Source organism: Phenylobacterium sp. (assembly GCF_036677185.1).
In the GTDB taxonomy this organism is placed as follows: Bacteria; Pseudomonadota; Alphaproteobacteria; order Caulobacterales; family Caulobacteraceae; genus Phenylobacterium.
Map to the genome: position 1 here is coordinate 1 of NZ_JAKFEN010000033.1, position 50,606 is coordinate 50,606.

Consider the following 50,606-nt stretch of genomic DNA (forward strand, 5'->3'; position numbering starts at 1 on the left):
CCCCGCCGCCTCCCCCGCCGCCGCCTCCCCCGCCGCCTCCGCCGGCGTATGAGGCCAAGCAGTTCATCGTCTACTTCCCGTTCGATCAGTACGTCCTGACGCCGGAAGCCCAGACGGTGGTCCAGGAAGCCGCGAGCTACGCCTCGGCCGGTAACGCCACCCGCGTCATCGTGGTCGGCCACACCGACTCCTCGGGCTCGGACGCCTACAACGCCCGCCTGTCGGAACGCCGCGCCAAGGCCGTCGCCGACGCGCTGGTTGGTCTGGGCCTCGGCCAAGACAAGCTGCAAGTCGATTGGAAGGGTGAGACCCAACTCGCCGTTCCGACCGGCGACGGCGTCAAGGAACCGCTGAACCGCCGTTCGACGATCGACATCAACTTCTAAGATCTCGATCCAAGACGACGAAACGACAGGGAGCCCGGCCGCAAGGTCGGGCTCTTCTGCTTTGTGAGGGCGCCTTTCGCGGGGGCCGACATCGTCGAGTACAATCCCCGCTGCGACATCTCCGACCTGACCGCGGTAGTGGCGGCCAAGCTGTTGAAGGAGATCGCCGGAATGATGGCCAGGACGAACGGCGGATGATCCGAAGCCTGCCAGGCGTGCTGCTCCTCTGCCTCGTGGCGCCGCCCGCCTGGGGTCAGGCCTATGTGGGCCACCCGTGCCCCGCCGACGCCCCGCCCGCCTTCGTGGACCAGCTCCAGCCGCTCTGGTATCGCCGCTTCTGGACCGGGGAGTGCAGGGACCTCCCCCTGCGCTGCCGCGGCGGGCGGCCCTATTGGAACGACGTCGTCCGCACCCTGACGGACCGTACCCCCGCGGCGCAGCGCCCGCAGATCGCCGCCCGCGCCTGCGCCCTGGGCCGCCGCATCGGCTTCGAATGGACCCTCCCCAGCGCCAGGCGCCGCATCGACACCCGCGAGTTGCGGGCGCTCCACGCCATGCTGGAACAGGCCCCCGACGTCGCGACGGGGCTGAGCGCGGTCGAGGCCCGCGTACGGACGACGACCGACCCCTGAGCCAGACGGTGGGGCCGTCAGGCGGAGCGAGCGATGGTGATGATCTCCGGACTGGCGTCGGTGAACGGGCTGCGGTCCCAGTCGCCGAATTGGGCCTCGACCGCCAGGCCGGCCTCGGCGAGGGCGGCGTCGAGTTCCGCCTTGCCCAGGAACCGCAAGGTGCTGTGGCTGACCCGTGGCCGGTCCCAGGCCTCGCTCCGGAAGGTGTGGGTGAACGACACCACCCGGCCGTCGAAGGGCGCGGTCACTTGCCGCGACATCCTCACCTTGGCCCCGTCCGGACCATCCGCGGCGGGACGTTCCTCACTGTCCCAGGCCTCCCATGCCCGGACCAGCGGATTGCGGGTTTCAAAGGCGAAGCGGCCGTGATCGCTCAGGGCCGCTCGGATGGCGGCCAGGGCGCTCCGCAGCTCCTCGTCCTCGACGAACACCTGGAAGGCGTGGCCGGTCATGACGACGAGGTCGAACTCGGCGGCCCAGGCGGCCGATGAGAGGTCGCCCAGGACCCATTCGATGTCGGTTCGCCGCCGCGCCTGGGCCAGCATTCCCGGCGCGGGATCGAGTCCGCAAAGCCGCCCGCGGTGGCCGGCCTTGCGGGCGTCGTGCAGCATGGCGCCCGTGCCGCAGCCGACGTCGAGCACGGAGCCGGCCGCCATGACCATCGGCATGTAGAAGTCGACGTCGTCCCGCCCCGGGTTCATCCCGTCATAGAGGGCGGCGAGTTCGGCGTCGGCGAAGATCAGGTCGGCCATCGGCCAAGCCTGTCAGACTCGCTAGCGCAGCTCCAGCCCCGTCAGGTTCCCCGCCGCGCGCCAGTCGCGGACCAGGGCGAAGAAGGCGTCCGAGCCCGGGCCGTAGAGGTTGTCGAACAGGCCCTCCCCTTTGCCGGCCTTGCCCTCGCCGTTGTAGTAGCCGGGCGTGCAGTCCTGGCGGAATTGGATGTTGTTGAGCGCCATCTTGACGATGGTCTCGCACCACTCGGCCTCCGCCTCCGCGCTTGGCTCCACGGCCTGGGCCTGGCGCAGGTTGGCCTGGCGGACCACCTCGGCCACATGGCTCGCCTGCTCCTCCAGCATGTGCGGGAAGTTCGGGGTGAGCGTGTTCTGGGTGATCCCCAGGTGGAAGCAGTTGGGGAAGCCGTGGCTGTAGAAGCCATGCAGGGTTTTCATCCCCTTGGCCCAGTGGTCGCTCAACTTGGCGCCGCCGGTTCCGTAGACTTCGAACCCGGCGCGGCGGGTATAGGCGGTGCCCACCTCGAAGCCGGTGGCGAAGATGATGCAGTCGACCGGATACTCCGCCCCGTCGAACACCAGGCCGGTCTCGGTGACCCGGTCGACGCCGCGGCCCAGGGTGTCCACCAGGGTGACGTTGGGCCGGTTGAAGGTCGGCAGGTAGTCGTCGTTGAAGGTCGGCCGCTTGCAGAACTGCCGGTACCAGGGCTTCAGCTTCTCGGCGGTGTCCGGGTCCTTGACCAGGGCGTCCACCCGGGCGCGGACCTGGTTCATCTTGCGGAAGTCGCTGAGCTCCATCATGGCGCCCAGCTCCTGCGGGTCGAGGCCGCCGGCCGCCGCCCGCGCCGCGACGCCGGCCCCCAGGTTGCGGATGATGTCGGTCCAGCCGTCGGAGACCAGGTCCTCGTCCTGGTGGCCGCCGGCGACCAGGGTGTTGAAGTTCTCCATCCGGCGCTTCTGCCAGCCCGGCGTCAGCGACGCGGCCCAGGCTGGGTCGGTGGGCCTGTTGCCGCGCAGGTCGACGGACGAGGGGGTGCGCTGGAAAACGTAGAGCTGCCTGGCGTGGGCGCCCAGGTGCGGCACGCACTGGATCGCCGTCGCCCCGGTGCCGATGATCGCCACCCGCTTGTCGGCCAGCTTGGTGAGGTCGCCTTCCGACGAGCCGCCCGTATAGGCGTAGTCCCAGCGGCTGGTGTGGAACGAATGCCCCTTGAAGGTCTCGATGCCCGGGATGCCCGGGAGTTTCGGTCGGTTCAGCGGGCCTGAGGAGGTCACGACGAAGCGGGCCTTCATGGCGTCGCCGCGGTTGGTGGTCACCAGCCAGCGCGCCTCATCCTCCAGCCAGCGCAGTTCCTCGATCTCGGTCTGGAAACAGGCCAGGTCGTAGAGGCCGAAGTGCTCGCCGATCCGCCGCGCATGGGCGCGGATCTCGTTTGCGAAGCTGTACTTCTCCTTGGGGAGGTAGCCGGTCTCCTCCAGCAGCGGCAGGTAGATATAGCTCTCGATGTCGCACTGGGCGCCGGGATAGCGATTCCAGTACCAGGTGCCCCCGAAGTCGCCGCCCTTCTCGATGATGCGGATGTCCTTCACCCCGGCCTCGCGCAGCCGCGCCGCGGCCAGCAGGCCGCCGAAGCCGCCGCCGATGATCGCCACGTCGACGCTGTCGGTCAGGGCCGCGCGGGTGAAGCCCGGCGCCACATAGGGGTCGTCCACATAGTGCCGGAAGTCCTGGGCCACCTCGACATACTGGGCGTTGGCGTCTGGCCGCAGGCGCCGGTCGCGCTCCTGGCGATAGCGTTCGCGCAGGGCGTCCGGGTCGAAGTCCAGGTCGCTCACGGGGTCCAGGGTCTCGAGGCTCATCGGGGCGCTCCAGGGTTTAGCCTGTCGAGCAGACACCCCAGATTGGCCGAATTCAAGATTGACGTAGCGTCGCCCAACTCGCGAAATCGACGAGCCTGGGCCTCGCCGCGGCGGCGGCCCTGCCGCGCCGGCCAATCCAACCCAGGAGGCAAGACCATGAGCAGCAGCACGATCACCACCAAGGACGGCGCCCAGATCTTCTACAAGGACTGGGGCGCGGGTCAGCCGATCGTCTTCCACCACGGCTGGCCGCTGAGCAGCGACGACTGGGACGCCCAGATGCTGTTCTTCCTGTCGCAGGGCTATCGGGTCATCGCCCACGACCGTCGCGGCCACGGCCGCTCGAGCCAGACGGACACCGGCAATGAGATGGACACCTACGCCGCCGATGTCGCCGCCCTGGCCGCCCACCTGAACCTGAAAGACGCCATCCATGTCGGCCACTCGACCGGCGGCGGCGAGGTGGCCCGCTATGTCGCCCAGTACGGCGGCGGCGGCCGCATCGCCAAGGCGGTGCTGATCGGCGCGGTGCCGCCGATCATGCTCAAGACCCCGGCCAATCCGGGCGGCCTGCCGATCGAGGTGTTCGACGGGTTCCGCGCCGCCTTGGCCGCCAACCGCGCCCAGTTCTTCCGCGACGTCCCGGCCGGCCCGTTCTTCGGCTTCAACCGTCCCGGCGCGCAGGTCTCCCAGGGCCTGATCGACAACTGGTGGCGCCAGGGGATGATGGGCGGCGCCAAGGCCCACTACGACTGCATCAAGGCCTTCTCGGAGACCGACTTCACCGAGGACCTGAAGAAGATCGACGTGCCGGTCCTGCTCATGCACGGCGACGACGACCAGATCGTGCCGATCGCCGACTCGGCCCTGCTGGGGATCAAGCTGCTCAAGAAGGGCGAGCTGAAGGTCTATAAGGGCCTGCCGCACGGCATGGCCACGACCCATGCCGACATCATCAACCAGGACCTGCTGGCCTTCTTCAAGGCCTAGGCCCGGCTCACGTCCGGGCTTCCCGACCCGCCGCGCAAGGCGTAGCTCAGAGGCGATGAGCTATCCGTTCTCCACCGCCCTGCGCGAGGCCCTGTCCGCGAGCTGCCTGGCCTTCCCCCGGATCGCCTATGAGGGCCCGGCGCTGAAGCACGCCGCCGTGGCGATCACCCTGGTCGAGGCCGACGACGGCTCGGGCGAGGCGGCCTTCCTGCTGACCCGGCGGGCGGCCGCCATGCGCGCCCATGCGGGCCAGTGGGCGCTGCCGGGCGGCCGTTGCGATCCCGGCGAGACCCTGGAGCAGGCCGCCCTGCGCGAGCTCCAGGAGGAACTGGGCCTGAGCCTGCCGCCGACCGACATCCTGGGGGTGCTCGACGACTACCCGACCCGCTCGGGCTACGCGATCACCCCGGTCGTCGCCTGGCTGGACGACGCCGCCGCCCTGCGCCCGAACCCGCACGAGGTCGCCTCGGTCCACCGCATCCGGCTCGACCATATCCACGCCGACGAGGCGGTGGCGTTCGAGACCATCCCGGAAAGCCCGCGCCCGGTGATCCGCCTGCGCATGGGCGGGCATCACATCCACGCCCCGACGGCGGCCCTGGTCTACCAGTTCCGCGAACTGGTCGCCGGCCGCGTCACCCGCGTCGCCGACCTCGAACAGCCGGTGTTCGCGTGGCGCTAGGAACAGATCGCCATCGGCAGGCGTAATGCCAGGAAGCAGGAGGCCGCAATGTCCGACACCACCGCCGACGCCGCCGCCACGGACATGGTGGTCGTCGCCTGCCCGACCGATGGCTCGCTCAACCGGATCCCGCGCCGCAAGCTGACTCAGGATCCCAGGTGCGGCCGCTGCCACGACCCGCTTTTTCAGGGCAAGCCGGTCGTCCTGACCGCGGCGAATTTCGACCGGCACACGCTGAAGAGCGATCTGCCGGTGGTGATCGACTTCTGGGCGGCCTGGTGCGGTCCCTGCCGGATGATGGGCCCCAACTTCGAGGCCGCCGCGGCGCGGCTGGAGCCCCGCGTCCGCATGGCCAAGCTGGACACCGAAGCCGAGCCCGTCATCGCCGGCCGCTACGGCATCCGTGGCATCCCGTGCATGATCATGATCGCCAAGGGCCGCGAGATCGCACGCCTCTCCGGCGCCATGCCGACCACGGCCATCGTCCAGTGGGTCGAGCAGGCGCTGGCCGGAGCGTAGAGAGCCGTTGCCCAGCCGCCCGGTCAGGATCGCCGCGGCCCAGACCGCCGAATACCGAGAAGACCTCGAGGCCGCGCTGGCCTGCCTGGCCGATGTCGCCGCCCGCGCGGAAGCCGAAGGCGCGGCCCTGCTGTGTTTTCCGGAAGGTTTCCTGCAGGGCTACCTGACCGAGGAAGCGCCTGCGCGCCGACACGCCCTGGACCTCGCCTCGCCCGCCTTCGCCGCGGTGCTGGACCGGTTCCCGAAAACCGGACCCATGCTGGTCGTCGGGCTGATCGAGGTCGAGGACGGTCGGCTGTTCAACACCGCCGTGGTGGTGGATCGCGGCGCCCTCGTCGGCCGCTATCGCAAGACGCACCTGCTGGGGGGCGAGTCGATCTTCGATCCGGGAACCGAGAGCCCCGTCTTCGAGGTCGCCGGCCTGAAGTTCGGGATCAACATCTGCTACGACACCAACTTCCCGCAGGCGGCGCGCAAGGTCGCCGACGGCGGCGCCTCGCTGATCGTCTGCCCCGCCAACAACATGCATCGGCGCGAGACCTCGGAGGCGTTCAAGCACGTCCACAACGCCGCCCGCGGCGACCGCTGCCGCGAGACCGGCCTTTGGCTGGTCTCGTCCGACGTCACCGGCGAGCGCGCCGGGCGGATCTCCTGGGGGCCGACGGCGGTGCTGAACCCGGCGGGCGAGGTGGCGGCGCAGTTGCCCTTGGAGGCGGCGGGGCTGCTGGTGTTCGATGTGCCGTGCAGGCCGCGAACGTGAAGGTTCGGGGCGGCAATGACCGACGCGGCTTGGCTGGAGACCGGCGCGCCAGCCCAGGCCCCGGCCCCGGCCCGCGAGCGGGGTGGCTTGCACGCGCTTGACCGGCTAACTCCCTCAGATGGCACGAACCAAGCAAAGCCCTGAATTTGAGATCGAGGTCGACGGGGAGCCTTATGTCTGGCGGCTTCAGCGCCAGCCCCAGTGGTCCAGCGACACCGCGGGATGGCGCGGCATGGCGATCGCCGCGCGTCACAAGGAGGGGCAGCGCGAAGCCGTGCTGGAGTTTCCACCGGGCCCGCAGCCCAAATACGGCGCGCCGCACCTACACGCCTCGCAGATCGCGCCGGAACTCGTGGCGACAGCCATCGCATCCGCCATCGTGGCGGGATGGGAGCCGCTGTCCCGGGGCAAGACGGTCACCATCGTCGTGGATGCGGCCGGCGGCTAACGCGATGGGGCTGGCCTAGTCGCCGAAACCGACGAACACCGTAGCCTCGGCCACCGCCTTGCGTTCGGACACGACCGCGTTCGCCGGGAAGCTTTCATCCGGCCAGCCCAGCGCGATACTTTTCATGATGACCTGATCGTCGGCGATGCCGGCGTGCTCCCGAACCACCGGTGACTGCATGATGCCCTGGCTGTTGATCACCGCTCCCAGCCCCCGAGACCATGCGGCATTGACCAGGGCCGTCGTCACGGCGCCGCAATCGAAGGGCGTGTCGTCGCTGCCGTCCAGCACACGGTCGTAGGTCACGATCACGCAGACGGGCGCGTCGAACTGACGGAAGCCGCGCAGCACCCAGTCCTGGCGCATTTCCTTGTCATCGCGCGCGATCCCCATCGCGGAGAACAATTGCTTGGCGACGCCGACCTGCCTGTCGCGGTGCGGACCCGCAAAGGCCTGCCCTGTGCGGAACTCTCGCGATTGCGGTACGCCCGACACCATTCGCTCGGTATTGCCGGCGCGGATCCGATCCAGCGGTTCGCCCGTGATGATGTAGAAATTCCAGGGCTGGGTGTTCATCGACGACGGAGCCCGCATCGCCAAGCCGATGATTTCCTCAATCAGCGCCCTGGGAACGGGATCGGGCTTGTAGCCGCGGATGCTCCGGCGACCGAGGATAACGTCGTCAAACTGCATGGATGTTCCTTGGAAAATGAGCTCGGTTTCAATCGGTCGAGAATTGTCAGTTTTCGTCCGTGAAGCCAATCTCCGGTTCTGGCGCAAAAGCGACCTCGCCGCGGTCCACGCCAGCGCCTCGACCTACCCCCGGACCAGCACCCAGACCCCGACCGCCGCGAAGCACGCCGCCGCAGCCCAGCGGATGTATCTGAGCGGCAGCCGCCCCGCAGCCGCCTCGCCCAGATAGACCGCCGGGACGTTGGCGATCATCATGCCGAGCGTGGTGCCGGCCGCCACCCACAGAACCTGGTGGAACCTGGCCGCCAGCGCCACGGTGGCCACCTGGGTCTTGTCGCCCATCTCCACCAGGAAGAAGGCGACCAGGGTGGTGAGGAAGATCGAGGCGCCGGCCTTCTCGCGCGGGGCGTCCTTGTCCTCGAACGTGTCGGGGATCAGGGCCCAGGCGGCGAAGGCCAGGAAGGCCCCGCCCAGCAGCCATCTCATCCACGGCCCCTGCAGGAACTGTCCCGCCGCCACCCCCACCAGGGCGGCCAGGGCGTGGTTGGCCAGGGTGGCGATCAGTATGCCCAGGATGATCGGCGCGGGCCGGCGGAACCGGGCCGCCAGCAGCATGGCCAGGAGCTGGGTCTTGTCGCCGATCTCGGCGATGGCCACGAGGCCGGTGGAGACGAGGAAGGCTTCCATCGAGGCGGGTCATCCGGGCGGGGTCGAGGCGAACCAATGGCCTTCCGCGCCGGCGACCCCGCATGGATCGACGCACGAAAGCCAAAAGTCTCGCCAAGCAAATCTGCCGGATGCGCCATGCGGCGGGTCCAAGGACCTTTCGCAAGTTTGTTGACGCACCCCCCGCTGGAGCTACGGGCGGCTACTCCCCAGTGACGGCGTGCTGGATAGGCACGTACCCCGAGAGAAGCAAGTGCGAACAGTTCGCGCCTAGGGCGAGGCCCATTGTCACATGCGCGTGAGGGCGCCGCCGAACCGCCCGTTGAAAAACCAAGGCGCTTCAATCCCCGGCGAAGCGCGTTAACCTTTTGTTAGCGAAAAACACTCGGGGACAACCCCGCGACCCCGTTGACGAGTCATTAGGCTTGATGCCCCATATGATGCGTATCCGGGTGGGGCACCCACTAGATATAGTTCCGGTAGGCGACGACGGGCGGGGGGCTCGAAGCGCCTGATAGTTATGGGTTTTGGGTCATGAGCAGCAGCGAAGCGGCAATTCGGACGGTTTCGGACGCGACCCAGGTCGCCGCCGAGCGATCCGAGCGACCGCAGCTCCAGCTGGTCCGCAAGGTCGAGGTCGACCGCTCGCGCGACGCCCTGCTGACCGATTTCGGCAAGACCACGCTGGAGGACCGCTACCTCTTGGCCGGCGAGAGCTACCAGGACATGTTCGCCCGGGTGGCCACCGCCTATGCCGACGACGCCGACCACGCCCAGCGCGTCTATGACTACATCTCCAACCTCTGGTTCATGCCGGCCACCCCCGTCCTGTCCAATGGCGGCGCTGGCCGCGGCCTGCCGATCTCCTGCTTCCTGAACGCCGTGGGCGATTCGCTGGACGGCATCCAGAGCGTCTGGAACGAGAACGTGGCGCTCGCCTCCAACGGCGGCGGCATCGGCACCTATTGGGGCGGCGTGCGCTCCATCGGCGAAAAGGTGAAGGGCGCGGGCCAGACCAGCGGCATCATCCCCTTCATCCGCGTTATGGATAGCCTGACGCTGGCCATTTCGCAGGGCTCCCTGCGCCGCGGCTCGGCGGCGGTCTATCTCGACATCCATCATCCGGAGATCGAGGAGTTCCTCGAGATCCGCAAGCCGTCGGGCGACTTCAACCGCAAGTCCCTCAACCTGCACCACGGCATCTCGATCAGCGACGAGTTCATGGAAGCGGTCCGCGAGGGCGCCATGTTCGGCCTGCGCTCGCCCAAGACCAAGGAGATCATCCGCGAGGTCGACGCCCGGTCGCTCTGGCAGAAGATCCTCGAGATCCGCCTGCAGACCGGCGAGCCCTACCTGATCTTCTCCGACACCGTGAACCGCGCCATGCCGCAGCATCAGCGCGAGCTCGGCCTTTCGGTGCGCCAGTCCAACCTGTGCTCGGAGATCATGCTCCACACCGGGACCGACCACCTGGGCAAGGAGCGGACCGCCGTCTGCTGCCTCTCCTCGGTCAACGCCGAGAAGTTCATGGAGTGGCGCGACCACCCGACCTTCATCGAGGACGTCATGCGCTTCCTCGACAACGTCCTGCAGGACTTCATCGAGCGCGCGCCGGCCGAGATGGCCAACGCCGTCTACGCCGCTGTCCGCGAGCGTTCGGTGGGCCTGGGCCTGATGGGCTTCCACACCTTCTTGCAAGCGCAAAACGTGCCGTTCGAGAGCGCGCTGGCCAAGTCCTGGAACATGCGGCTGTTCAAGCACCTGCGCCGCCAGTGCGACGCGGCCTCCCGCACCCTGGCCGCCGAGCGCGGCGCCTGCCCGGACGCCGCCGAGCGCGGCGTCATGGAGCGTTTCAGCCACAAGCTGGCCATCGCGCCCACCGCCTCGATCTCGATCATCTGCGGCGGCACCAGCGCCGGCATCGAGCCGATCCCGGCCAATATCTACACCCACAAGACCCTGTCGGGCTCCTTCGCGGTGAAGAACCCCTATTTGGAGCGCCTGCTGGAGCAGACCGGCCACAACACCGCCGAGATCTGGGACTCGATCCTGGAGAACGAGGGCTCGGTGCAGCATCTCGACTGCCTCAGCCAGGACGACAAGGACATCTACAAGACCGCCTTCGAGCTGGACCAGCGCTGGGTGATCGAGCTGGCCGCCGACCGCACGCCCGACATCTGCCAGTCCCAGTCGGTGAACATCTTCCTGCCGGGCGATGTCGATAAGTGGGACCTGCACATGCTGCACTGGCAGGCCTGGGAGCGCGGCTGCAAGTCGCTCTACTACATGCGTTCGAAGTCGGTGCAGCGGGCGGCCCATGCCGGCGGCGAAGGTGCGGCGGTGGTCACCATGTCCGACGAACGCACGGACTACGACGAGTGCCTCGCCTGCCAGTAGAACGTGCTTTTCGCCCGTTAGTAGAACCCATGCACTGCGCGCTAACCGTCGTGCCATAGTCTTCGGGACGAACGTCGCTGCTCTCGGGGGGCACATGCGAAACGTCCCGACCACCGAACGTCGAATTCCAGGCTCAAAGGCCGCGCGGACCCACGGTCTCGCGCGGCCTTTTGCTTTTATTTCAAGACGATATGTCGCGCCGGGAACGGATTTTCCACTTGCGCCCTTCCTAAAGCGTGGAAGGATGTTCCCTGGGTCGTGCGCTCAAGGACGCGATCCTGGGAGGATGCGTATGAGGCTGTTGGCTCAGTTGGCCATCGCCTGTGTTTTCACCGCCGCGGCAGGCGCGGCTGAGGCTGGTCCCAATGGCGTGGCGCCCAAGGCGACAGTCGACAAGCTGATGGGGGCGGCCTTCGCGCCCAAAGCCCCGACCCGCATCGACGATGGCCTGACCCCTCTGTTGAATCGCGACAGCGACGCCGACTGGCGCACCCGCGAGATCGCGGTGGGCAAGGGCGACCGGCTGAGGCTCAAGCTCGGCGAGCCCGCCTTGCTTCCAGGCGCCCCGCTGGATCTCGACCGCCAGCGCTTCGCCGCCGACGCCTATGAGGTCGCCGTGACCCGCGACTGGCCAGGCGTGAAGTTCGAGGCCGGCGCATACGATCTGCGCCTCGCGCCCCATGCCGAGCTCGGTGTCTCCAACGCCGGCGGCCAGGCCGGGGCGGGCGCCATCCTTACCGTCGGCCAGCGTCGGGACAACATGGTCAAGTCCCAGCTCGGCGACCTGGGCGTCCAGGATGGGGCGGCCTTCGGCGACCAGGGCCGCTGGTATCTGTTCGCCGCCGCCAGTGGCCGGGCCGTGGGGCTCAACATGCTGCGCAACGACGGCGAGTGGGACCGGGCTGGCTGGTCCACCGATCCCTCAAGCACCCTGGTCGGCGACGCCCAGGTGGGCGTCGGCTTCCGCAAGGGGATGATGCAGACCTCCTTCGGCGTCATCCACCGCGAGGTGAAGGGCGAGCACCGCATCTGGGGCCAGAGCACCAAGGACGACACCCTGGCGGCCTTCTCCCTGTCGATCCGGCCGCGGCGCTGAGTCCTTTTCCCTCCCCCTTATGGGGAGGGACGGCGGCGAAGCCGCCCGGGTGGGGAAGTCCGGCGACCTCATCAGAGCTTCAGAAAGCCCCACCCTCGGCCCCTGCGGGGTCTGCCCTCCCCATAAAGGGGAGGAAGAGACTCACCCCATCCGTGACGCCCACAGGGCCTTGAGCCGTGGATCTTCGTCGACGCGCTTGACCACCTCGCCCATCTTCGGCGCTTCGCGATAGAACCGCTCGCGCCTGGGCCGGAACCGCGAGACCACCGCCACGTAGAGGTCCAGCACGCCGAGCTCGTCGCCCAGGATGTAGCGGCTGGGCGAGATCTGGCCGTCCATGATCCCCCAACACTCGGCGATCCGCTCCAGGGTCCGCTCGGTGAGCGCCTCATGCCCCGCCGGATCGGGGACCAGCCGTGAGGGATCGTCCTTCACCCAGTAGAGCGAGTAGATGGCGCTGGAGACGAAGCTCATCCAGCGCAGGAACTGCGCCCGCCCCGGCGCGCCGGGGCGGGGCGCCAGGCCCGCGTCCGGATAGGTCTCGGCCAGCCAGGTCAGGATCGCCGCGCTCTCGGTGATCGCCTCGCCGCCCGGCAGCACCAGGGCCGGCACCTGGCGCATGGGGTTGGCGGCCAGCACCTTGTCGCCGCTCTCCGGGCGGTCCTTGTCCCAGGTATAGGCCTCGACCAGCCGATAGGGCTGGCCGATCACCGTCAGCGCCGCCTCCACGGCCACCGCGCCGGAGCCCCGGGCTCCGAACAGGGTCAGTTGCTCAGACATGCTTATCCCAGGCTTGTTCACAACATCTTGGGGAGCTGCGCCAACTCGCCGCTAGATATGGATGTGGATCGAGAGATAGAGTTTGCCCGTTAACGCTACGTCCGTCGATTCCGCTCCCGTTCGAAAGTCCGCCCGTGACCGCCAAATCCACCCTGCCAGGCCTGCTCACGCCGTCGTTCGCATACAAGCCCTTCCGCTATCCGTGGGCCTACGACTTCTGGAAGAAGCAGCAGCAGGTCCATTGGATGCCGGAAGAGGTGCCGCTAGGCGAGGACCTCAAGGATTGGGCCGCGAAGCTCAACGACAAGGAGCGCAACCTCCTCACTCAGATCTTCCGGTTCTTCACCCAGTCGGACGTCGAGGTGAACGACAACTACATGGAGCGCTATTCCCGCGTCTTCAAACCGACCGAAGTGAAGATGATGCTGGCCTCGTTCTCCAACATGGAGACGATCCACATCGCCGCCTACGCTTTGCTTCTTGAAACTATTGGAATGCCGGACTCAGAGTTCACGGCCTTCCTCGAGTTCCAAGAAATGCGAGATAAGCATGATTACATGCAAAAATTCGGAGTAGAGACCAACGCGGATATTGCTCGTACTCTGGCGATGTTCGGCGGGTTCACCGAGGGGCTGCAGCTGTTCGCCAGCTTCGCCATGCTGATGAACTTCCCGCGGCACAACAAGATGAAGGGCATGGGCCAGATCGTCTCGTGGTCGGTGCGCGACGAGAGCCTGCACTGCGAGGGGATCATCAAGCTCTACCACGCCTTCAACGCCGAGACCGGCTGCGTGACCAAGTCCGTGGCCGACGACATCGTCGACTGCTGCAAGACCGTGGTGGGCCTGGAGGACAAGTTCATCGACCTGGCCTTCAGCGCCGGCGAGGTCCAGGGCATGACCCCCGACGACATCAAGAACTACATCCGCTTCATCGCCGACTGGCGCCTGCGCCAGCTGGGCCTGCCGGAGGTCTACGGCGCCAAGACCAACCCGCTGCCCTGGCTGCAGTCGATGCTCTCGGGCGTCGAGCACGCCAACTTCTTCGAAGCCCGCTCGACCGAGTATTCCAAGGCCGCCACCAAGGGCAAATGGGACGGCGACGGCGGGGTTTGGGCGGAGTTCGACAAGACGCTCGCCAAGCGCGGCGACAACATCCTGCCCGCTGAATAGGGCGCCGCGCCATGACCAAGCTCGTAGAGGTTTCCGACGCCGGCCACGTGCGGACCATCCGCCTCAACCGGCCGGAGAAGAAGAACGCGCTCAGCCTGCAGCTCGCCTGGGCGGTGATCGCCGCGGTGGACGAGGCGGCCCAGGACGACGAGGTCTGGGTGGTGGCGCTCACCGGCTCGGGCGACGCCTTCTGCGCCGGCCTCGACCTGGCCGGCTCCGAGCCCCATTCCCCCTATCCGCCCATGACCGCCCAGCTGGACGATATCGGCTGGGTCGGCCAGTTCCTGCTGGCCATCCGCAAGCGCTGCGACAAGCCGGTGGTCGGCGGGATCAACGGCGTGGCGGTGGGCGCGGGCCTGGGACTGGCCATGGCCACCGACGTCCGCCTCATCGCCCACAGCGCCCGGCTGATGGCCGGCTACACCCGCATCGGCGGCTCGCCCGACGCCGGCCTGACCATAACCTTGCCCCAGGCGATGGGTTATGAGCGGGCGATGAGATTCATGATGGAAAACCGGACCTTGACCGGCGAGGAGGCCGTCGAGTGGGGCATGGCCGGGGAGGCGGTGGCCGACGCCGACTTCGCCGCTCGGCTGGCCGAATATTGCGCCAAGCTCTGCGAGTGGTCGCCCATCACCCTGCGCCTGCTGAAGCGCGGCATGGTCAAGTCCTACGAGTCCCACGACATGGAGCAGCAACTCCGCTACGAGGTCGCCAATATCGGCCGCGCCTTCCGCAGCGAGGACGGCCAGGAGGCCCGCCGCGCCTTCCTGGAGAAGCGCAAGCCGGTGTTCACGGGGCGCTAGAGGCCACCACCAGCCGCAAGGCCCCGGTCTCGGCGACCCGCACCGCCTGCATGGCGCTCGGCCGGGCGATCACCGGGCCATAACCGGCCTGAGCCACGAACCGCCGGGCGTCCTCGAGGTCGGCGGCCGTCATCCGCGCGGTGAGCGCGGCCAGCGTCCGCTCCGCCTGGGCGCGCACGGCCGCATCGGCCCCGTCGTTCGAGGCCGCCAGCGCCGTCCAGACATAGGCGTCGATCGGGTCCTTCCGCGCCAGCCGCCCCTGCGCATAGACCTCGCCCAGGGCCAGCTGCGCCGCCCCGTCCCCATCGATGGCCTGATCGTGCAGCCGGTTGACCTCGACCTGGGCCGGGGTGAGCGCGGCCACCACCCAGGGCAGGCCCGGCGCGGCCCCGCCGCCGCCCCGTCCGCCCGAATGGGGATCGAGATGCAGATGCGGACCCTGGGTCCCGTGCCGCCCCTCGGGGAAGATGGTGGCGAACGGCGCGCCGGCCCTTCGCAGCTTGGCCGCCGCGCGGAACGGGCTCATCCCGTCGACCACCACGTCATAGGCGCCCGGCGCCCCCGGCCGCCCCATGGAGTGGCGCGACAGCCGCCCAGCCGGCACGGTCAGGGCGCCCTGGGCCCGCAGCTCGTTCTCGCGCTCAGGGGTGCGATAGCCGCCGGTCACCCGCCAGGTCCCCGATCCGAACACGGAGTCCATGGTGGCGCGGAACCGCGCATGCGGGTCCTCGCCGGCCCAGGCGCCGGACGCCGAGGCCGCCAATGCGATGCTCAAGACCAGCGCGATCCTCACGCCCCGTCTCCCGAACAGCCGTAGAGGCGTCGAGCCTATGCCCGGGGGAAACGCAGGGAAAGCCGATACAACCGGCGCGCGGCGCCGCGCGCGCTCAGGCCTCTGCTCTAGGCGTGCGCGTAGGCTGCCGGCCAGGCTGTCTGGCGCCGGCGGCGGACCGCGGCGCCCATCAGGCCGAAGCCCACGATCATCATCGCCCAGGTGGCGGGCTCAGGCACCGCCGTGGCCACGGCGATATTGTCGAGCTCGAAGGAATTGCCGGTCGAATAGAAGATGACCTTGGTCACCCGGTCGGACCCGAAATTGTAGGTCATCCGCCGTCCGATGGTCTGGTCGCCGTTGAACGCGCCACCCGCCAGGGCCGCGCCGGTGAGCGTCTCGTCGAAGCCGTTCAGCCCGATGAAGCGGATGGCGTTATAGGCGTCGGGCGAGCCGATATAGACGCTGACCGCGCTGATCAGCGGCGTGTCCAGGGTGGCCGCGCCCCCCGCCCGGATGGCCAGGTAGTTGGTCGTCGTGCCGGGCGGCGGGGCCGCCACGCCGGGGAACAGGCCCAGCGACCCGTCGAAGGTTCCGGCCGCGCCGCTGAGCGTCAGGGTGTAGCCGGGGGCCACATAGCCGTCGAAGTCGTAGATCACGAACTGGTCCGCCGGCGGCGGCGTATCCACCGGCGAGGCGATCACCGTCAGGGCGTGGGCCGGCGCGGCCAGGGAAACGGTGGCCGCGGCGGCCATGGCGGCGATGCTGAACTTCATTCTTGGACCTGTAACGAAAACGCCCGCTAGCCGAGCCTGCTCGACCGATCCGAGGCTTTTAGAGCATCTGGCGGGCGCCTGACGGTAATTCCCTCACGAGTTGATCGTTCCAACTTCAATACGGGCTCGCGGAAGAACAGACCTTAATTGTTCATAACCAGCAAACTGGACCGGAACGACTGACCCGCGGCGGGGTTTGAGCTTCGCAGTTGGTCGCCCCTATCCGTTGGGCGGTCACCGGGCGCGCGGTCTGGAGGGATCCCGCCCAAGGTCTGAAGCGTCGGCCCCTCGGCAGAGACGTTCGACCGAGCCGGCTCGGGACGCGCCGCGTGGCGCGACCGGGCCGGCATTCGGCGCCGCGCCCTACCGCGTCGCGATCATGTGCAGCCACAGCCGCGGCTCGCGGTCATAGCCGCCGCCCGGCCCGCTGCGCACCTCCAGCTCGCCCCACGGCCCGGCCGCCTCATAGGCCGCGCGCAAGGCCGGCTCGGTGGGGAAGTTGAAGAACCGCCCCAGCGCGTCGCGCCCGTCGCCGTCGCCGGCCTTGTAGCCCGCATAGAAGGTCCCGCCCGGCTTCAGCGCGCGGCGCACCCGCGCCAGAATCGCCGCCAGCCCCGCCAGCGGCACGTGCAGCAGGCTGGCATTGGCCCAGACCGCGTCATAGGCGTCCTGCGCCTCCAGCTCCTCGAACAGCATCACCCGCACCGGCCGCCCGATCCGCCGCTCGGCCTGCGCCGCCAGCCCCGGCGACCCGTCGGTGGCGTCGACCTCGAACCCCTCCGCCAGCATGGCCGCCGCGTCCTGCCCGCCGCCGCAGCCCAGCTCCAGGATCCGCCCGCCGGGCGCCACCCGCGCCAGGAAGTCGAACAAGGCCCGCGACACCGTCGTCCGCCGGTTGGCATAGGCCACGGCCTCGCGGTCGTAGAAGGCCAGGGTGTCAGGGTCGTGGAATGGGTTGGTCATGGGCCCCCGCGCGGACCAGGTTTCGCCGGAGGGGCGGCGCGGTCAAGCGTCACGCAATGCCCCACACACCCCCGCTCGTCATCCCGGTTTCGGCGCAGCCGAAGACCGGGACCCATACGCACCTGATCGCGACGAGCGCGCGCGGCGCCGCTAGAGCTTCTCGTCGATCGTTGCGGTCTGGTATGCGCCGACGCTCGCCTTGCCTGTCTCGGGGTCGATCATCACCGCATAGCCTGGGCCGCCTGCCGGCTGGGGTCGCGGGATGACGACCCAGACCGTGCCGTCGTTGGTCGCCTCGTATCGTGGGTTGGGGCCGACCGGCACGTCCTTCAGCATTCGCTTGGCGATCTCGATGGCCTCGGCTTCGGATCGAACGGGATGGGAGGGGTGCCGGTCGAGCGCCGTGCAGCCGGCGACGCCGGCCGCCGCGAGCAGAAGCGCCAGCTGCGCTATCCGGATCATGCGCTCATCCATTCGGATTTCGGGGACACTATACTTAATTGCGGTCATCTCAATCTCGCCCGTCGCGGGAGTCCGAAGCGTCGAGCGGGGTTGGTCATGGGGTCCCCGCGCGGCGCAGGGTTCGCCTGAGGGACGGTGCGGTCAAGCGTCACGGAATGTCCCCACACCACCCCCCGATCGTCATCCCGGTTTCGGCGCAGCCGAAGACCAGGACCCATACGCGCCTGAGGGATGCAGCCAATGGCGCTGCGTCAGCGGCCGAGCGGCGGCGTCTGGCTTGGCGGCCTCAAAGGCGGAGGGGAGCGAATTTAGTATAGTGTCCCCGAAATTCCAGTGTCCCCGAAATTCCCGGCGCGACGGGGCCCTATTTCCGAGCCCTGGCCCAGCGGCGGGCGATAGGGAAATAGGTGTCGTGTCCCCTCATTCCCCCATCCAGTCCGAGTCGGGGCTGCCGATGGGCATTCCGGGCGGGATAGCGGGGGCGACCTGCCGCTTGGCGAATTCGCGAGCAAGCATGTCCTCGTCGGTCAGCAGCCTGGCGACGCTCCGGCTCCAGGCGCCGTCCTCGCCAGCGCCACCCTTGGCGAGACGGGCCGCGATGGTCCGCAGCCGGTCATTGACGATCGCCACGACATCCGGCGAGCTTTCCGGATCGCGGGCGACGCGCGCCATCGTGATCAGGGTGCGATAGGCGACGCGGCGTGCGACCGCGTCCCCGCGTTGATCGACGGTCGCGGCCGTGAGGCGATCCAGCAGCATGTCCAGCCCCGGCAGCGAGGGATCGCGGCGATGCTGCTCGTACACGCGGATCAGGCGCGTCGTATCGAGCAGCGCATCCAGCGTGATCTGCGCGGCGACGTCGGCGGCGACCAGCGGATCGAAGGCGGTGTAGGCGGCGGTCTTGAGCACTTCCTGGCTGAACTGCGCGTTGCGCGGGCCGGTGGCGGCCGAGGAGAGCGGCATGACCAGCCGGTCGGGGACGCTCAGCTCCTTGGCGGAGAGCGTCTCCAGCAGCGCATCGAGCGCCGCGGCCTGCATCGCGGCGGGCGCGGGCTTGGCGAAATCGCGGCCGTCGCCGACGACGAGATAGTCATAGTCGATCCCGCCGATCGCCTTGGCGGCCGAAAAGACGCTGTAGCGATGGAGCAGCCAGACCGGCACGAAGACGCGCTGGAGGTTCGCCATCGGCTCGCCCGCATGCAGCACGCCGGGGCCGAAATTGGTGAGCGCGACACGGCGAACCGCCATGATCTGCTTGAGCGACGCGGTGGGATCGGGGCCATCGTCCCACATGCTCGAATAGGGGCTGACGCCCTCAGGCCCGCGGCTGCCGTCGATCACATAGCGGACCTTGCCCTGGACCGCCTGCGCCTTGTCCCAGGCCCATTTGTTCGCATCGACGCCGGGAGGCGGCGCCGAATAGAGCCAGTCGACCGTGAAATCGTCCCACGCGCCGCCGCTCTCCTTGTAGGCGTCCGACAGGTCGATCTTGCCGTCCACGAGCTTCACGCGCGGGCCGGGATATTCCATCACCGAGGTGCGATCCTCGGTCGAGCCGATGAAATTGTGCTGGAAGCCGAGCGCATGGCCCACCTCGTGCGCGCCGAGCTGGCGGATGCGCGCGAGGCTCACGCGAACCGGATCGTTGGCGGCGCCCGTATTCTCCTGCGCCGTGCCGACCAGGCCCTGGAACAGGATCATGTCCTGCCGCACCCGAAGCGCGCCGATCACGACATTGCCCTTCACGATCTCGCCGGTCCGCGGATCGACGATGCCGCCGCCATAGGACCAGCCGCGCGTCAGCCGGTTGGTCCAGTTGACCATGTTGTAGCGGACATCGAGCGGATCGGCGCCGGGCGGGAGCATCTTGGCCTCGAAGGCATCGATGTAGCCGGCCTTGTCGAACGCGGCCCTCCAGTAATTGACGCCTTCCATCAGCGCGGTGCGGACGGGTTCGGGGGCGGCGGTGTCGATATAGAAGATGATCGGCTTCTTCACCCTCGAGCGCGTCGCCGCGGGATCGACCTTCTCGAGGCGGAAACGGTTGGCGACGATCTGGGCGACATCCTCCCCCAGCGGTGCGCCGTAATCGTAGTGGAGATTGCCTGACGCGCCCGAGCGCTGATCGTACTTCCGCGGCACGAAGCCGGGGCCGGGCAGGCGGATGAAGCTGTGGTGGACGATGAAGCTCACCTGCCGCGGATCGGGTGCGATATTGCTCACCTCGCGGCCAGGCTGGTCCGACGCGAAGGTCTGCAGCGCATCGACCTCGATATTGTCCGGGAAGGCCTTGAGCGAGGCCGGATCGACGGTGCTGAGCGCATCGACCAGGCGGAAGCCCTTGCCGGCGCCGGCGTTGCTGCCGCCGGTAAGGCCCCCGCCGCCGTTCAGCACATCGGCTATTCCGATCACGTCACGGGTGACGAACGGCGAGATATCGACAACGAGGTCGCCTGCCGCATCGGTGGAGACGACGTCCAGCATCGCGATGACGCTGGTCGGGAAGCTCTCCACCCCGCCCTTCACGACATCGGCGTCGCCGGTCGCACGGAACTCGTGGTTCTCGAAGACGACCACCACCTTCTTGCCGATGCGGCGGAAGGCGAGGATCTGCTGGCTGCGCACCATGCCGCGATCGATCGTGAGATCGGCCGAGCCAAGGCCCTGGCGAACCGAACTGGCATAGAGGAAGCGACCGGCGACGCCCTGGGCGTCCGGAGCCGGCAGGGTGAACAGCACGCGGCCCTCCGCCGGCGCCGTGCGCACGGGCAACAGGGTCGCGGTCTGCGCGACGGCGGGACCTAGCCCAAGACCCAGCCAGGCGGCGGACGCCATCAACGCGCCGATCGCGCTTGCCTTGAGTTTCATGAAGCCTCCAGTTTTCTGCGATCCGTGCCGGCGCAGCTTAGGTCCGACGATGCCTACCGCTTCATCATGTCAATTTGCGGCGCGAAATCGCTGTGTATCGCTCGAAAACAAGCGTCATGACCAATTTCGCAGGATATTCGGTCGTCATTGGACGGTTTTGCGGCATTTAATATCATGGCAAACGGACGCGGGAATTTCGGGGGGGAATTTCGGGGACACTATACTTAATTGCCTACCACCCCCGCTCATCATCCCGGTTTCGGCGCAGGCGAAGACCGGGACCCATACGCGCCGGAAGGATGCAGCCAATGGCGCTGCGTCAGCGGCTGAACAGCGTCGTCTGGCTCGGCGGCGTCAAAGGCGGAGGGGTGAGAAATTAGTATAGTGTCCCCGAAATTCCCGCCGCTCCGCGCTACACTCCCCCCATGCCCGCGCGCGCCTACGCCCAGTCCCACCCGCAAGTCCGCCAGCAGATCCTCGACCGGGTGACGGCGGGGGCGAAGCTGTCGCGGGTCTGCGCCCCGCCGGACATGCCGGCCCATGAGACCGTCCTGGCCTGGACCCGCGCCGACCCCAACTTCGCTCAGGCCCTCGCCAACGCCCGGCTGAGGGGCGACCGCAGCCTCGCCTTCGATGAGGCCAAGGCCAGGGCGCTGCTGGGGCGTCTGGCGGCGGGGGAGGGGATCGTCTCGATCCTGCGCGACCCGGCCATGCCCTCGCGCCGGGTCTACGCTTATTGGCGGGCGACCCAGGGGGAGTTCGCCGGCGAGGTCTGGCGGCTGAACCAGGTGAAGGTCCGCGAACTTGCCCGGCGAGGCGAAGCCGGTTTCCGGACTTTCGATCCCGTCCTGGCCGACCGGATCGTCGCGCGGGTGGCTCGCGGGGAGGGCTTCGCGGCGATGCTCAAGTCCGGCCAGGGCCTGCCGTGCCGGAGCGTGGTGGAGCGCTGGCGCAAGACGCAGCCGGAGTTCGACGAGGTGCTGAGGATCGCGCTGCGCGCGTCGGTACGGGCGGCGCGGCGACGGCCTCGCGGCCGGACGCCGGACTATCTGGTCGAGGCGATCTGCGAGGGGGGCGCCGAGGGCGGCACGTTCGAAAGCCTCGGCATGCTGGCGGACATGCCGTGCGCGCGCACTCTGCACAACTGGATGCGGACCCGGCCCGACTTCGCCGCGGCGGTGGCGGCGGCCAAGATCGAGCGCAAGGGGCGCAAGGCGGTGGACGCGGAATATGCGCGGTTGCGGCGGCGGCTGGAGACGGCGAGCTAGTCGCCGACGCCTCTTTTCCCTCCTCCTTGTGGGGAGGGCAGACCCCGAAGGGGTCGAGGGCGGGGCTTTCTGACGCTTCCGCGCAGACGGCCGGACTTCCCCACCCTGGCGGCTTCGCCGCCGTCCCTCCCCATAAAGAGGAGGGAAAGATTTAGCGCCGCGCGCGCAGGGCGGTGACGGGGGCCTCTTCGACCGGCTCGGCGCGGGGGCCGAGCTCGGCGGCTTGTTTGCGGATCAGGGCCTCGACCTCGGCCGCCGGCATGGGGCGGGCGAACAGGAAGCCCTGCATGCGGTCGCAGCCGGCGGCGCGCAGGAACAGGGCCTGGGCCTCGTCCTCCACCCCCTCGGCGACGATGCGGGCGTCCAGCGACTTGGCGGCGGCGAGCATGGCGCGGACCAGCTTGGAGACCCGGGGATCGCGGCCGACATCGCCGATCAGCGACTGGTCCAGTTTCACCGTATGGATGGGCAGCTGCAGCAGGGCGCGCAGGTTGGAATAGCCGGTGCCGAAGTCGTCCAGCGCGATGCGCACGCCCTTCGACGCCAGGCGCTCGATGTGGCGGCGCGCCAGGCCCAGGTCCTGGACCAGGAAGGTCTCGGTGATCTCGACGGTCAGCGCCGTGGCCGGCAGGTCGGTGGCCTTCAGCCGGCGCAGCAGGTCGCGCGAGAAGCCGGGGTCCAGCAGCTCGCGCGGCGAGACGTTGCAGGAGACCACGTCGATCAGGCCCTGCGCCACCCACGGCGCGGTGGTCTGGCAGGCGCTGGCGAAGATGGCGGCGTCGAGGTCGGCGATCAGGCCCAGCTCCTCGGCCAGGGGCACGAAGACGCCCGGCGCCAGCAGGCCCTTCTCCGGATGGTTCCAGCGGGCCAGGACCTCGACGGCGACGATGCGGCTGTCGGCGGCGTCGACCACCGGCTGGTACCAGGGGACGATCTCGCCGGCCGGGATGGCGCGGCGCAGCTCCGCCTCCAGGCTGTGACGGGCCTCGCCGGCCAGGCGCAGGTCGGTGTCGAAGGCCGACCAGCGCCGGCCCCCGGCGCTCTTGGCGCGGTAGAGGGCCATGTCGGCGTAGCGCTGCAGGTCGACGGCGTCCGTGGCGTCGTCGGGATAGACCGCCACGCCGATGGAGGCGCCGGGCGAGACCGTCCGGCCATAGATGGTGTGGCCCTGGCTGAGCAGCTGGGTCAGGGCCGCGGCGCGGCGGGCCACCTGGTCGCCCGAGGCGATCACCGCGAACTCGTCGCCGCCCAGGCGGCAGACCAGGTCGCCGGGCCTGGCCTCGCCCTTCAGCCGCCGGCCGATCTCGTTCAGCAGCTGGTCGCCGGCGTGGTGGCCCAGGCTGTCATTGAGGTGCTTGAAGCGGTCAAGGTCGATGACGAACAGGGCCAGGCGTTCGCCCGATCGCTGGGCGGCCTCCAGCCGGTCGATCAGGGCCGCGGTGAAGGCGCCTCGGTTCAGCAGGCCGGTGAGCCCGTCGGTGCGGGCCAGGAGCAGGGTGAGCGCGCGCTCGGCCTCCAGCTCGTCGACGCGGGCGGCCAGGGCCTCGGAGATGCGGGCCACCTCCTCGCGCGCCATGCGCTCGGCCGCGTCGTCCTGCATCGCCGTGAAATCCCCTGCCGAAGGGGCGGATCATCCCATGGTGGAGCTAGCCGACTGTTAACGGGGGCTGAGAAGGTGCTCGGCTTCCGGGGGGTCGGGGTCCTCGATCTGGTTCTCCCACTTGGCGACCACGGCGCTGGCTACTGAATTGCCCAGGACGTTGGTGGCCGAGCGGCCCATGTCGAGCAGATGGTCGACGCCGAGGATCAGCAGCAGGCCAGCCTCGGGCAGGTCGAAATAGGTCAGGGTGGCGGCGATGACCACCAGCGAGGCGCGGGGGACGCCGGCCATGCCCTTGGAGGTGATCATCAGCAGCAGCAGCATGGTGACCTGCTGGCCGATGGAGAGGTCGATGCCGTAGGCCTGGGCGATGAACAGCACCGCGAAGGTGCAGTACATCATCGAGCCGTCCAGGTTGAACGAGTAGCCTAGCGGCAGGACGAAGGAGGCGATCCGGCGCGAGATGCCGAACTTCTGCAGCTCCTCCAGGGTCCGCGGATAGGCCGCCTCCGACGAGGCGGTGGCGAAGGCCAGCAGGGCCGGGCCGCGGATCGCCGCCAGCAGCTTCATCGCCCGCGGTCCGACCACCAGCAGCATCGCCCCGATCAGCAGCGCCCAGAGTACGCCCAGCGACGCATAGAACCCCAGCACGAACTTCGCGTAATCGACCAGAACGCCAAGACCTTGCGTAGCAATCGTCGCGGCAAGCGCGGCGAATATTGCGAGAGGTGCGGTCTTCATTACATAACCGGTCACCTTGAGCATTATGCTGGCGATCTGATCGACTAGAACGACGACGGCGGGAGCTCTATCGTCGAGCGAGGCGACGGCGGTGCCGACGAAGATCGAGAACACCACGATCTGCAGGATCTCGTTGTTGGCCATGGCCTCGACGATGGATTTCGGCACCAGGTGGGTGATGAACTCCTTCAGGGTGAGCTTGGTGGCGTCCACCGTACCCGCGACGCCCGCCGCCTCGTCGATCAGGTCCATGCCGACCCCCGGAGCGATCAGGTGGACCATCACCAGGCCGATGGTCAGGGAGACGATCGAGGCGCTGATGAACCAGGCCATGGTCTTGACGCCCACCCGGCCGATGCTGGCGGCGTCCTCCATGTGGGCGATGCCGGCCACCAGGGTGGAGAACACCAGGGGCGCGATGATCATCTTGATCAGGCGCAGGAAGACGTCGGTGATGATGGTCAGGTTGCCGGCGACCACCTTGGCCTGGGCCGGATCCAGGCCCTGGTTCACCCCCCAGCCGACGACGATGCCGAGCACCATGGCCGCCACGATGAAGGCGGTGAAAAGACGATTCATGAGGACTCCCCGGCGTTCGCGCCGGCCTTTGTCGCCGAGAATGGGGCCGTTCGTCCATAGCGCCACGAAATGGAGGCAGGGACGTCTCGCAACCGTCACCAGAGCGGTCTAAACTGCCCCATGTCCATCGAGAAAGAAGCAGCCGCCATCGTCGAGCGGCTGGACGCCGAATACCGCGCCACCGTCGAGGCCCTCCGGGCCGCCCTGAAGATTTTCCTGGCCGGCGGAGCGCCGCCGGATCCCGGCGTCCGCGCCAGCGGGGCCTTCGCCTATCCCGAACTTCGCCTGACCTGGCCGCCCGGCGAGATCCATCCGCGCCTGGGCCGCGCCTATGCCCGGCTGTCCCAGCCCGGCGACTATGTGGTGACGGTCACCCGGCCCGACCTCTATCGCGACTATCTGATCGAGCAGATCAGCCTGCTGATGACCGACTTCAACGTCACCATCGAGGTGGGTCGCTCCAAGCAGGAGATGCCCTTCCCCTATGTGTTGGACGGGGCGGTCGACATCGCCATGGCCGACATCGGCTCGGCCGACATCGCCCGGCACTTCCCGACCACGGAGCTGGCCCATATCGGCGACGAGATCGCCGACGGCATGTGGAACGCCAGCCTGGAGCCCGCCCGGCCGTTGGCCCTGTTCGACGGCTTGCGCACCGACTTCTCCCTGGCGCGGCTGACCCACTACATGGGCACCCCGGCCGAGCACGTGCAGCAGTATGTGCTGTTCACCAACTACCACCGCTATGTGGACGAGTTCGTCCGCTGGGGCTGTTCGCAGCTCAAGGCCGGCGGGCCCTATACGGCGCTCTCGGCCTCGGGCCAGGTGATGGTCACGGCCGACACCGAGAACCCCGAACAGGTCATCGCCGACGGCCCCTGGCGGCGCCACCAGATGCCGGCCTACCACCTGATGGCCGAGGGCCGGACCGGCGTCACCCTGGTCAATATCGGGGTCGGCCCCTCCAACGCCAAGACGGTCACCGACCACCTGGCGGTGATGCGGCCCCAGGCCTGGATCATGATCGGCCACTGCGGCGGCCTGCGCGGGTCGCAGACCATCGGCGACTATGTCCTGGCCCACGCCTATCTGCGCGACGACCACGTGCTGGACGACGTCCTGCCGCCGGAAATCCCGATCCCGCCCATCGCCGAGGTGCAGGTGGCGCTGGGCCGGGCGGCCGAGGCGGTGACCGGCGAGTCCGGCGAGATGCTGAAGCGCCGCCTGCGCACCGGCACCGTGGTCACCACCGACGACCGCAACTGGGAGCTCCGCTTCTCCTCCAGCTCCCTGCGCTTCAACCAGTCCCGCGCCGTGGCCATCGACATGGAGAGCGCCACCATCGCCGCCCAGGGCTACCGCTTCCGGGTGCCCTATGGGACCCTGCTCTGCGTGTCGGACAAGCCCCTGCACGGGGAGATCAAGCTGCCCGGCCAGGCCAACGCCTTCTATGAGCGCGCCATCGGCCAGCACCTGCAGATCGGCATCGCCACCATGGACCTGCTGCGCAAGGAAGGCCCCCGGCTCCACTCGCGCAAGCTGCGCAGCTTCGACGAGCCGCCGTTCCGGTGACGCGACGTCATACTTGCCAAGCGGCTTCGGCGGGTGAAGATGCATCCATTGGATATATTCATTTGGAGGCCTCGATGCCCACCGCCCTTCGCGAGACCAAGAGCCACACGATCACCTGGGATGTCGGTCCGCAGGACCAGCGCCCGTCCGGCATGACCGGCCTGGAGGCCCTGCGCCACAGCCTGGCGGCGGAGCACCGGCGGCGCACGCCGATCGCGGCCCTGATGGACTTCGACCTGGTCTCGGCGGAGGACGGCGTGGTGGTGCTGGAAGGCCGCCCGGGGGAGCAGCACATCAACCCCATCGGCATCGTCCACGGCGGGTTCGCCGCCACCCTGCTGGATGCGGCCCTATGGAGCGCGGTCCAGACCACCATCCAGCCGGGGGAGGGCCACACCACCCTGGAGCTCAAGGTCAACTATTCGCGGGCCATGACCCCCAAGACCGGCCCGGTGGACTGCGAGGCCCGCATCGTCCATCGCGGCGGCCGGGTGGCGGTGGCCGAGGCCCGGATCACCGACAAGGCCGGCAAGCTCTACGCCTACGGCTCCTCGACCTTGCTGATCGACAAGCGCTGACCGAACGGGCGGCCCCGCCTATAAGGAGGCCATGAGTCCCCGCCCGGCGCGCGACACCTATCACCATGGCGCCCTGCGCGCGGAGGCCGCCCAGGCCGCCTATGACCTGGTGGTCGCGGGCGGCCACGAGGCGCTCAGCCTGCGCAAGGTGGCCGAGCGGGTCGGGGTCGCCCACCGCTCGCTCTACAACCATTTCGAGGACCGCGAGGCCCTGCTCGACGCCGTGGCCGAGCGGGGCTACGTCCAGCTCGCCCAGCCGCTGAAGGCCGCGGCCGACCCGGCGGGCTATGTGGCCGCCTATCTCGGCTTCGCCCTGGCCAACCCCAATCTCTACCGGCTGATGCGCAGCCGGCCCCACGCGACCATGAAGCTGAAGCCCGCTTTGCAGGCCGCGGTTCACCTCGGCATCACCGAGGCGCTGCGGATCTTCGGCCGCCCCGACCGCAGCTCGGCGGAGAACCGCCGGGCGGTGATGAAGACCATCATCCTACTGCAGGGGGGGCTGGCCATGCACCTGTGCGGGGTTCTGGACGTGGATGGAGACGAGGGGTTCATCGCCGAGCTGCAGGCCATGGTGGCGTCGGGGTAGCGGCGTTCCTTCTCCCCTTGCGGGAGAAGGTGGCCGCTCGGAGAGCGGTCGGATGAGGGGTCTCTCAGAACCCTCCGGCTGGATCGGCGAAGCCGAATTGAACCACGAAGGACACCAAGGACACGAAGGACCACGAAGTTCGTGAGGACGCGGATGGCGCGAGGCCCTGACGCGGACTCTTGGTGCTCCTTGGTGTCCTTGGTGTCCTTGGTGTCCTTTGTGGTTCCTCTGTCTTCGGGCATTCGCGGCTGCGCCGCCACCAACCGGATAGGGCTTTCGACCCCTCATCCGACCCCGCTCTCGCGGGGCCACCTTCTCCCGCAAGGGGAGAAGGAGTGTCGGGCCTAGCTCGCGAGTGCGCTGGGTGGCGGCTCTCAGGCAAGGACTCCCGCGCGAAAGCAAGCTCATTTAACGCCCCGCCGCCTCAGTAGGTGGGGGAGTACGATACAAACTCTCGGTCGTGCAGTCGGCGGCCTCGTCCCTCTGATCCAAGATCAAAACACGAACGACCCTCTCGCAATCCGGGCTCGATTTCGCTAAATCCACCCGCATGACGCCCAAGCACATCGACTTCGAAGGCATCGAGAACTTCCGCGACTTCGGGGGTTACGCCACCGCCTGCGGCCGGGGGCTGAAGGCCGGGCGGCTGTTCCGGTCGGCCAACCACGCCTACGCCACCGACGAGGACCTGGCCAAGCTGCGCGACCTCGGCGTGGAGGTGATCGTCGACCTGCGGCGGCGCCGTGAGCGCGAGCGCGAGGTGTCGCGGCGCTGGGAGGGGTTCTCCGGCACGGTGATCGAGAACGACATCGACGGCACCTATGCCGACTGGCAGGAGGCCATGGCCCAGGCCGACAGCATCGACGCGGCCTGGTTCTATAATGACAGCCTGACCTATTACCGCCGCGCGCCGCACGAGCCGCGGCACGTGGATCTGTACGCCCGCTACTTCCAGGCCCTGGCGGAGACCGACGGGGCGCTCGTCGTCCACTGCGCGGCGGGCAAGGACCGCACGGGGCTGATCTGCGCCTTCACCCACCACATCGCAGGCGTCCATCGCGACGACACCCTGGCCGACTACCTCGCCACCAATGACGAGGCGCGGATGGCGCGGAAGACCGGCTTCCTGGGACCGTGGATCAAGGACCTCACCGGGCACAGCGTGGACGATGCGGGGTTGCGGCGGGCGGTCAGTGTCGACGAGGCCTATCTGGCCGAGGCGCTCGCGGTGATCGACGAGACCCACGGCTCGGTGGACCGCTACCTGGAAGAGGTGCTGGGGGTCGACGCCGAACTGCGCGCCAGGATCGAGGCGCGGATTCTCGGGTAGGCTCGGCTTCGAGATCCAGCCCTTTTGGGCGGCGGTTGGCGCGCTTTCGGCGAAGCCGTCCAGAAGATGGGACACAAAGACCACAAAGGACACGAAGAGACAGCGCTGACCCTTCGTGTCCTTTGTGGTCTTTGTGTCCAACTATTCCGGCTTCGCCGATCCAGTTCCCTCGCCCCAGGAGGGGAGCATCTATCGGTCTTCGGCTGACAAGGCCGGTCGCTTCCCCTAATCGTCCCCGCAACGAGAAGGGGACCATCATGCAGAGCTTCCAGCCGCCGCGGCGCATCCTGATGGGCCCGGGCCCTTCCGACGTCAGCCCCCGCGTGCTGGCGGCGCTCGGCCGTCCGACCATCGGCCACCTGGACCCGGCGTTCCAGGAGCTGATGGAGGAGATCAAGGGCGCGCTGTCGCGGCTGTTCAACGCGCCCGGCTATGCCTGCGTGCCGCTGCCGGCGCCGGGGACGGCGGGGATGGAAGCGGCGATCATGAACCTGCTGGAGCCGGGCGACCGGGCGGTCGTCGCCGTCAACGGCGCCTTCGGCGGCCGCATGGTCGACATGGCCGACCGGGCCGGGGCCGAGGTGGTGAAGGTCGAGTTCGAGTGGGGCAAGCCGGTGGATCCGGCGGCCGTGGAAGAGGCCCTGAAGGCGGCGGGAAAGGTGAAGGTCCTGGCCTTCGTCCATGCCGAGACCTCCACCGGGGCGCGGTCGGACGCGGCCAGTCTCTGCGCCCTGGCGCGGAAGTACGGCGCGCTCTCCATCGTCGACTGCGTGACCTCGCTGGGCGGCATCGTGGTGGACGCCGCGGCCTGGGACGCCGATGTGGTCTATTCGGGGACCCAGAAGTGCCTGTCGGCGCCTCCGGGGCTGTCGCCGATCTGCCTGTCGCCGCGCGCCCAGGCGGCGATCGCGGCGCGGACCACCAAGGTCCGCAACTGGCTCTGCGACTTCAACCTGCTGATGAGCTACTGGGGCGGCGAGGGCGGCCGGACCTATCACCACACCGCGCCGATCAACGCCCTCTACGGCCTGCACGAGAGCCTGGTGGCGCTGTTCGAGGAGGGCCAGCAGGCGGTGCTGGTGCGCCACGCGCGAACCTACGAGGCCCTGGCGGCCGGGATCGAGGCGGCCGGGCTGCGGTATTTGGTGGATGAGCCGCACCGGCTGCCGCAGCTCAATGCGGTCATCGTGCCGGACGGGATCGATGAGGCGGCGGTGCGGTCCTATGTCCTGGCGAAATGGGACCTGGAGCTGGGGGCGGGGCTGGGTCCGCTGAAGGGCAAGGTCTGGCGCATCGGGCTGATGGGCGCCTCGGCGACGCCCTGGCACGTGCGGCTGTGCTTGACGGCGCTGTGCGAGGCGCTGGCGGCCCAGGGATTCGCGGCCGACGCCAAGGCGGCGCTGGCGGCGTGCGACGGGAAGCTGGGCTGACCCTTTCGCCGCTCATCCCGGCGAAGGCCGGGACCCAGGTGAAACCCACCAAGTGCCCCGGATGTATCTGGGTCCCGGCCTTCGCCGGGATGAGCGGAGGAGGAGGTGACTTTCCGACTCCCCATCGCGCCGCGAATGCGTACCTTGCCTTCGAACGCCGCCGGCACGAGCGGTCGAGGGGAACACCATGACCACCGTCGTCGAAGCCAGCGGACCCGGGTCCATCGCCGACATTCCGATCGAGGCCGAGCTGATGGGGGACGGCAAGCTGTCGCGGGGGGCGGCGGCGTGGGCGGTCTTCGAGGGGGCGCGGATCCCCTATGTGATCCTCATCACCATCTACATCTTCATGCCCTATGTGGCCGCCGTCATGGTCGGCGACCCGGTGCGGGGCCAGGAGATCATCTCGCGGTGGAGCCAGTATTCCGGCTGGTTCATCATGGCCACGGCGCCGTTCCTGGGCGCGTCCATCGACAAGCTGGGGCGGCGCAAGACCTGGCTGGCCCTGGTCACGATCCTGATGATCCCGATGATGTGGGCGCTCTGGTGGGCCAAGCCCGATGGCTCGGGGATCTCGGTGCTCACCGTGATGATCCTGACCACCCTGGTGGGGGTGCTCTATACCTACTCGGAGGTGCTGCATAACTCGCTGCTGGTGCGGGCGGCGGGGATCTCGGCGGCGCACAAGGCGTCCGGCCTGGCGCTGGCGCTGGGCAACGCCTTCGCCCTGCTGACCCTCGGCTTCACGGCCTGGGCCTTCGCCCTGCCGGGCAGCGGCCTGCCCTTCGTGCCCGAGAGGCCGCTGTTCGGGCTGGACCCGCTGCTGCACGAGCCCGAGCGCATCGTCGGGCCCATGGCGGCGATCACCTTCATGATCGGGGCGATCCCGCTGTTCCTGTTCACCCCCGACGCCAAGCCGACCGGCGTCCCGGTGCTCCGCGCCCTGGCGGAGGGCGCCCGCGACCTCTGGCGGATGGTCTCGGGGATGAAACACTACAAGGACGCGGCCATCTTCCTGATCAGCCGGATGTTCTATGTCGACGGCATGACCGCCATCCTGATCTATGGCGGCATCTATGCCAGCGGGGTGATGGGCTGGGGCGCGCTGGAGATGCTGATGTACGGCATCATCCTCACCGTGCTGGCGGTGCTGGGCGGCTTCGTCGGGCGCTGGCTGGACGCGGGGCTGGGGCCGCGCCGGGCGGTGCAGGTGGAGATCTTCATGTCGCTGATCGGCACCATCGCCATCATCGGCATGGGGCCCGAGCAGATCCTCTATTTCTGGGCCTATGACCCGGCCGCCCACGCGCCCATGTGGAACGGGCCGTTCTTCCGCAGCCTGCCGGAGTGGATCTATCTGCTGATCGGCTTCTCCAACGCCATCTTCATCACCGCCCACTACGCCTCGAGCCGCACCCTGCTGGTGCGGCTGACCCCGCCGGAGCAGACCGGGGCCTTCTTCGGGGTCTATGCGCTGTCGGGGACGGCGACGATCTGGCTGGGCTCGTTTCTGGTCAATCTGGGCACCAATATCTTCCACAGCCAGCAGGGCGGCTTCGCCATGATCATCATCCTGCTGACTGTCGGCTTCGTCGGCCTGCTGTTCGTGCGCGGAGGCGATCGCCGCATCTGACTTCCCCTCATGGCCCCTGAAGGCTAAGGGCCCCGCCATGCAGTGCGTGGCCCAGCTCCGGACCTCCTGGCGCGACCCGGTCGAGGTGCTCTCGGCCTTCGCCGAAGAACCGTGGGCGATCGGTTTCGTCTCCGGCGGCGGGGGCCCAAGGGGCCGCTGGTCCTATGTGGCGCGCGCGCCCGAGGCGACCTTCACAGGCGCCCCCGGACAGGATCCCTTCGAGGGACTGGCCGAGCTGCTGGGTCCGGCAGGCCTAAGCCTGGCCGACGGGCCGCCGTTCCAGGGCGGGGTGGCGGGGCTGGCCTGCTACGAACTGGGCGACGTGGTCGAGCCGTTGGGGCTCAGCCGAACCGGGTGGCCCGACCTGGCCGCCGGGCGGTATCCAGCCGTGCTCGCCTTCGATCACGAGCTGGGCGAGGCGGCGGCGGTGGGCCGCGGGGCCGACGCGACGGCGGCGCAGGCGCAGGCCGAGCGGGCCTTGGCCTGGCTCGATCTGGTTCCGGAACCGCCCGCCGGGGGCGCCTTGGCGCGGGGGCTGAGCGCGTCCGATCCCGACGCCTATGAGGCCGCGGTGGCGCAGGTGGTGGCCCGCATCCATGCCGGGGAGATCTTCCAGGCCAATATCGCGCGGGCCTGGTCCGGGCGGCTGGCGCCAGGCGCCGCGCCCTTCGACCTGTTCGCGCGGCTGGCGGGGCAGAGCGCCGCGCCCTTCGCGGCCTATCTGCGGCTGCCGGGCCTGGCGGTGGTCTCCAACTCCCCCGAGCGGTTCCTGCAGGCGCGGGACGGGGTGGTCGAGACCCGGCCGATCAAGGGCACGCGGCCGCGCGGCCGCTCTGCCGACGAAGACGCCTGCCTGGCCCGGCAGCTCTCCGCCAGCGACAAGGACCGGGCCGAGAACCTGATGATCGTCGACCTGATGCGCAACGACCTGGCGCGGGTCTGCGCGCCCGGCAGCGTGCGGGTCCCGGAGCTGTTCGCGGTGGAGAGTTTCGCCAATGTCCACCATCTGGTCTCGACGGTGACCGGGCGGCTGGCGGCAGGACAGGGCGCGGTGGATCTGCTGCGCGCGGCCTTCCCGCCGGGCTCGATCACCGGGGCGCCCAAGGTCCAGGCCATGAAGGTGATCGCCGGGCTGGAGACCCCGCGCGGCCCCTATTGCGGCTCGCTGTTCTGGGCGGGGGTCGACGGGGCGCTGGACTCCAGCGTGCTGATCCGCACCGCCGCCTTCGTGCAGGACGCCGAGGGCTGGAGCGTCGAGGCCCGGGCCGGGGCGGGGATCGTCGCCGACTCCGATCCCCACGCCGAGCGCCTGGAGACCGAGGCCAAGATCGCCGCCCTGCTTCGCGCCCTGGAGGGGACAGCCGCATGATCCCGCACGACGATCGTGGATTGTTGCTGGGCGACGGCCTGTTCGAGACCCTGCTGGCCAAGGCCGGCGTGCTGGTCGACCTCGAGGCGCATCTGGACCGGCTCGCGGTGGGTTGCGCGGCCCTGGGCCTGCCCATGCCCGACCGGGGCGAGGCCGAGCGGCTGATGCGCCAGGCCCTTGGCGCGGTGGAGGCGCCGCGCGCCGCGGTGCGGCTGACCCTGACGGCGGGCTCGGGCGGCCGAGGGCTGGACCGGCCAGGCGAACCGGTCCCGCGGCTGTTCGCCAGCGCAGCGCCCGCGGCGACTCCGGAGGGTCGGGCCCGGCTGACCCTGAGCGCGGTGCGGCGCAACGAGGGCTCGCCCGCCTCGCGCCTGAAGACCCTGGCCTATCTCGACAACCTCCTGGCCCGCCAGGAGGCCCGCGCGCGCGGGGCCGACGAGGCGGTGATGCTCAACAACCGCGGCGAGGTGGCCTGCGCGGCGGTGGCGAACCTGTTCTGGGTGCGGGACGGACGGTTGTTCACGCCGGCCCTGGCTTGCGGCGTGCTGGCCGGCGTGATGCGGGCCCGGGTAATCGCGGCGGCGGCGGCGGAGCTAGGCGTCGAGGTCGTGGAGACGGCGGCCGAGCCGGGAGAGCTCGACGCCGCCGAGGCGGTGTTCCTGACCAACAGCCTGGTCGGATTGCGGGAGGTCGCGGCGCTGGACGCCGTCGCCTACGGGCCGAGCCGGCTGGCCGAGCGCCTGGCGCGCGCCCTGGACTAGTTGGGGCGCAGCACCGCCACGTAGCCCCGCGGCCGGATATACATGGTGTGCGACATCTGGATGGGCTCAGGCATCATCTTCTGGAGCGGGGAATTGTAGGTGTAGCTGGTGTCGGCGCGGATCACGCCGCTGCCGGGCACGATCCAGGGCGCCGGGACCGAGGTGATGACGCCCGACAGGCCCGTCATCGATCCCCTGGTCTGGGACCAGACCACGGTCTGCTGGCCGTTGGCCTCGATCCGGATGCTGGTTAGACGGATGCTGAGCGTGTCGGTCGGCAGCGGGCGGAAGATCGCGCTGGCGATATCGAAGATGTCTTCGACCTCCTCGCTGCTGGTCTGGCCGTTCTGCGCCACGATGTCGCCCACGGCCGTGGCCACGTGACCGGCGCGCCGGTTGGCCAGCATGCCTTGGCTGGACTCCACCAGAGCGTAGTAGAACAGGATCGCCACGGGGGCGATGAAGGCGAATTCGACGGCGGCCGATCCCCGCCGGTTGCGGATGAGACGTCTCAGCATTGCGCGCCTACCGGATCCTGGTTCGGGTCATAGGGCTCGTTGCGGAAGGCCGAGGCGGACACGATCAGGCGCTTGCCGCCGCCCATGTTCTCGAGCGCGGGCGTGAGCACCGGCGTGATCAGGTCCCACTGGTAGTAGACCCGCATCAGGACGATGTCCCGCGGTCCGCCCACCGACCAGCAGCGGTTTCCCTCCGGATCGAAGGTGGCTGGGGCCGCCGAGAGCGAGGCGCCGGCCGCGGCGTAATTGGCGAAGGTCTCGGACTCGACGATGACCCGGTTGGCGCAACCGCCCTGCAGCCAGGTCATGTTGCGGCAGACCAGGGCTTTGAAGTCGGCCTTGCTGACCGCGCCGGCGCTCTGGAACTCGCCGGTGCGGACATTGCGGGCGGCGTATTCAACGGCGGTGTCGAGGGTGGCGGAGATCAACAGCACCATGCCGATTTCGACCACGCCGAACAGCAGCGCCATGAAGGGAATGGCGATGATCGCGAATTCCACGGCGGTCGAGCCGCGCTTCTCGCGCGCGAACCGCCTTAGGGCTGCGGCATATTTTCCGACAAGGCGCGACATGGCGTCCCCAGGTCTCCGAACCGGGGCAGTCTAGCGAAGTCTGGCTAACCGGAGGTTTAAGGCGGCGACGCGCCGGGGGCCTTGGCCTTGCCGTCCTCGACCGGCTCTTTTTCGCAGGCCCCGGCGCAGGCGTAGCTGTCGACCTGGGCGCCGCGAATGACCGAGACGCGGCCGGAGTTCGGTCCGGAGACCACGACCTGTCGCTCCAGCACGGTGCGGCCCAGGGCGTCGATGACCAGCAGGTTGGTGACGCCATAGCCCTTGCCCAGGACCACCACGCTGCGTCCGTCGATGACATTGACGTCGGCGATGGTGGGATTGCCGATCATCACGTCGCGGGCGCCGGCAGGCAGCAGGAGGCGGGCGCTCTGGTGGATCGGCACCGAGAGGCTCGGCGCATCGGCCTGCGAGGCGGTCGCCAGAAGCGACAGACCGGCGGTCAAGCTGAGCAGAAGACGTCGCATGGGATCGCTGTCCGAAAAAAAATCGCAGGGCGAGGCTGGGCGCGAATGGTCAAGAAAGACTGAATTTCCGCCCTTACGTGCGCGCGCGAGAATCATTAAGTCGAAACGCCGATTCCGGTCCGTTTTGGGCCCCATGGTTAACGGATGATAACAGTAAACACAAGTAAACCATAGAAAGTTCTCAGCGAATACTCCGATGTTTACTCGCAATTAAGCGCGGTGGGCGAAATTGTCCCTGCGTTTCGGGGCGAGCAGGCCAATCGGGCTTGATCCCTCAACAGTTTGCTCGCAGCAAAAAAGGAGATCGAGCATGTCTAAGTTTGTCACCCGCTTCCTGAAGGACGAATCCGGCGCCACGGCCATCGAGTATGGTCTGATCGCCGCCCTCATCGCCGTCGTGCTCGTGAGCGCCATGGGCCTGGTCGCCGGCAGCCTCTCCAGCCTGCTTGGCGGTATCTCGGCCGACCTGGACACCGCCGCGGCCTAAGGCGCCTAGGCTCCAAAGACGCGCCGCGGCGGCGAAAGCCGCCGCGGTTGCGTTTTGGCCTGAGGCTCCTAGAGCCAATCTCAATCCCGCCGTGGAGTGCGTCATGGTCTTCCTTCATCGGTTCCTGAAAGACCAGTCGGGTTCGAACGCTGTGGAATACGGATTGATCGCCGCCTTGATCACGGTGACCTTGATCGGCGGCATGATGGCCATCAGCGCCAGCCTCTCCGACGTCTTCGGCCAGGTGATCAGCGCGATGCCTCAGGACTGAAGCCAGGCCCTCCGGACGGCGAGACCTCACGCCCTCCCATCCGCAGCCGCGTCGCGAAAGCGCCGCGGCTCTTTGCATTTCAACGCTCCGTTCATCCGATTGGCGGACTCTGCGGGGTGTTTTTCGCCGCCAAGGTTCCTCGCCGATGCCGCCGATCGTCCAAGCCGCCCTGCTGTTCGTCTTCCCGGCCCTGGTCATCGTGGGCGCCTTGCGGGACGTCACAACCTACACCATCCCCAACTGGATCTCGGGCGGGCTGATCCTGGCCTTCATCCCGGCCGCCCTGGCTCTGGGCCTGCCGCTGGAGACCATCGGCCTGCACTTCAGCGTCGGCGCGGCCGCCCTGGTCGCCGCCATGGCCATGTTCGCCCTGGGCTGGATCGGCGGCGGCGACGCCAAGCTGTTCGCAGCGGCGGCGCTCTGGATGGGCTGGCCGGCGGTCGTCACCTTCGTCCTCCTCACCGGCGTCGTCGGCGGGGTCTTGGCTCTTGGCCTGCTCAGCCTACGCTCGGACATGTTGCGCGGCATTATCTCGATCGGACCAAGCTGGCTCGGCCGCCTGGCGACGCCGGGCGAGAGCGTGCCCTACGGCGTGGCCATCGCCGTGGGCGCCTTGGCCGCCTTTCCTGAGACTGCGCTGCTGAAGGCGTTCCCGGGCCTGGGATGAGTTACGGCCCTTAGCCGGACGTTAACCATGGCGGGCCAATAGACGTGTAACCGGCAGAAGGTCGGACATTCGAATCGCGGGCCTGGGCGAATGCCGGGGTCGCGTCGGTCGCCCGCCTTGCGGGAGTTTCGGGTAGTCGCACATGGGCGCCGTCCGCATCGGTATCCTCGCTGTCGCCGCGATCGCAGCGATCGCGCTCGCCTTCCTGGTGCGCGGCATGCTCGTTCCAAAGGCGCCGCGCGCGCCGGTGATCGCCGCCGCGGCGCCAGCCAAGCCCATGGCCCAGGTGCTGGTGGCCAAGCGCGACCTGCCCGTGGGCGCCCGTCTGGCCGTCGCCGACATGAGCTGGCAGGCCTGGCCGGCCGACGCCCTCAATCCCGCCTACGTGACCGACGGCGCGGCGCCCGCGCTGCCCGCACAGGGCGCCGACAAGGCGGTCAAGACCGCCGCCAAGGTGACCACAGACCTGATGGTCACCCAGGCGCCGATGGAGGCCTTCGCAGGCTCCATCGTCAAGGAACCCATACTCAAGGGCGAGCCGATCATGGCCCGCAAAGTCGTTCGCGCCGGCCAGAGCGGCTACATGGCGGTGGTCGTGACGCCCGGCATGCGCGCCATGTCCGTGCCCATCAACGCCGAGACCGCCGCCGGCGGCTTCATCCTGCCCGGTGACCGGGTCGACGTCCTGCAGAGCCGCAAGGCCGCCGAGGGCGACGGCTTCATCACCGAGGTGCTGATGCGCAACCTGCGCGTCCTGGCCATCGATCAGGCTACCGGCCCCAGCAAGGATTCCAAGACGATCGTGGGGGCCGTGGCCACCCTCGAACTGCCGGCCTCAGATGTAGAGGTCCTGGCCCGGGGCAAGGCCCAGGGCGAGATGCAGCTGGCGCTGCGTTCCTACGCCGACGCGGGCGGCGGCCCCGGTCGCGGCGGCCCCAGCCGGACCGGCGACGGGCTGCGGGTCTATCGCGGCGGTGAAGTTACGGAGGTTGTCGCCCAATGAGCCCGTCCCGAATCCTGCGGGCGCTGACCCTCGCCGCCGCCGCCCTCCTGACGCCGCTGTCGGCCGCCTCGGCTCAGTCCGATCCGTTCGCCGCGGGCTTGGCGACCTCGGCCGCCGTGATGCGCGTCGACCTGGCCGGCCGCGGGAACAGCCAGTCGCTCAGCCTGCCGGTCGGCAAGTCCGCCGTGGTCGAGCTGCCGGTCGATGCGCGTGACGTGCTGGTGACCAATCCCGGCGTCGCCGACGCCATGCTGCGCACCCCGCGCCGGATCTTCATCCTGGGCCTCAAGACGGGCACCACCGACGCGGTGTTCTTCGACACGGCCGGGCGCCGCATCCTCAGCCTGGACATCCGGGTCGACCAGGATCCGAGCGCTGTCGCCCAGACGATCAACCGCCTGGTGCCCGGCGCCCACGTGCGCGTCGACGCGATGAACAGCAGCCTGATCCTGTCGGGCCAGGTCGCCAACCTGTCCGACGCCGACAAGGCCCTGCAGATCGCGCGCACCTCGGTGGAGAAGCCGGAAATGGTGCTGAACATGCTCAGCATCGCCGGCAAGGACCAGGTGATGCTGAAGGTCCGCATCGTCGAGATGCAGCGTAATGTCATCAAGCAGCTTGGGTTCAATCTCGACGCGATCATCGGCGAGCTTGGCGACGCGCAGTTCCTGTTCAGCAAGACGGCGACGTTCGGTGTGAGCGGATCGCTCCTGGGCGGCGGCGCCGCGAGCGTCAGGGAAGTGGGTGGCAAGGTCCAAGGCGACGCCACACTGCGCGCCTTCGAGCGTGTGGGCCTGGTCCGCACCCTGGCCGAGCCTAACCTGACGGCCGGCTCGGGCGAGTCGGCGCGGTTCCTGGCCGGCGGCGAGTTCCCCGTTCCGGTGGCGCAGGACGACACCGGCGCGGTCACCATCGAGTTCAAGCCGTTCGGCGTGGGGCTCGGCTTCACCCCGGTAGTGCTGTCCTCCGGCCGCATCGCCCTGAAGCTCTCCACCGAGGTCTCCGAGCTGACCACCGAGGGCGCCTTCTCGCTGTCGACGGCCGGCGCGAATACCAGCCTGACCATCCCGGCCCTGACGGTCCGCCGCGCCGAGACGTCCGTGGAGCTGCCCTCGGGCGGGTCGATGATGATCGCCGGCCTGCTGCAGGAGAAGACCCGCCAGAACATCGACGCCCTGCCGGGCATGACCACCCTGCCGGTGCTGGGCGCCCTTTTCCGCTCCCGCGACTATCTGGCCGGAGAGACCGAGCTGGTGATCATCATCACGCCCTACATCGTCGAGGCGACCAGCGCCGACCGCCTGCAGACCCCCGTGGACGGCATGCGTACGGCCGACGACGGCTCGACCCTGCTGATGGGCGCACTGACCAGGGCCTATAAGGCTAAGCCGCAGGCCGCCGCCGGCCGCACCTATCAGGGGCCCTATGGGTACGTGATCGAATGAGGTTCGCCCCGATGCATCGTTTCGTCGTCCTGGCCTCGTTCGCCGCCCTCTCGGCCTGCGCCAGCCTCCCGTTGCAGGAGCCGAGCGTCGCGTCCCAGGCTCGCACGCCCACCGAGCTTTGGAAGACGGAGATCACCTCCCAGCCGCATGAGATCGCGCTGGCCGTCCACGCCGCGGGCCTTTCGCCGACCCAGGCCGACGCGCTCGCCGCTTTCGTGGCCGAGTGGCGCGAAGGCGAAGGCGGCGCCATCACCCTGCAGTCGCCCAGCGGCGGCCCCGACAGTTCGGCGGCCTTCCGCACCGCCGAGGGCGCGCGCGGCTTCCTGATCGGCCAGGGCGTCCGCGCCGAACAGGTGCGGGTCGTCGGCTACGACGCCAAGGGCGAGGCGCGCGCGCCGCTGCTGGTGGGCTATCTGCGCCACGCGGCGACCATCCCCGACTGCGGTCGCGCCTGGACCAGCATCTCCCACAGCATGCTGAACGAGGTGCAGCCCAATTTCGGCTGCGCCACCGTGGCCAACATGGCCGCCCAGATCGCCGATCCGGCGGACCTGAAGGGACCGCGCGCCACGACGCCGCCGGACGCCGGGCGCCGGGCAGACGTGCTGGCCAAGTACCGCAAGGGTGAGAACACCTCCACTCAGACGGACAAGCAGGCGACCGGCGTCGTCGCGCAGGCGGTGAAGTGATGCGGGGCCAGGTCTGATGAACCCGAAATCGAGCCAAGACCCCTTCGATCTGGACTACGAGGCCGACGACGAGTTCGCCGCGCCGCCGGCCGACGCCTGGCGTGAGGCGCCCCTGGCGGCGGCCGACGAGGAGACCGATCCCTTCGCACCCGCTTCGCAGGCTGCCCAGGCGATGGGCGGGCCGCAGATCGAGGCCGGCGAACCGGCGCGCCCGGCGGTCGCCAATCCGGTGCACGAGATGCTGGCCGGCGCCGAGGCGGCGTTCGGCGAGACCCTGCTGCCGCGGATCACCATCCACATCTTCTGCGCCACGGCGGAAACCGCCGAGCTCGCCGACCGGGCGGCCGAGGACCGCCGGATGGAGCGAACCACGGTGGTGACCCGCATGGGCGGCCTCGCCGCGGCGGTCGATAACTATCAGAACCAGGCTACGCCCTCGCTGGTGATGGTCGAGTGCCTGGACTCCGCCTCCGAGCTGCTCACCCTGCTGGACCGGCTGGCCCAGGTCTGCGATCCGGGCACCAAGGTCGTGCTGATCGGCTCGGCCAACGACATCGCCCTCTATCGCGAGCTGATGCGCCGCGGGGTGTCGGAATATCTGGTGCCGCCGCTCAGCCCGCTGCAGATGGTCCGCACCGTGGCCGGGCTCTATGCAGACCCCTCGGCCCCCTTCGTCGGCCGCCAGATCGCCTTCTGCGGCGCCAAGGGTGGGGCCGGGACCTCGACCTTGGCCCACAACGTCGCCTATTCGATCACCGAGCGCCTGCAGACCGGCGCGGTCCTGGTCGACCTGGACCTGGCCTTCGGCACCGCCGGCCTCGATTTCAACCAGGACCCGATCCAGGGCATCGTCGACGCCCTGTCGCAGCCGGATCGCCTGGACCCCGTCCTGATGGACCGGATGATGGCCCGCTGCACCGATCGGCTGTCCCTGTTCGCCGCCCCGGCCACGCTCGAAGCCGACTACGAGATCGGACCCGAGGCCTTCGAGGAGGTCACCCAGAAGATCCGCGGCGCGGCGCCCTTCGTGGTGCTGGACCTGCCCCACGTCTGGACGGCCTGGAAGCGCAAGATCCTGTTGACCTCGGACGACCTGGTGATCGTGGCCACGCCGGACCTGGCCTCGCTGCGCAACGCCAAGAACATGGTCGACCTGGTCCGCCGCGCGCGGCCCAACGACGCCCCGCCGCGGCTGGTTCTGAACCAGGTGGGGGTGCCGGGTCGCCCGGAAATCCCGATCAAGGACTTCGGCGAGGCGCTCGGCCTGACGCCCACCCTCTGCCTGCCGTTCGACCCCAAGCTGTTCGGCCAGGCGGCCAACAATGGCCAGATGGTCTGCGAGGTGGGCCCCAAGTCGCGCTCGGCCGAGGGCATCGACCACCTGGCCCAGCAGATCGCCCGCCGCGATCCGCCGGCGGTCCAGAAGACCTCGCTGCTCTCCAGCCTGCTCAAGCGGAAGTAGCATGTTCGGCAAGCGTCCCACCGAAGGCGAAGCGCCGCGGCCCCGGCCGACCCCCCCGCCCCCCACGGCGGGCGAGGGCGCGCCGATCGCCACGCGGCCGCAGCGCATCGAGCCCGCCGCCGGGCCGGCCGCGGCGTCCGCCGCGCCGCAGGCTCCCATTCCCATTCCCACCAAGGCCGAGCGCGCCGCCCAGGGCGCGGGGCCGAAGTCGACCCTGGCCTTCGAACAGCTCCGCGCCGCCCAGGGCCCCGCGCCGGCCACCCAGGTGGTTCGCGAGCAGTCCGACTATTACCACGCCACGAAGACCACGATCTTCAACGCCCTGATCAACACCATCGACCTGGCCCAGCTGGCGCAGCTGGACGTCAAGCAGGCCGGGGAGGAGATCCGCGACATCGTCGCCGAGCTGGTGGCGATCAAGAACGTCTCCATGTCGGTGGTCGAGCAGGACCAGCTGGTCCAGGACATCATCAATGACGTGCTCGGCTATGGGCCGCTGGAGCCCCTGCTGGCCCGCGACGACATCGCCGACATCATGGTCAACGGCGCCAGCCGGGTGTTCATCGAAGTCGCCGGCAAGGTTCAGCTGACCAATGTCCGGTTCCGCGACAACGCCCAGCTGATGAACATCTGCCAGCGGATCGTCAGCCAGGTCGGCCGCCGGGTCGACGAGAGCTCGCCGATCTGCGACGCGCGTCTGCCCGACGGCTCCCGCGTGAACGTGATCTCGCCGCCGCTCTCGCTGGACGGGCCCACGCTCACCATCCGGAAGTTCAAAAAAGACAAGCTGACCATGAAGAACCTGGTGGAGTACGCCTCCATCAGCCCCGAGGGGGCGCGGGTTCTTGGGGTCATCGGCGCCTGCCGATGCAACCTGATCATCTCCGGCGGGACGGGCTCGGGGAAGACCACCCTGCTCAACACGCTCACCGCCTTCATCGACCCCACCGAGCGGGTGGTGACCTGCGAGGACGCCGCCGAGCTGCAGCTGCAGCAGCCGCACGTGGTGCGCCTGGAGACCCGGCCGCCGAACCTGGAAGGCCAGGGCCAGATCACCATGCGCGACCTGGTCAAGAACTGCCTGCGGATGCGTCCGGAACGCATCATCGTCGGCGAAGTCCGCGGCCCGGAGGCCTTCGACCTGCTGCAGGCCATGAACACCGGTCACGACGGCTCCATGGGCACCCTGCACGCCAACAGCCCGCGCGAGGCGATCAGCCGGATGGAATCGATGATCACCATGGGCGGCTACGGCCTGCCTTCGCGGACCATCCGCGAGATGATCGTGGGGTCGGTGGACGTGATCATCCAGGCCGCCCGCCTGCGCGACGGCTCGCGCCGCATCACCCACATCACCGAGGTGGTGGGGCTGGAAGGCGAGGTGATCATCACCCAGGACCTGTTCGTCTACGAAATCACCGGCGACGACGCCGACGGCAGGGTGGTGGGCCGCCACCGTTCGACCGGCATCGCCCGGCCGCGGTTCTGGGACCGCGCCCGCTATTACGGCCTGGAGCGCGAGCTCGCCGAAGCCCTCGACGCGTCGGAATAGGCATGGGATCGACCCTCGCCACCCTGCTGATCGCCGTCCTCGGCTTCATCACGGTCGCGGGCCTGGGCCTGGCCCTGGCCGGCGGCGACAATGGCCAGGCCAAGACCGTCAAGCGCGCCCAGGCCCTGGCGGGCGCCGAAGCCCGCCCGGGCGGCCGGCGGCGGCCGGCCGTGAGCGCCCAGGACCAGCGGCGCCGCCAGATCCTCAAGACCCTGCGCGACCAGGACCGCCAGCAAAAGAAGGCGACCCTCAGCATCAGCGCCAAGATGCAGCAGGCGGGGCTCGGCGATAACATCCGCAACTTCTGGATCGCCAGCGGCGTGGTCGGGGTCGTGGTGCTGCTGGTGGTCATCCTCCTGCGTCAGTCGCCGCTCATTGGCCTGGGCCTGGCCTTCGCCGCCGGATTCGGCCTGCCGCGCTGGGTGCTGGGGTTCCTGGCCGCGGCGCGGGTCAAGAAATTTACCGAGGCGTTCCCGGACGCCATGGACATCATCGTCCGCGGCATCCGCTCGGGCCTGCCCGTGCACGATAGCCTGCGGGTCATCGCCCGCGAGACCTCCGAACCCATGGCCGGCCAGTTCAACCGCCTGGTCGAGGGCATCGGCATGGGGGTCTCGATGGACCAGGCCCTGGAGAAGATGTTCGAGCAGATGCCGACGCCGGAGGTGCGGTTCTTCGCCATCGTCCTGGCCATCCAGGCCAAGACCGGCGGCAACCTGGCCGAGGCCCTGGGAAATCTCTCGACCGTGATCCGCGCCCGCAAGCTGATGCGCGAGAAGATCAAGGCGCTGTCGGGGGAGGCCGTGGCCTCGGCCTTCATCATCGGCTCGCTCCCGCCCGGCGTCATGGGCCTGATCAGCATGACCGCGCCGGAATACATGAAGCCGCTGTTCACCGACCCCCGCGGCCACATGATGCTGCTGGCCGGCGCCGTCTGGATGTCGATCGGCATCTTCGCGATGCGCAAGATGATCAACTTCAGGATCTAGGTGGCGAGCGTGGACCTGGTCAGCACCATCGTCGATCCCGACAACCTGCTGGCGGCCTTCGTCGCCGTGGTCTGCTTCGCGACGATCGTCACCATCGCCATGCCGATGATGACCCGCAACAGCCTGGAGACCCGGCTGAAGTCGGTTTCGAGCCGGCGCGAGGAGCTGCGGCGCAAGTCCCGCGAGGCGCTGGCCGCCAAGAACAACACCGGCCAGAGCAGCCTGCGGCACGTGGACGAGGGGCTGTACAAGAAGGTGGTGGAGCGCCTGCAGCTCTCGCGCCTGCTGGAGGACCCCCAGGTGGTCGACAAGCTGGCCCAGGCCGGCTACCGCGGTCCCCGACCGGTCTCGACCTTCTATTTCTTTCGCTTCGTGCTGCCCTTCGTGTTCGCCGCGGCGATCGGGTTCTACCTGTTCGTGATCAAGGACTTTGGCCTCCCGACCCTGACCCGGGCGGCCTTCTCGATCGGCGGCCTGACGCTCGGCTACTATGCGCCGAACGTCTACATCACCAACGTCGCCACCAAGCGCCGCGAGTCCATCGTCGGCGCCTTCCCCGACGCGCTCGACCTGCTGCTGATCTGCGTGGAGAGCGGCATGTCCATCGAGGCCGCGATCCAGAAGGTGGCCGCCGAGATCGGCTCGACCTCCATCGAGCTGGCCGAGGAGCTGACCCTGCTGACGGCGGAAATCTCCTACCTTCCCGAACGGCGGCAGGCCTATGAAGGCCTGGCCAAGCGGACCAACCACCCCGGCATCCGGTCGGTGACCACGGCCATGATCCAGGCCGAACGCTACGGCACGCCGCTAGGCGCGGCCCTGCGGGTCATGGCCAAGGAGAACCGTGACATGCGCCTGGCCGCCGCCGAGAAGAAGGCCGCCCAGCTGCCGGCCAAGCTGACCGTGCCGATGATCGTGTTCTTCCTGCCGGTGCTGTTCGTGGTCATCCTCGGCCCGGCGGTGATGAAGGTGACCGACATGATGGGCGAGAACCCCAACATATCCCGGCCCCACTAGGCCAGCGGTCCGCCGGCGATGGTGATGCGGTGCATCAGCCGCCGCTGGCCCTGATAGTCGTTCATGGCGTGGTGCCAGGTGGCGCGGTTGTCCCAGATGGCCATCGAGCCCGGCCGCCACTTGAAGCGGTGGACGAACTGCGGCTTGACCGCGTGCTGGTAGAGGTAGGTCAGCAGGGCCATGCTTTCCTCCCGGCTCCAGCCCTCGAAGCCCACCGTGAAGGCCGGGTTCACATAGAGCGCCTTGCGGCCGCTGCCCGGGTGGACGATCACCGCCGGGTGCACGGCGCTGGGATTGTCGGCATGGCCGGCGAGGTGGGCCTGGTCGGTCATCCCGTAGACGCCCTTGGTCCCGTAGATGTGCTCCGAGGCATGGACGGCGCGTAGGCCCGAGAGGGTCGCCTTCAGCCCGTCCGAGAGGGCCTCATAGGCGGCGTACATGTCGGCGAACAGGGTGTCGCCGCCCTCCGGCGGGGTCTCCACCGCCAGCAGGACCGAACCCATGGCCGGCGCCTGGTCATAGCTGTGGTCGGTGTGCCAGCCGCCGCCGATATTGGTGGTCTGGGCCTGCGTCTTCTCCACCTTGGCGATCTGAGGATAGCGTTCCGACGGCGGGAAGTAGCGGTTGACCACGATCGGCCCGATCCGCTCGGCGAAGGCGATATGCTCCTCGGCCGTCAGGTGCTGGCCGTGCAGGAAGGCGACGCCGCGCCGATAGACGGTGTCGCGGATCAGGTCGATCTCGGCGTCGCTGGCCCGGGCCACCGCGACATCGGCGATCTCGGCCCCGCAGCCTTCGGTCTCTTGGACGATGGCGGTCATGTTCGCCTCCCTGGCGTCGTGTTTTGTCGATCCAGTCTAGGGGTGGCGTGGCGCAAGTTTGTAACCAGAGTTACAATCTTCCAATGCGCTCGGATTCTGAGAAGGCCCTCGAACTCCTGACCGCCTCGCGGTGGCTGGCGCCCTATCCGCCGGGATTGGCCGAGGCCCTGGTGGAAGAGGGCGGGCTGGCGCGGCTGGCCGCCGGCCGCTGGGCCCAGGCCGAGGGGGACGAGGAGACCGGCCTGATGGTGGTGGTCGAGGGCGCCGTCGACCTCTATTGCCAGGCGCCGGGCGACCGGGAGGTGCGGGTCGGCCACGCGGCGGCGAGCGCGGCGCTGGGCCAGACCATGCGCTTCGGCGGCGGGCCGCGCCTGGTCACCGCCGTCTGCGCCGAGCCCAGTCTGATCCTGCGGGTCTCCGACGCGGGGCTGGAGCGGATCGCCCGCGCGCGGCCCGACATCTGGCGGGCGGTGGCGGCCCTGGTCTATCTGCAGCTCCGCAGCGCCCTGCAGATGGCCGCCGAGACCACGGCCCTGCCGCCGCGCCAGAGGATCGCCGCGCGGCTGCTGGCGCTGACCCGCTCACGGCCAGATCCGAGCGTGCTGAACCTCAACCAGCAGGCCTTGGCCGAACTGGTCGGCCTGACCCGCAAGACCGTGAACATCCACCTGGCTTCATTCCGGCGGGAGGGCTTGGTGGCGTTGGAGTACGGGAGGATCGCACTCCTCGATCCACGGCGGCTGCAGCAGGTGGCCGACAGCTAGGGTGCGAACGCGCAGGGGCTGTCACCCAGCACGGGAGGTCTGCAACGGGTGGATTGCGGACCTAGAGGCTCTTACCCGAACGCCACCGCCAACCACCCTCGGTCTTGGCGGCCGCGACAATCACCGTCGCCACTACGAGTCCGGTCACGGCCATCGCGCGCGTTGTCCCGTCCAGCAACGTGATTGCGCCGACCAACCCGGCGAATAGAGCGATGAGCAGCACCCAACCCTGCCATACAATCGGAAAGCCGGCTCCGTAGCCAAAGCGCTTCGGTGCAAACCAGGGCCTCGGTGCGCGCGCCATGCGTTACCTCCAGCGGATCGCTGACTATAACGTGCGATATTGCTGACGTCAGCAATGGGTCGAAAGCCGCCGGCCGAGCAGCCGTCCTACTGCGGCCGCCCGACGTCCTGCCAGGAGCGGCCGGCCGGCGCCGGGGCGGTCGCCGCGCGCAGCCAGGCCATGTTGTTGGCGACCAGTTCCGGGGGGAGGTCCTGGCGGGCCAGTTTCTCGGCCTCGTCCAGGCGGCCTTGCAGGCCCAGCACCAGGGCCAGGTTCTGGCGCACGGCCATGGGGGCGCCGGGCCGGGCGATGGCCTTGCGCAGCAAGGCCTCGGCCTCGGCCGACTGGCCGTGGCTGGCCTGGAACAGGGCGAGGTTGGAGATGGCCGAGGGATTGTCCGGGGCGAGGCTGAGCGCCAGGCGATGGGCGGCCAGGGCCTCTTCGTCGCGCTGGGCCTGCTCATAGGCCACACCCAGCAAGGACGGCGGGCGCCAGTCACGGGGCGCCAGTTGCTGCGCCCGGCGCGCGGGATCGATGGCGTAGAAGCCCTGGCCGCGGCCGACATGCGACTTGGCGAGCTCCATCAGGGCCTCGATGTTGTCGGGCTGGACGGCCAGGGTCCGGCCGATGGCGGCGATGGCGTCGTCGTAGCTGCCCATGGTGCGCAGGGCGATGGAGAGCTGGACGCCGGCCTCGGCGTCGGCGGGGTCGACCTCCAGCTCGCGGCCCCAGAAGGCGGCCCGCGCCAGGGGGTCCATCCGCGCGACGGCGACGCGCTCGGCTGGGGTCGCCTTGCGGCGTGGGGCGGGGGCGGCCGGCGCGTCGGTCTTGGCGGCGACTGGGGCGGCCGCGGGCTTGGCTTTGGACCAGGGCAGGGCGCTGGCCGGCGATCCGGACGCGAGGGCCAGGCCCAGGGCGGTTGCGGCGAGCGCCGACATGCGACACATGATTTCACGGGCTCCGGATGACTGGCCGCCAGTCTCCCCCGCCCGCTTAAAGGAAGCGTTAAGCATAACTGCGCTCAGTCAAGGGCGCCGGAGAGCGTCATGACCGAAGTCGTCGTCGAGCACACGCAGGGCGCGGCCGTTCCCGTCCACGCCCTCTACGAAAAGGACCTGGCAGGGTTCCTGGACGGTCGGCGAGCCTTCGTGAAGGCCTTCGCCGAGATGTCCGAGTTCAAGGCCAAGGCCGGCCAGGCCCTGGTGGTCCCCGACACCGCCGGCGGCCTGGACCGAGTGCTGTTCGGCTTGGGCGCGTCCAGCGATCCCATGACCTTCCGCGCCCTGCCGGCCCGGCTGCCGGCCGGCGATTTCCGCATCGCCTCGGCCCCGCCGGAGTTCGCGCCCGACCTGATCGCGCTCGCCTTCGCGCTGGGGAGCTACCGCTTCGACCGCTACAAGAAGAAGGGCTCGCCCCAGCCGCGCCTGGTGGTCGACGGCGTCGACGTGGCCGAGGTCCGCAGCATCTCCCACGCCTGTGCGCTGGCCCGCGACATGATCAACACCCCGCCCAACGACCTGGGCCCGCTGCAGATCGAGACCATCGCCCGCGAGATCGCCGAACAGCACGGGGCGGGGATCACGGTGATCACGGGCGAGGGCCTGCTGGAAGCCAACTATCCCGCCATCCACGCCGTCGGCCGCGCCGCGGTGGAGGCCCGTTGCCCGCGGATGATCGAGATCGACTGGGGCGAGGCCGGCAAGCCGCTGATCGTCCTGGTGGGCAAGGGCGTGGTGTTCGACACCGGTGGGCTCGACATCAAGCCGTCGGCCGGCATGCGCAACATGAAGAAGGACATGGGCGGGGCGGCCCACGTCCTGGCGCTCGCCCGCATGATCATGGCCGCCAGGCTGCCGGTGCGGCTGGCGGTGCTGATCCCGGCGGTGGAGAACGCCATTTCCGGCGACGCCATGCGGCCGGGCGACATCCTGGACAGCCGCAAGGGCCTGACCATCGAGGTGGGCAACACCGACGCCGAGGGCCGGCTGATCCTGGCCGACGCGCTCACCCGGGCCGCCGAGCTGGAACCCGCGCTCACCCTGGACCTGGCCACCCTGACCGGGGCGGCGCGCGCGGCGCTCGGGCCGCAGCTACCGCCCTTCTACACCGACGACGAGGAACTGGCCGGCCAGATCGAGTCCGCCATGGCGAAGGTCTCCGACCCCATGTGGCGCATGCCCCTGTGGAAGGGCTATGTGGACGCCCTGGACAGCGACGTGGCCGACATCAAGAACGATCCGGACGGTTGGGCCCAGGCGGGCTCGGTGACCGCCGCCCTCTTCCTGCAGCGGTTCGCCCCCACCGGTCCCTGGGCCCATTTCGACATCTTCGCCTGGAATCCGCGCGGCCGGCCCGGCTTCACCTCGGGCGCCGAGGCCCAGGCGATCCGGGCCCTCTACCGGATGATCCGGGACCGCTTCGCATGAGCCTAGACCCGCGCGTGACCCTGGCTCGCGGCGATCTCGCCAGCCGCGCCCTGGAGGGTGTGGTCCCGGCCAAGGCCTATGCCGATCCGCGGCCCATGACGGCGATCGTCCCGGCCGCCGCCTTGCGCCGCGCGGCCGACCCCTGGTCCGAGCAGGTCGACCAACTCTTGTTCGGCGAGGTGTTCGAGGTGTTGGAGGAGGCCGACGGCTACGCCTGGGGCCAGGCGCGGCGCGACGGCTATGTGGGCTTCGTGGAGACTGGCGTCCTGGCGCCGGCCGGGCCGCCGGCCACCCACAGGGTCGCCGCGATCCGCACCTACGCCTTCGCCGAGCCCAGTATCAAGTCACGGGCCCTGGGGCCCTATTCGATCAACTCGCTGGTCGCGGTGGAGGCGCGCGAGGGCCGGTTCGCCAAGGCGGCCAATTCCGGCTGGTTCATCGAGGCGCACCTGGCGCCGATCGGGATGTTCGAGACGGATCCCGTGGCGGTGGCCGAGCGGTTCCTGGGCGCGCCCTATCTGTGGGGCGGGCGCGAGAGCCTGGGGGTCGACTGTTCGGGTCTGGTGCAGCAGGCGCTGCTGGCCTGCGGCAAGGCCTTCCCGCGCGACACCGACCAGCAGGAAGCGGTGGGCGAGCCGGCGGAGACCCTGGCGCGGGGCGACCTGGTGTTCTGGACCGGCCACGTGGCGATGATGCTGGACGCGACGCGGATCATCCACGCCAACGCCTTCCACATGGCCACGGCCATCGAGCCCCTGGCCCAGACCCGCGCGCGCTACCTGGCGAATGGTGTGGGCGAGCCGACGGCGTATCGTCGGGTTTGAGGAGCAATTGTCCTTCTCCCCTTGCGGGAGAAGGTGGCCCCGCAAGAGCGGGGTCGGATGAGGGGTCGAAAGCCCTATCCGGTTAGTGGCGGCGCAGCCGCGACCGTCCAGAAGAACTGAAACCACGAACCTCACGAACCACACGAACACGCAGCTTCACCGGCCGTCGAGATCGGATCCGTTCGTGTCGTTCGTGAGGTTCGTGGTTCGAATCCGGCTTCGCCGGGAGCACTAACCAGCGAGTCCTGAGAGACCCCTCATCCGACCTTGCTCCGCAAGGCCACCTTCTCCCGCAAGGGGAGAAGGGCCTGTCTCGGCTTCTCGCGATCTAGTGCGCGGCGGCCTTGGCGGCCGGAGCGGCTGGGGGCGCCGGAGCAGCGGCGGGGGCGGCGGCCGGGGCGCCGGCGGGAGCCGCGGTCGAGGCCCCAGCTTCGGCCGGAGCC

The 50,606-nt window shown here is 69.1% G+C and carries 52 protein-coding genes and 1 riboswitch; of the genes, 34 read left to right on the plus strand and 18 right to left on the minus strand.

Annotated features, from left to right (window positions below):
• The 3 genes from V6M51_RS18770 to V6M51_RS18780 all read left to right on the plus strand — a co-directional run.
• Positions 1–386 (plus strand): OmpA family protein (locus tag V6M51_RS18770; protein ID WP_332769621.1); only part of this gene is annotated, 386 nt, incomplete at its 5' end.
• Positions 387–449: 63 nt separating this feature from the next.
• On the plus strand, positions 450–584 hold the full coding sequence (locus tag V6M51_RS18775; RefSeq protein ID WP_332769623.1) for an arginase family protein: 135 nt from the start codon (positions 450–452) through the stop codon (positions 582–584).
• On the plus strand, positions 581–1,018 hold the full coding sequence (locus tag V6M51_RS18780) for a hypothetical protein (protein WP_332769625.1): 438 nt from the start codon (positions 581–583) through the stop codon (positions 1,016–1,018). Before V6M51_RS18775 ends, V6M51_RS18780 begins: the two co-directional genes overlap by 4 nt.
• 17 nt (positions 1,019–1,035) lie before the next feature.
• On the opposite strand, the gene V6M51_RS18785 is transcribed toward V6M51_RS18780, so the two are convergent.
• The gene (locus V6M51_RS18785; protein WP_332769627.1) at positions 1,036–1,770 is read right to left on the minus strand and encodes a class I SAM-dependent DNA methyltransferase; all 735 of its coding nucleotides are present in this window, start codon (positions 1,768–1,770) and stop codon (positions 1,036–1,038) included.
• A 21-nt stretch (positions 1,771–1,791) separates the two neighbouring features.
• Positions 1,792–3,609: a flavin-containing monooxygenase gene (locus V6M51_RS18790; RefSeq protein WP_332769629.1), complete on the minus strand. Its 1,818-nt coding sequence runs from the start codon at positions 3,607–3,609 to the stop codon at positions 1,792–1,794.
• 156 nt (positions 3,610–3,765) lie between these two features.
• On the opposite strand from V6M51_RS18790, the gene V6M51_RS18795 reads away from it, so the two are divergent.
• The 5 genes from V6M51_RS18795 to V6M51_RS18815 all read left to right on the plus strand — a co-directional run bounded on the left by V6M51_RS18795 (position 3,766) and on the right by V6M51_RS18815 (position 7,008).
• Positions 3,766–4,599 (plus strand): alpha/beta fold hydrolase, encoded by an 834-nt coding sequence (locus V6M51_RS18795; protein WP_332769631.1) that lies wholly within the window; start codon positions 3,766–3,768, stop codon positions 4,597–4,599.
• 55 nt (positions 4,600–4,654) lie between these two features.
• Positions 4,655–5,281: an NUDIX hydrolase gene (locus V6M51_RS18800; RefSeq protein ID WP_332769633.1), complete on the plus strand. Its 627-nt coding sequence runs from the start codon at positions 4,655–4,657 to the stop codon at positions 5,279–5,281.
• Positions 5,282–5,329: 48 nt separating this feature from the next.
• The gene (gene trxC, locus V6M51_RS18805; protein ID WP_332769635.1) at positions 5,330–5,800 is read left to right on the plus strand and encodes a thioredoxin TrxC; all 471 of its coding nucleotides are present in this window, start codon (positions 5,330–5,332) and stop codon (positions 5,798–5,800) included.
• Positions 5,801–5,807: 7 nt separating this feature from the next.
• Positions 5,808–6,560, plus strand: coding sequence for a carbon-nitrogen hydrolase family protein (locus tag V6M51_RS18810; RefSeq protein ID WP_332769637.1), 753 nt, complete (start codon positions 5,808–5,810; stop codon positions 6,558–6,560).
• A 118-nt stretch (positions 6,561–6,678) separates the two neighbouring features.
• Entirely contained in the window at positions 6,679–7,008 is a 330-nt protein-coding gene (locus V6M51_RS18815) for a hypothetical protein (RefSeq protein ID WP_332769639.1), read from the plus strand.
• Positions 7,009–7,023: 15 nt separating this feature from the next.
• Here V6M51_RS18815 and V6M51_RS18820 read toward each other — a convergent pair whose 3' ends face one another.
• Both V6M51_RS18820 and V6M51_RS18825 read right to left on the minus strand, forming a co-directional pair.
• Positions 7,024–7,701: a nitroreductase gene (locus V6M51_RS18820; protein ID WP_254834781.1), complete on the minus strand. Its 678-nt coding sequence runs from the start codon at positions 7,699–7,701 to the stop codon at positions 7,024–7,026.
• A gap of 123 nt (positions 7,702–7,824) precedes the next feature.
• Positions 7,825–8,388, minus strand: coding sequence for a TMEM165/GDT1 family protein (locus tag V6M51_RS18825; protein ID WP_332769643.1), 564 nt, complete (start codon positions 8,386–8,388; stop codon positions 7,825–7,827).
• A gap of 17 nt (positions 8,389–8,405) precedes the next feature.
• A riboswitch (yybP-ykoY riboswitch) is annotated at positions 8,406–8,590 on the minus strand.
• A 311-nt stretch (positions 8,591–8,901) separates the two neighbouring features.
• Between V6M51_RS18825 and V6M51_RS18830 the strand changes: the two genes are divergently transcribed.
• Both V6M51_RS18830 and V6M51_RS18835 read left to right on the plus strand, forming a co-directional pair.
• The gene (locus V6M51_RS18830) at positions 8,902–10,764 is read left to right on the plus strand and encodes a ribonucleoside-diphosphate reductase subunit alpha (RefSeq protein WP_332769645.1); all 1,863 of its coding nucleotides are present in this window, start codon (positions 8,902–8,904) and stop codon (positions 10,762–10,764) included.
• Between the two features lie 292 nt (positions 10,765–11,056).
• Entirely contained in the window at positions 11,057–11,860 is an 804-nt protein-coding gene (locus tag V6M51_RS18835; RefSeq protein ID WP_332769647.1) for a lipid A-modifier LpxR family protein, read from the plus strand.
• Between the two features lie 141 nt (positions 11,861–12,001).
• Here the strand turns inward: V6M51_RS18835 and V6M51_RS18840 are convergent, their stop codons facing one another.
• Positions 12,002–12,640 carry a glutathione S-transferase family protein gene (locus V6M51_RS18840; RefSeq protein ID WP_332769649.1) on the minus strand — a complete coding sequence of 213 codons (639 nt, stop codon included), beginning with the start codon at positions 12,638–12,640 and terminating at the stop codon, positions 12,002–12,004.
• A 134-nt stretch (positions 12,641–12,774) separates the two neighbouring features.
• Between V6M51_RS18840 and V6M51_RS18845 the strand changes: the two genes are divergently transcribed.
• Both V6M51_RS18845 and V6M51_RS18850 read left to right on the plus strand, forming a co-directional pair.
• Positions 12,775–13,812: a ribonucleotide-diphosphate reductase subunit beta gene (locus V6M51_RS18845; RefSeq protein WP_332769651.1), complete on the plus strand. Its 1,038-nt coding sequence runs from the start codon at positions 12,775–12,777 to the stop codon at positions 13,810–13,812.
• Positions 13,813–13,823: 11 nt separating this feature from the next.
• On the plus strand, positions 13,824–14,618 hold the full coding sequence (locus V6M51_RS18850; protein ID WP_332769652.1) for an enoyl-CoA hydratase/isomerase family protein: 795 nt from the start codon (positions 13,824–13,826) through the stop codon (positions 14,616–14,618).
• Here V6M51_RS18850 and V6M51_RS18855 read toward each other — a convergent pair.
• The 5 genes from V6M51_RS18855 to V6M51_RS18875 all read right to left on the minus strand — a co-directional run bounded on the left by V6M51_RS18855 (position 14,605) and on the right by V6M51_RS18875 (position 20,459).
• Entirely contained in the window at positions 14,605–15,411 is an 807-nt protein-coding gene (locus V6M51_RS18855) for a hypothetical protein (protein ID WP_332769654.1), read from the minus strand. The two genes, V6M51_RS18850 and V6M51_RS18855, sit on opposite strands and share 14 nt — an antisense overlap.
• A 107-nt stretch (positions 15,412–15,518) precedes the next feature.
• A complete protein-coding gene (locus V6M51_RS18860; RefSeq protein WP_332769656.1) occupies positions 15,519–16,166 on the minus strand; it encodes a PEPxxWA-CTERM sorting domain-containing protein in 648 nt (215 codons plus the stop codon).
• Positions 16,167–16,529: 363 nt separating this feature from the next.
• The gene (locus V6M51_RS18865) at positions 16,530–17,129 is read right to left on the minus strand and encodes a class I SAM-dependent methyltransferase (RefSeq protein ID WP_332769658.1); all 600 of its coding nucleotides are present in this window, start codon (positions 17,127–17,129) and stop codon (positions 16,530–16,532) included.
• A gap of 150 nt (positions 17,130–17,279) precedes the next feature.
• Positions 17,280–17,591, minus strand: coding sequence for a hypothetical protein (locus V6M51_RS18870; RefSeq protein WP_332769660.1), 312 nt, complete (start codon positions 17,589–17,591; stop codon positions 17,280–17,282).
• Positions 17,592–18,011: 420 nt separating this feature from the next.
• Entirely contained in the window at positions 18,012–20,459 is a 2,448-nt protein-coding gene (locus tag V6M51_RS18875) for a zinc-dependent metalloprotease (RefSeq protein ID WP_332769662.1), read from the minus strand.
• Positions 20,460–20,884: 425 nt separating this feature from the next.
• Between V6M51_RS18875 and V6M51_RS18880 the strand changes: the two genes are divergently transcribed.
• Positions 20,885–21,727: a hypothetical protein gene (locus tag V6M51_RS18880; protein WP_332769664.1), complete on the plus strand. Its 843-nt coding sequence runs from the start codon at positions 20,885–20,887 to the stop codon at positions 21,725–21,727.
• 151 nt (positions 21,728–21,878) lie between these two features.
• On the opposite strand, the gene V6M51_RS18885 is transcribed toward V6M51_RS18880, so the two are convergent.
• Together V6M51_RS18885 and V6M51_RS18890 are read right to left on the minus strand one after the other, a co-directional pair.
• The gene (locus V6M51_RS18885; protein WP_332769666.1) at positions 21,879–23,327 is read right to left on the minus strand and encodes a putative bifunctional diguanylate cyclase/phosphodiesterase; all 1,449 of its coding nucleotides are present in this window, start codon (positions 23,325–23,327) and stop codon (positions 21,879–21,881) included.
• Between the two features lie 57 nt (positions 23,328–23,384).
• Positions 23,385–24,647 (minus strand): dicarboxylate/amino acid:cation symporter, encoded by a 1,263-nt coding sequence (locus tag V6M51_RS18890; protein ID WP_332769668.1) that lies wholly within the window; start codon positions 24,645–24,647, stop codon positions 23,385–23,387.
• Between the two features lie 120 nt (positions 24,648–24,767).
• On the opposite strand from V6M51_RS18890, the gene V6M51_RS18895 reads away from it, so the two are divergent.
• The 8 genes from V6M51_RS18895 to V6M51_RS18930 all read left to right on the plus strand — a co-directional run bounded on the left by V6M51_RS18895 (position 24,768) and on the right by V6M51_RS18930 (position 33,909).
• Positions 24,768–26,219, plus strand: coding sequence for an AMP nucleosidase (locus V6M51_RS18895; RefSeq protein ID WP_332769670.1), 1,452 nt, complete (start codon positions 24,768–24,770; stop codon positions 26,217–26,219).
• A gap of 74 nt (positions 26,220–26,293) precedes the next feature.
• Positions 26,294–26,797: a PaaI family thioesterase gene (locus V6M51_RS18900; RefSeq protein ID WP_332769672.1), complete on the plus strand. Its 504-nt coding sequence runs from the start codon at positions 26,294–26,296 to the stop codon at positions 26,795–26,797.
• Positions 26,798–26,828: 31 nt separating this feature from the next.
• Positions 26,829–27,386 carry a TetR/AcrR family transcriptional regulator gene (locus V6M51_RS18905; protein ID WP_332769674.1) on the plus strand — a complete coding sequence of 186 codons (558 nt, stop codon included), beginning with the start codon at positions 26,829–26,831 and terminating at the stop codon, positions 27,384–27,386.
• A gap of 550 nt (positions 27,387–27,936) precedes the next feature.
• Positions 27,937–28,716 carry a tyrosine-protein phosphatase gene (locus V6M51_RS18910; protein ID WP_332769676.1) on the plus strand — a complete coding sequence of 260 codons (780 nt, stop codon included), beginning with the start codon at positions 27,937–27,939 and terminating at the stop codon, positions 28,714–28,716.
• A 257-nt stretch (positions 28,717–28,973) separates the two neighbouring features.
• Entirely contained in the window at positions 28,974–30,146 is a 1,173-nt protein-coding gene (locus tag V6M51_RS18915) for a pyridoxal-phosphate-dependent aminotransferase family protein (RefSeq protein ID WP_332769678.1), read from the plus strand.
• Positions 30,147–30,333: 187 nt separating this feature from the next.
• Positions 30,334–31,779 (plus strand): MFS transporter, encoded by a 1,446-nt coding sequence (locus V6M51_RS18920; RefSeq protein ID WP_332769680.1) that lies wholly within the window; start codon positions 30,334–30,336, stop codon positions 31,777–31,779.
• Between the two features lie 37 nt (positions 31,780–31,816).
• The gene (gene pabB, locus V6M51_RS18925) at positions 31,817–33,148 is read left to right on the plus strand and encodes an aminodeoxychorismate synthase, component I (RefSeq protein WP_332769681.1); all 1,332 of its coding nucleotides are present in this window, start codon (positions 31,817–31,819) and stop codon (positions 33,146–33,148) included.
• Positions 33,145–33,909 (plus strand): aminotransferase class IV, encoded by a 765-nt coding sequence (locus tag V6M51_RS18930; protein ID WP_332769683.1) that lies wholly within the window; start codon positions 33,145–33,147, stop codon positions 33,907–33,909. Before pabB ends, V6M51_RS18930 begins: the two co-directional genes overlap by 4 nt.
• Here V6M51_RS18930 and V6M51_RS18935 read toward each other — a convergent pair.
• From V6M51_RS18935 to V6M51_RS18945, 3 genes are read right to left on the minus strand one after another with little or no spacing between them, the layout of a single operon-like run.
• On the minus strand, positions 33,906–34,427 hold the full coding sequence (locus V6M51_RS18935) for a TadE/TadG family type IV pilus assembly protein (RefSeq protein ID WP_332769685.1): 522 nt from the start codon (positions 34,425–34,427) through the stop codon (positions 33,906–33,908). The two genes, V6M51_RS18930 and V6M51_RS18935, sit on opposite strands and share 4 nt — an antisense overlap.
• The gene (locus V6M51_RS18940) at positions 34,421–34,999 is read right to left on the minus strand and encodes a TadE/TadG family type IV pilus assembly protein (RefSeq protein ID WP_332769687.1); all 579 of its coding nucleotides are present in this window, start codon (positions 34,997–34,999) and stop codon (positions 34,421–34,423) included. The genes V6M51_RS18935 and V6M51_RS18940 overlap by 7 nt, the downstream gene beginning before the upstream one ends.
• Positions 35,000–35,055: 56 nt before the next feature.
• Positions 35,056–35,463, minus strand: a complete 408-nt coding sequence (locus V6M51_RS18945; RefSeq protein WP_332769689.1) for a pilus assembly protein N-terminal domain-containing protein — start codon at positions 35,461–35,463, stop codon at positions 35,056–35,058.
• Positions 35,464–35,773: 310 nt separating this feature from the next.
• On the opposite strand from V6M51_RS18945, the gene V6M51_RS18950 reads away from it, so the two are divergent.
• The 10 genes from V6M51_RS18950 (at position 35,774) to V6M51_RS18995 (ending at position 45,045) form a co-directional block, all read left to right on the plus strand.
• On the plus strand, positions 35,774–35,950 hold the full coding sequence (locus V6M51_RS18950) for a Flp family type IVb pilin (protein ID WP_332769691.1): 177 nt from the start codon (positions 35,774–35,776) through the stop codon (positions 35,948–35,950).
• 103 nt (positions 35,951–36,053) lie between these two features.
• Positions 36,054–36,221, plus strand: a complete 168-nt coding sequence (locus V6M51_RS18955; protein ID WP_332769693.1) for a Flp family type IVb pilin — start codon at positions 36,054–36,056, stop codon at positions 36,219–36,221.
• Positions 36,222–36,366: 145 nt separating this feature from the next.
• The gene (locus V6M51_RS18960; protein ID WP_332769695.1) at positions 36,367–36,888 is read left to right on the plus strand and encodes an A24 family peptidase; all 522 of its coding nucleotides are present in this window, start codon (positions 36,367–36,369) and stop codon (positions 36,886–36,888) included.
• 142 nt (positions 36,889–37,030) lie between these two features.
• The gene (gene cpaB, locus V6M51_RS18965; protein WP_332769697.1) at positions 37,031–37,891 is read left to right on the plus strand and encodes a Flp pilus assembly protein CpaB; all 861 of its coding nucleotides are present in this window, start codon (positions 37,031–37,033) and stop codon (positions 37,889–37,891) included.
• Positions 37,888–39,336, plus strand: a complete 1,449-nt coding sequence (locus V6M51_RS18970) for a type II and III secretion system protein family protein (protein WP_332769698.1) — start codon at positions 37,888–37,890, stop codon at positions 39,334–39,336. The genes cpaB and V6M51_RS18970 overlap by 4 nt, the downstream gene beginning before the upstream one ends.
• Positions 39,337–39,347: 11 nt before the next feature.
• Entirely contained in the window at positions 39,348–40,025 is a 678-nt protein-coding gene (locus V6M51_RS18975) for a CpaD family pilus assembly protein (protein WP_332769700.1), read from the plus strand.
• 16 nt (positions 40,026–40,041) lie between these two features.
• Positions 40,042–41,487, plus strand: a complete 1,446-nt coding sequence (locus V6M51_RS18980) for a CpaE family protein (protein WP_332769702.1) — start codon at positions 40,042–40,044, stop codon at positions 41,485–41,487.
• A 1-nt stretch (position 41,488) separates the two neighbouring features.
• A complete protein-coding gene (locus V6M51_RS18985; RefSeq protein ID WP_332769704.1) occupies positions 41,489–43,039 on the plus strand; it encodes a CpaF family protein in 1,551 nt (516 codons plus the stop codon).
• A gap of 2 nt (positions 43,040–43,041) precedes the next feature.
• A complete protein-coding gene (locus V6M51_RS18990; protein WP_332769705.1) occupies positions 43,042–44,028 on the plus strand; it encodes a type II secretion system F family protein in 987 nt (328 codons plus the stop codon).
• Positions 44,029–44,037: 9 nt separating this feature from the next.
• Positions 44,038–45,045: a type II secretion system F family protein gene (locus V6M51_RS18995; RefSeq protein ID WP_332769719.1), complete on the plus strand. Its 1,008-nt coding sequence runs from the start codon at positions 44,038–44,040 to the stop codon at positions 45,043–45,045.
• On the opposite strand, the gene V6M51_RS19000 is transcribed toward V6M51_RS18995, so the two are convergent.
• Positions 45,042–45,866: a TauD/TfdA dioxygenase family protein gene (locus V6M51_RS19000; RefSeq protein WP_332769707.1), complete on the minus strand. Its 825-nt coding sequence runs from the start codon at positions 45,864–45,866 to the stop codon at positions 45,042–45,044. The genes V6M51_RS18995 and V6M51_RS19000 overlap by 4 nt on opposite strands.
• Positions 45,867–45,949: 83 nt before the next feature.
• Between V6M51_RS19000 and V6M51_RS19005 the strand changes: the two genes are divergently transcribed.
• A complete protein-coding gene (locus V6M51_RS19005) occupies positions 45,950–46,630 on the plus strand; it encodes a Crp/Fnr family transcriptional regulator (RefSeq protein ID WP_332769709.1) in 681 nt (226 codons plus the stop codon).
• A 61-nt stretch (positions 46,631–46,691) separates the two neighbouring features.
• Here the strand turns inward: V6M51_RS19005 and V6M51_RS19010 are convergent, their stop codons facing one another.
• Both V6M51_RS19010 and V6M51_RS19015 read right to left on the minus strand, forming a co-directional pair.
• Positions 46,692–46,934, minus strand: coding sequence for a hypothetical protein (locus V6M51_RS19010; protein WP_332769711.1), 243 nt, complete (start codon positions 46,932–46,934; stop codon positions 46,692–46,694).
• 86 nt (positions 46,935–47,020) lie between these two features.
• The gene (locus V6M51_RS19015; RefSeq protein WP_332769713.1) at positions 47,021–47,860 is read right to left on the minus strand and encodes a tetratricopeptide repeat protein; all 840 of its coding nucleotides are present in this window, start codon (positions 47,858–47,860) and stop codon (positions 47,021–47,023) included.
• A gap of 99 nt (positions 47,861–47,959) precedes the next feature.
• Here V6M51_RS19015 and V6M51_RS19020 point away from each other — a divergent pair, with 99 nt between their 5' ends.
• Together V6M51_RS19020 and V6M51_RS19025 are read left to right on the plus strand one after the other, a co-directional pair.
• On the plus strand, positions 47,960–49,339 hold the full coding sequence (locus V6M51_RS19020) for a leucyl aminopeptidase family protein (protein WP_332769715.1): 1,380 nt from the start codon (positions 47,960–47,962) through the stop codon (positions 49,337–49,339).
• The gene (locus V6M51_RS19025; RefSeq protein ID WP_332769717.1) at positions 49,336–50,163 is read left to right on the plus strand and encodes a C40 family peptidase; all 828 of its coding nucleotides are present in this window, start codon (positions 49,336–49,338) and stop codon (positions 50,161–50,163) included. Before V6M51_RS19020 ends, V6M51_RS19025 begins: the two co-directional genes overlap by 4 nt.
• Positions 50,164–50,606 lie beyond the last annotated feature (443 nt).

What these genes read in the sequence shown, in the direction of transcription:
- V6M51_RS18930 (WP_332769683.1), top strand. Translation starts at nt 33,145, where the DNA reads ATGATCCCGCACGACGATCGTGGATTGTTGCTGGGCGACGGCCTGTTC.
- V6M51_RS19015 (WP_332769713.1), bottom strand. Translation starts at nt 47,860, where the DNA reads ATGTGTCGCATGTCGGCGCTCGCCGCAACCGCCCTGGGCCTGGCCCTC.
- V6M51_RS19000 (WP_332769707.1), bottom strand. Translation starts at nt 45,866, where the DNA reads ATGACCGCCATCGTCCAAGAGACCGAAGGCTGCGGGGCCGAGATCGCC.
- V6M51_RS18875 (WP_332769662.1), bottom strand. Translation starts at nt 20,459, where the DNA reads ATGAAACTCAAGGCAAGCGCGATCGGCGCGTTGATGGCGTCCGCCGCC.
- V6M51_RS19020 (WP_332769715.1), top strand. Translation starts at nt 47,960, where the DNA reads ATGACCGAAGTCGTCGTCGAGCACACGCAGGGCGCGGCCGTTCCCGTC.
- V6M51_RS18860 (WP_332769656.1), bottom strand. Translation starts at nt 16,166, where the DNA reads ATGAAGTTCAGCATCGCCGCCATGGCCGCCGCGGCCACCGTTTCCCTG.
- V6M51_RS18870 (WP_332769660.1), bottom strand. Translation starts at nt 17,591, where the DNA reads ATGATCCGGATAGCGCAGCTGGCGCTTCTGCTCGCGGCGGCCGGCGTC.
- cpaB (WP_332769697.1), top strand. Translation starts at nt 37,031, where the DNA reads ATGGGCGCCGTCCGCATCGGTATCCTCGCTGTCGCCGCGATCGCAGCG.
- V6M51_RS18960 (WP_332769695.1), top strand. Translation starts at nt 36,367, where the DNA reads ATGCCGCCGATCGTCCAAGCCGCCCTGCTGTTCGTCTTCCCGGCCCTG.
- V6M51_RS18815 (WP_332769639.1), top strand. Translation starts at nt 6,679, where the DNA reads ATGGCACGAACCAAGCAAAGCCCTGAATTTGAGATCGAGGTCGACGGG.
- V6M51_RS18915 (WP_332769678.1), top strand. Translation starts at nt 28,974, where the DNA reads ATGCAGAGCTTCCAGCCGCCGCGGCGCATCCTGATGGGCCCGGGCCCT.
- V6M51_RS18820 (WP_254834781.1), bottom strand. Translation starts at nt 7,701, where the DNA reads ATGCAGTTTGACGACGTTATCCTCGGTCGCCGGAGCATCCGCGGCTAC.
- V6M51_RS18985 (WP_332769704.1), top strand. Translation starts at nt 41,489, where the DNA reads ATGTTCGGCAAGCGTCCCACCGAAGGCGAAGCGCCGCGGCCCCGGCCG.
- trxC (WP_332769635.1), top strand. Translation starts at nt 5,330, where the DNA reads ATGTCCGACACCACCGCCGACGCCGCCGCCACGGACATGGTGGTCGTC.
- V6M51_RS18885 (WP_332769666.1), bottom strand. Translation starts at nt 23,327, where the DNA reads ATGCAGGACGACGCGGCCGAGCGCATGGCGCGCGAGGAGGTGGCCCGC.
- V6M51_RS18945 (WP_332769689.1), bottom strand. Translation starts at nt 35,463, where the DNA reads ATGCGACGTCTTCTGCTCAGCTTGACCGCCGGTCTGTCGCTTCTGGCG.
- V6M51_RS18890 (WP_332769668.1), bottom strand. Translation starts at nt 24,647, where the DNA reads ATGAATCGTCTTTTCACCGCCTTCATCGTGGCGGCCATGGTGCTCGGC.
- V6M51_RS18950 (WP_332769691.1), top strand. Translation starts at nt 35,774, where the DNA reads ATGTCTAAGTTTGTCACCCGCTTCCTGAAGGACGAATCCGGCGCCACG.
- V6M51_RS18800 (WP_332769633.1), top strand. Translation starts at nt 4,655, where the DNA reads ATGAGCTATCCGTTCTCCACCGCCCTGCGCGAGGCCCTGTCCGCGAGC.
- V6M51_RS18935 (WP_332769685.1), bottom strand. Translation starts at nt 34,427, where the DNA reads ATGCTGAGACGTCTCATCCGCAACCGGCGGGGATCGGCCGCCGTCGAA.
- V6M51_RS19025 (WP_332769717.1), top strand. Translation starts at nt 49,336, where the DNA reads ATGAGCCTAGACCCGCGCGTGACCCTGGCTCGCGGCGATCTCGCCAGC.
- V6M51_RS18895 (WP_332769670.1), top strand. Translation starts at nt 24,768, where the DNA reads ATGTCCATCGAGAAAGAAGCAGCCGCCATCGTCGAGCGGCTGGACGCC.
- V6M51_RS18910 (WP_332769676.1), top strand. Translation starts at nt 27,937, where the DNA reads ATGACGCCCAAGCACATCGACTTCGAAGGCATCGAGAACTTCCGCGAC.
- pabB (WP_332769681.1), top strand. Translation starts at nt 31,817, where the DNA reads ATGCAGTGCGTGGCCCAGCTCCGGACCTCCTGGCGCGACCCGGTCGAG.
- V6M51_RS18990 (WP_332769705.1), top strand. Translation starts at nt 43,042, where the DNA reads ATGGGATCGACCCTCGCCACCCTGCTGATCGCCGTCCTCGGCTTCATC.
- V6M51_RS18970 (WP_332769698.1), top strand. Translation starts at nt 37,888, where the DNA reads ATGAGCCCGTCCCGAATCCTGCGGGCGCTGACCCTCGCCGCCGCCGCC.
- V6M51_RS18840 (WP_332769649.1), bottom strand. Translation starts at nt 12,640, where the DNA reads ATGTCTGAGCAACTGACCCTGTTCGGAGCCCGGGGCTCCGGCGCGGTG.
- V6M51_RS18790 (WP_332769629.1), bottom strand. Translation starts at nt 3,609, where the DNA reads ATGAGCCTCGAGACCCTGGACCCCGTGAGCGACCTGGACTTCGACCCG.
- V6M51_RS18880 (WP_332769664.1), top strand. Translation starts at nt 20,885, where the DNA reads ATGCCCGCGCGCGCCTACGCCCAGTCCCACCCGCAAGTCCGCCAGCAG.
- V6M51_RS18835 (WP_332769647.1), top strand. Translation starts at nt 11,057, where the DNA reads ATGAGGCTGTTGGCTCAGTTGGCCATCGCCTGTGTTTTCACCGCCGCG.
- V6M51_RS18900 (WP_332769672.1), top strand. Translation starts at nt 26,294, where the DNA reads ATGCCCACCGCCCTTCGCGAGACCAAGAGCCACACGATCACCTGGGAT.
- V6M51_RS18955 (WP_332769693.1), top strand. Translation starts at nt 36,054, where the DNA reads ATGGTCTTCCTTCATCGGTTCCTGAAAGACCAGTCGGGTTCGAACGCT.
- V6M51_RS18865 (WP_332769658.1), bottom strand. Translation starts at nt 17,129, where the DNA reads ATGACCAACCCATTCCACGACCCTGACACCCTGGCCTTCTACGACCGC.
- V6M51_RS18785 (WP_332769627.1), bottom strand. Translation starts at nt 1,770, where the DNA reads ATGGCCGACCTGATCTTCGCCGACGCCGAACTCGCCGCCCTCTATGAC.
- V6M51_RS18920 (WP_332769680.1), top strand. Translation starts at nt 30,334, where the DNA reads ATGACCACCGTCGTCGAAGCCAGCGGACCCGGGTCCATCGCCGACATT.
- V6M51_RS18825 (WP_332769643.1), bottom strand. Translation starts at nt 8,388, where the DNA reads ATGGAAGCCTTCCTCGTCTCCACCGGCCTCGTGGCCATCGCCGAGATC.
- V6M51_RS19010 (WP_332769711.1), bottom strand. Translation starts at nt 46,934, where the DNA reads ATGGCGCGCGCACCGAGGCCCTGGTTTGCACCGAAGCGCTTTGGCTAC.
- V6M51_RS18830 (WP_332769645.1), top strand. Translation starts at nt 8,902, where the DNA reads ATGAGCAGCAGCGAAGCGGCAATTCGGACGGTTTCGGACGCGACCCAG.
- V6M51_RS18940 (WP_332769687.1), bottom strand. Translation starts at nt 34,999, where the DNA reads ATGTCGCGCCTTGTCGGAAAATATGCCGCAGCCCTAAGGCGGTTCGCG.
- V6M51_RS18850 (WP_332769652.1), top strand. Translation starts at nt 13,824, where the DNA reads ATGACCAAGCTCGTAGAGGTTTCCGACGCCGGCCACGTGCGGACCATC.
- V6M51_RS18905 (WP_332769674.1), top strand. Translation starts at nt 26,829, where the DNA reads ATGAGTCCCCGCCCGGCGCGCGACACCTATCACCATGGCGCCCTGCGC.
- V6M51_RS18795 (WP_332769631.1), top strand. Translation starts at nt 3,766, where the DNA reads ATGAGCAGCAGCACGATCACCACCAAGGACGGCGCCCAGATCTTCTAC.
- V6M51_RS18980 (WP_332769702.1), top strand. Translation starts at nt 40,042, where the DNA reads ATGAACCCGAAATCGAGCCAAGACCCCTTCGATCTGGACTACGAGGCC.
- V6M51_RS18975 (WP_332769700.1), top strand. Translation starts at nt 39,348, where the DNA reads ATGCATCGTTTCGTCGTCCTGGCCTCGTTCGCCGCCCTCTCGGCCTGC.
- V6M51_RS19005 (WP_332769709.1), top strand. Translation starts at nt 45,950, where the DNA reads ATGCGCTCGGATTCTGAGAAGGCCCTCGAACTCCTGACCGCCTCGCGG.
- V6M51_RS18780 (WP_332769625.1), top strand. Translation starts at nt 581, where the DNA reads ATGATCCGAAGCCTGCCAGGCGTGCTGCTCCTCTGCCTCGTGGCGCCG.